Source organism: Mycobacterium sp. BK086, from assembly GCA_004362315.1.
Classification (GTDB): Bacteria; Actinomycetota; Actinomycetes; order Mycobacteriales; family Mycobacteriaceae; genus Mycobacterium.
Genome location: SNWL01000008.1, coordinates 511671 through 568890 on the forward strand (window position 1 = coordinate 511671; position 57220 = coordinate 568890).

Below are 57220 nucleotides of genomic sequence, written 5' to 3' on the forward strand. Positions count from 1 at the left end.
ACCAAACCGGGACCAGCGCGATCACGCCCGCCTCGAATACCACGGACGTCACCGCGCCCTGGATCTGCGGGATTGTGATGTTGGCCTGCGGCCTCTTCGCGGCGGTCTGGGTTTGTTCGTCGGGCAGCGACATGCTCACAAGCTCGACGTTCGGGAGCTGTACCGCGAGAACATGTTCTGCACGCGAGGGGACGGCTCCGGTGGCCCCGTTCGGAGCGATGACGCCGGTGGTGACGACGGCCGCAATGGCGGCGGCTATCAGCTTCACCATTACGTTCGCTTGTTGGCGGCTCTGGCCGAACCGGCAGTGCCCGAACGCTTCTTCTCGGTGGATGCCTTGGGCGTGGTCTTGGCTGACGTATGCGCCGACGGTGTCCGGTCGGCGTTGGTGGTCGGGCCGGCGGTCCGTCGTGAGCCGGCCAGTCCCGGCTTCGTGTGTCGAGCCGCGGATGGTGTCGACGGGTGGGTCACCCGAGACGAAGTCCCGGCAGCGGGAAGCACCGAGAGCACCGTGACCGCCGCAAGAAACGGCGCTCCGGCGAAGATGACGAGGCTCCATTTGACGATGGACACGGGGTCGATGAGGGGTCCTTGCATGCTTATGCCGGCTACCAACACGTTGAAGACGGCACCCAGCACAATGCTTGTCGGCAGGGTAATCGGAAACGCCGCATACCAACCCGCTGCGACTGTGATCGTGGCGATCGTTGCCAGCACCTGCTGCGGAGTGGGGAGTTCGAGGCCGGCCAGCGGGCTCGCCGCGGCAGTCCGTCTTGCTGGGATCTTGGCTGCGGCCGCTGTCGGAGCAGTCTCGGCGATGTTGGTGACGATCGCCTGCAGTTGAATCTCGGGTATGTGCCCCGATCGAGTGATCTCCGGGGCGCCAATCCCGATTGGTGGGTGAGCCGCACTGATCGCGACGGTCACCGCGACTGACGCGGCAGTGAGAAGCGATGCGCGGCCAGTCCTGCGAATCAATCCACCCATGATCCCCCCCGGGTACGTGGTGAAGGCTCAGCATAAATGTCGTAAGCGTCAAATCCAAGGACCGCCGGCAGTCCTTTCCCTGCTGTGACCTGGCTCACATCAGGCGTAGCCTGGAAGGCGTCTCTAGGAGGAAGGGAGACGCGATGAAGGGTGCATATCGCGACCCGGTCGATCACTCCCGAACAACACAACCGCATGCTGGTGAGTCGTTCATCGACACGCTGTGGCTGCCCGGCCTGTTCCTCATCGCGCTGGGCGTGGTGGGGTTGGCCGGCATCGTGGCTGCGCTGGCGTACAATCACCACGAGCTGCTGTTGATGCTGGGCTCGGTGGTGGCGGGCCTGCTGATCGTGGGCGCGCTGTTGATCATCGCCGAGCATCAACGGGTCAAGCGGGTTGAGCGTCGCTGGTTGGCGGAACACCCCGACCGCGCGCATCATCCCCACGCCGCGTAACGGCGTTGTTCGGCGGTCGCGCACCCGGGCCTGCCCGGGCGCGCGGTACCTCTTTGCGTACGGCGGAATGCCGTCCGACGTGCGAATTTACCCCTTGGGGGATTTGCTGATAATTACCTGCATGTCAATTATTGGGTAACGGTTGCGAATCAGTTCGGAATCTGCGGTTGCCCCGGTTTAGTGCTGTGAACAGTATCTATAGCGATCCTATTGATGGTGTTCTGCAAGACGCGCGGCGCACACCCTAGCGATCCCCTAATCCCCTAATGGGCATTGCTGGGATATCCCGGTACTGCCCGCATCGGGTAGGGGACCGCGCCCCATTTCAAGGTGCTCGTGATCTTCATACCGTGGGTAGCAATCACCGGAAGGAACTCCCAATGGACAACCTGCTGCAATTCATCCTCGACCTGTTCAACAACGAATCGGCCGCGCAGAACTTCGTCGCGGATCCCAACGCCGCGCTGTCGAACGCCGGGCTGGCCGGGGTGAGCCCCGAGCAGATTCAGTCCGTCGCGGCCTCGGCCGTTCCGGGGCTGGACCTCGTCGGCGGCGACCCGGTCTCCGGGCTGGCGCAGGCCGTCTCGAATCAGTTCGGCTTCGCACCCGTCGAAGGTGTTGTGCCGAGCGTTCTTTCGGCCCCGGCTGTGGCGGCCAACGTGCTCACCGACCAGGCGCTGGATCTCGGCGTCGACGGCGGTTCGAGCCTGGCCGCCGCAGTCGGCAACGGCATCGGCATCGGCCTGGGCCAGAGCATCGGTGCCGGACTCGGCGCTGAGCTCGGCGGCGGTGCCGCCGTGGGCGGAGAGACCGGATTCGGCCTGGGCACCGGCCTCGGCGGCGGGTTCCAGTCCGGGCTCGGTGTCGGTGCGGGCTTCCAGGCCGGCATGAGCGTCGAGGTCGAGGCGGGCTTCCACGCCGGCATGGGTGCTGAGCTCGGCGGTGCGGTGGGTGGCCAGTCCGGAATCGGTCTGGGCACCGGGCTTGGCGGTGGCTTCGGCACCGGTGCCGGTTTCGAGACCGGGCTGGGCGCTGAGGTGGGCGCTGGTTTCCACACCGGCATGGGTGCTGAGATCGGCGCGGGTACGGAGTTCGGTGGCCAGACTGGGGTTGGTCTGGGCACGGGCTTCGGAACCGGTTTCGGTGCCGGCGGTGGCGCTGAGGTCGGTGGCGGATTCAACACCGGGTTCGGTGCCGAGATGGGCATGGGCGGCGAGTTCGAGGGCGGCGCAGAGCTCGGCGGGCACAGCGGCGTTGGCCTGGGTACCGGTTTTGGCGCCGGTGGTGGCGCTGAGCTTGGTGGCGGATTCAACACCGGGTTCGGTGCCGAGCTGGGTGGCACCGCGGAAATGGGCGGTCACAGCGGAATTGGCCTTGGCACCGGGTTCGGTGCCGGTGGCGGTGCTGAGTTCGAGAGCGGCGCTGAGCTCGGTGCGCATAGCGGATTCGGTGTGAACACGGGATTCAACGGTGGCGCTGAGCTCGGTGGCGGCTTCAACTCCGGCTTCGACGCCGGACTCGGCGGCTCCGCAGCAGCGGGCGCCGCGGCGAGCGCAGGCGGTAGCACGCACATCGGCGGTGGATCGAACATCAACGCGCAGAGCGGCTTCGGCGCTCAGGGCGGCAGCCAGTTCGGCGGCGGTGCGCACATCAACGATCGCGCGCGCATCGAGACCAGCGGCGAGGTCGACGCCGAACGCCGCGCCACGCTGAGTGGCTCGGCAGGCGGAGCCTCCGCAAACGCGGGCGGTTCGGCCAACGTCGGAACCGGCTTGAGCGCGCAGGAGAACGCCGGCTTCAACAGCACCTCCAACGTGGGCTTCAACAGCCCGCTCGGTGGCGCCAGCTTCGGCAACACCACCTCGGCCGCCGGCGGCGGAGCGATCGGCGTCGGCGGTGCCGGCCTGACCGCTGCGGGCAACACCGCGATGAACACCACCACGGCGGCCTCGTTCGCCAGCCCGCTGGGCGGAGCGACCGCGAGTGCGCAGGCGGCTGCGAGCAACACGACGGCCGCGAGCTTCCTGCACGACGACGGCGCGGCATTGAGTGGCCAGACCAACTTCACCGGACAGACCAACATCGGCAGCGCGTTCGGTGGCCAGACGAACCTCGGTGGCGGATTCGGTGGGCACACCAGCGCAGGCGGTTCACTCGGCGGGCAGACCAATGCCGGGGCGGCCTCGGCTGTCGAGGCGAATGCGGGCGGCCACACCGGGTTCACCGGTGGCACCAGCGTCGCCGGTGGTTCCAGCATCAGCGGTGGCGCCAATGCCGCCGGTGGTGGCAGTGGCAGCTTCCTCAACCACGAGGCCACGAACTTCAACCTGCACAACTCCGCGGAGGCGGCAGGGTCGGCCACCGGTGGGGCATCGGCGGGACATGTGACCGCCGGCGGAAACGGATCCTTCCAGAACGCCTTTGGTGGTCAGGCCAACATCCTGGGCCAGGATTCAGCGGCTCTCGGCGGCCACGGCACCGTCAACACCGGAGCCAGCACCACGGCTTCGACAACGCACGGCTCGGCGACCACCCCGTCGCAGAGCAGCAGCGTCATCCACACCGAAGGCTCTACTGCCGCAGGCGGTTCGGCCTCGTCCGGCTCCAACGGCGGCTCGGTGATCACCAGCTCGCAGGGCAGCGCAAGTGGCGGTGGATCCACCTCGGCCAGCAGCGGGCACAGCTCGGCCTCGGCCGATCAGCACGCGGCCATCGACTCGTCGAGCCACGCGGCCGCGGCCACGACGCCGGATCACTCGGCGTACGACCAGTCGAGCCACGCGAGCACCGACTACTCGAGTCACTCGCTGTACGACACCAGCCACGACAGCTCGGCCTCGCATACCCAGGCGAGCACCGATATGTCGTCGCACAATCAGGCCGATCACCACATGGGCTTCTGACCCGAAGACCTGACACAAAATCGGCGGGGACCGCATGGTCCCCGCCGATGTGTTTGTGCCGCAGGCTAGTCCGAGATGTGGGCGAACTCCGGGGAGCGTGCCAGTGCTTGTCGGGCGTAGGCCCGCACGTCGGCATCGGTGTCGTCCAACGCCCCCAACAGAGCATCGTGGGCGGCCGGTCGCGACGCCCACTGGGTCAAACCGAGGACGGCGGCTTTGCGCACGTCGAGGTGCGGGTCGATGAGCGCTCGGGACAGGAAGTCCACCGCTCGCTCGCCTGAGCCGGACAACGCACGCACCGCACCGACGCGGATCTGCCAGGCTGAGTCGCCCAGCGCGCGTTCGATCAGCGCCAGATCGGCGTCCTCGCCGCCGATTTCGCCCAGTGCCGCCAGGGCCGCGGCGCGGACCAGGGGATCGCGGTCGCCGACGAGCGCACGCACGGCGGCAGGTCCGCTGGCAAGAGTGCCCAGCCCGTTGGCGACGGCGATCCGGACCTCCCGATTCTCGTCGCCTGCGGCCGACGCCACCCCGTCGGAATCGTCCACCGACACCAGCGCGCGGACTGCCTCGATGCGTACCCGGTGGTCGGTGTCGGTCAGGGCAGTCCGGAAGCTACGGGCATCACCGACTCGACGGAAGCTCAGCAGATACAACGCGGCGCTGCGGACGAGTGGGTCTGTTGAGGTCAGCAGTGGTTGCCCCGCAGCGGGATTCGGCAACACCTCGACGAGCTCACGCACCCCTTCGGCGGCGGCGCGTCGTACGCCGCTGTCGGTATCGGTCAGCGCGGCGTACAACGCATCCGCATAGCCGTCGCAGAGATGCTCGGTGAGCGCGACGACCGCGGTGCGGCGCACCCCCGAGTCGGAGTCGGCCAGGAACTCGGCGAGATCTTCCAGCGCGGGGGATTCCAGCGCCAGCACGGCGGCGATGCGCGGTGACGGCGGTTGTGTGGGCGGCTGGGTCACTGTGCTCCGAGGAGTCGACGTCTGCTGCCGATCGCGGACGATGGTCGGCTGTGCCACGGGGATGGATTCTGTTCCGCCGGTGGGTAGATCGTCGAGACCGGGTACGGGGACGAAGTACTCGGCGACCGGCCGTTTGAAGAACTCCATGCGGCCGTCGGTGCTCTTGCGCAGGTTCAGGTGATAGCGCCAGTTGACGTCGTCACGATCGGGCACGTCGGAGCGATCGTGATACAGCCCCCAGCGGGATTCGGTGCGGGTCAACGACGACCTGGCGGCCATCTCCGCGCAGTCGCGAATGAACGACACCTCCACTGCGCGCATCAACTCGTGCGGTGTGCGGGCACCGATCTGCTCGATCTCGTCCTGCATCCGCTCGAACGTGTCGACGGCGATCGCCAGCTTCGTCGCGGTCTTCGGCGGGGCCACATAGTCGTTGACGAAACGCCGCAACTTGTACTCCACCTGCGGCTGGGGCGGTCCGTCGGGATGCTGGAGGGGCCGGTACGCCAGTTCATGCGCCGCGCGGATCTGGTCAGCGGGAAGATCTTGTGGCGCTTCGAGATCGGCCAGGGTGCCGGCGGCGTGCTCGCCGGCCAAGTCGCCGTAGACGAAGGCGCCGATCATGTAGTTGTGCGGAACACACGCCAGATCCCCGGCCGCGTACAGGCCCGGAACGGTGGTGCGGGCATGCTCGTCGACCCACACTCCTGATGCGGAATGGCCACTGCACAAACCGATTTCCGAGATGTGCATCTCGATATCGTGCGTGCGGTAGTCGTGCCCGCGGTTGGCGTGGAACGTGCCGCGGGTCGGCCGTTCGGTGGTGTGCAGGATGTTCTCCAGCGCGGTCAGCGTCTCGTCCGGCAGGTGGCTGACCTTGAGATAGATCGGCCCCCGCGCGGATTCGATCTCCCGCTTGACCTCGGCCATCATCTGACCCGACCAATAGTCGGAGTCGACGAAGCGGTCGCCGTTGGCGTTGACCTGATAGCCGCCGAACGGGTTGGCGACATACGCGCACGCGGGTCCGTTGTAGTCCTTGATCAGCGGGTTGATCTGGAAGCACTCGATACCGGACAGCTCGGCCCCGGCGTGATACGCCATCGCATAACCGTCACCGGCGTTCGTCGGATTCTCGTACGTGCCATACAGATAACCCGAAGCGGGCAGGCCCAGCCGACCGCAGGCACCGGTCGCCAGGATCACGGCCTTGGCGGCGACGGTGACGAACTCGCCGGTGCGGGAATTCAGTGCCGCGGCACCCACCGCGCGGCCGTCGGCGGTGAGCACCCGCACGGGCATCAACCGGTTCTCGATCTGGATCTTCTCGCGCATGGACTTCTGCCGCAGCACCCGATAGAGCGCCTTCTTGACGTCCTTGCCCTCCGGCATCGGTAGCACGTAGGAGCCGGACCGGTGCACCCGCCGTACCGCGTACTCGCCGTGCTCGTCCTTTTCGAACTTGACGCCGTACCGCTCGAGCCGCTGCACCATGGCAAAGCCGCGGGTCGCGGTCTGATAGATGGTGCGCTGGTTGACGATTCCGTCGTTGGCGCGGGTGATCTCGGCGACGTAGTCCTCGGGTTCGGCCTTGCCGGGGATGACGGCGTTGTTGACGCCGTCCATCCCCATCGCCAGCGCACCGGAGTGGCGGACGTGCGCCTTCTCCAGCAGCAGCACCTGGGCGCCGTTCTCGGCGGCGGTGAGCGCGGCCATCGTGCCTGCGGTGCCACCGCCGATGACCAGTACGTCACAGTCCAGGCGGGTGGTGTCGGAAAGGTCGGGAATCTGCATCAGGAAAGCTCCGGAGTATCCAGTGCGGCAATGACTTCCGATCGCAGTGCACTGCGATCGGCGAGGGCATCGCGCGGGGCGGGGACGTCGATGAGGGCGCGTAGCGGTTGGCCGGCGCGTCCGAGCACGGCGATGCGGTCGCCGATGAGCAGCGCCTCGTCGACGTCGTGGGTGACGAAAACGATGGTGGTGGGGTGCGCGCGCCAGGTGTCGATCAGGAGCCGCTGCATGCTGGCCCGGGTCTGAGTGTCCAGCGCACCGAACGGTTCGTCCATCATCACCGCCCGCGGTGCGCCGGCCAGGCCACGCGCCAACTGCACTCGCTGGCGCATCCCACCGGACAGGCTCTTGGGCAGGTAACCCTCGAAACCGGTCAGACCGACATCGGCGATCCAGCGCAGAGCCTCCTCGCGCCGCCCGGCCCGAGGCACCCCAGCCAGCTTGAGCGCGAGTTCGACATTGGACTGCACGGTGCGCCAGGGCAGCAACGCGTTGTCCTGGAACACCAATGCCCGCTCGCGCGACGTGGTGCGTACCGGCTCACCGTCGGCGAGCACCTCGCCCGCGTCGGGGCGGAGGAGTCCGGCCAGCGCCCGCAGCACGGTGGACTTGCCACAGCCCGACGGCCCGGTCAGAACCAGGATCTCGCCGGGTCGCACCTGCAGGTCGAGGTGGTTGATGACCGGTGAGCCGCCGTAACTCAGCACAAGGTTGGTGAGCTGCAACGTCATCCCCGCAACTGGGGCAGCCAGCGTCATCGCGCCTTCTCCTCGCCGCGCGGCAACCAGCGCGTGACGCGGCGTCCCAGGATCTCGATCGCAGCGGACGTGGCGAAGCCGAGGATGCCGATCGTGATGATGCCGACGAAGACCTCGGGATAGGCCAACACGGTATAGGCCTGCCAGGTCCGGTAACCGACACCGAGGCGGCCCGAGATCATCTCGGCCGAGATCACGCAGATCCACGCCACGCCGATCCCGACCGACAGGCCGCCGAAGACCCCGGGCAGGATGCCCGGCAGCACGACCCGCACCAGAACGTCCCACCGGCTACCGCCCAGTGTGCGGACCGACTCCTCCCAGATCGTCGGCAGGGCGCGCACCGCGTGCCGCGTGCTCACCATGATCGGGAAGAACGCGGCCAGGAACGTGATGAACACGATTCCCGCTTCGTCACTGGGGAACAGCAGGATCGCCACCGGGACGATCGCGATCGCCGGGATCGGGCGAGCGAGTTCGGTCAACGGCCCGAAGACGTTGGCGAACGCGTTCGACCGGCCCAGCAGGATGCCGGTGACCACGCCGACCGCCGCCGCGAGCGCGAAACCCGTCAGGATCCGGATCAGCGATTGGCCGAGATCCAGCCAGTATTCCGGTACGGCAACCCGTTTGGTGAACACGCTGACGATCTCGGTGACCGTCGGCAGCGTGTCGAAGCGCAACCAGATCCGGATGTGGTTGGCGGTCAACAGCTGCCAGAGCGCGATGGCCGCGGCCACCGACGCGATTCGCACCACCCACGCGCCCCAGGGCCGACGCCGCGTGCCGGACTTCACCGGTGCCGCAATGGTGTCGGCGCCGACGGCGATCGGGCCCGTGAGCATCGCGGGTTCGGCGGTCACACCGCACCGGCCAGCGCGGCCTGATAGTCCACCACCGTGGTACCGGGGTGCGCGGCGGTATAGCGCTGAGCGCCGGCATCGGTGTCGAACGGCAGGTAGGAGTTGCCGGACTGCACCCAGACCGAACGATCGGCGAACCATCGGGTGCCCAGCTCGGTGTCGGGAACGTAGGCCGCGATCACTTTCTGGCCCTTGGCATTCGCCTCGCGCAGAGCGCGTAGCAGGCAGCCCGGATTGGCCGCGGGCTGGGTGGCGGTTTGCCCGTCGATCCACAGCTCGCCCGCCAGCGCGGGGTCGGTCACGGCGACATTGCAGATCGGGTCCTGACCGCTGACCTGGATCGGGTTGGTGGTGACGGTCACGGCCTTGTCGTAGTCGAGATTGCGTGCCGCGAAGACCTTGCGTAAGGGGTCGGCGTTGACGAACTGGTCGATGTTCAGATCGGCGAAGTCGCCGATCGACTTCAGGTACGGAATGTCACTCTTGAAGGCGTCGACCAGAGACGGCTTGATCGTGGTGTCGAACGACACCGCGCCGCCGGGGCCGTTGTAGAGGTACACCACTTCCTGCGGAAGTCCACTGCCATCGGCGACGAGTTTGGCTGCCTCCAAGGGCTTTTCGTGCAAGAAATCGGTGGCGTCAAGCTGGGCCTGCAAGAATGCGTCGAGGACCTCGGGATGTTGGCCGGCGTAATCGCGGCGGACCACCACGCCGTGGAACGTCGGCACGTTCAGTTCGGCGCCGTCGAACAGCAGTCGACCCTTGTTCTGGAACGCCAGCAGTCCCGGCCAGGCGACGAACTGCGCGAACGCCTGCACCTGACCGGATTCCAGCGCGGATGCTCCGACCTGGGGTTGCTGGTTGAGCACCTCCACCCCGGTCTTCGGGTCGATGCCCGCCTTGGTCAGCGCCCGCACCAGCGTGCCGTGGCCGGCCGACCCGACCGACGCCGACACCTTCTGACCACGAAGATCGTCCAGCGAACGGTCAGGCGAATTCGGCGGCACCACAACCATGTTGAGAGCACCCTTGGCGTTGTAGCCGGTGATCGAGACCACCTCGGTCTTGGCACGCTCGTTGGCCTGGGTCTTGGAGCCGTTGATCAGCAGCGGATAGTCGCCCATCGAGCCGATGTCGATCTTCTCGGCGAGCATCTGTGCGGTGATCGGCGCTCCGGTGTCGTAGTCCTGCCACTGCACCGTGTATTTCACGTTGGTGCGCTTGGTGATGTCAGCGAGGCGCTGCTCGAGGAAGCCCTTGGCGCGCAGCAGAGCGCCCGCGGTGACGGTGTTGATGGTCTTGGACTGGTAGCCGATGACGACGTTGACCTCACCGGCCGCCTGAGGCTTGGCGTCCAGCGAGCAGCCGGCGGTGGCCGTGACGAGGGCAGCGGCCAGCACGGCCGCAAAGCGGATTTTCATGAATGTCTTTTCCGAAGTTGGGCTGTTCAGCGGATGAGATAGGGCATGTTCACGGTGACGGCACCGGTGGGACAACGGGCTGCGCAGGGGCCGCAGTACCAACACTCGTCGACATGCATGAATGCCTTGCCGTTCGCCGGGTTGATGGCGAGCGAGTCGAGGGGGCAGATGTCCACGCAGAGTGTGCATCCCTCGATACACAGCGACTCGTCGATGGTGACCGGAACGTCGGCCCGCTGGTTGATCAGTGTCATGACATCTCCCTGACAAGGTTGCCGCGCAGGGTAATTCGATCGCCCCGCATGCGGATGTATTCGAGGTCGACGGGCCGTCCGTCGTCGAGGTGGGTCAACCGCTCCAGCAGCAACACCGCGGCACCTTCGGGCACCTGAAGGATGGCTGCCGAGTGTGCATCGGCGGGAACCGCTTCCACGGCAAGACTCGCCGAGCCCAGCCGCTGCCCGGTGACCTCTTCGAGCAGGGCGAAGATGTCGTTGGTCTCCAACGGATGCCTGATGATGTCGGCTCCGACGTCGGGCGCGAGGTAGGTCTTGTCCAGACTCAACGGCAGATCGCCCAGGAACCGCAGCCGTTCGATGAACAGCACCTGCTCGCCGGGTTGCAGTCCGAGACGGCGCGCGACCGCGGGAGGTGCTGCCACCGACATCGCCGCGCGCACCTCGTTGCGGACCTCGCCATAGCTCTTGAACGTCTCCTTCAGCCCGACAAGCGCATCCAGGCCGTGGTCGTACTTGCGGATGGCAACCTGGGTGCCCACTTTGGGCCCGCGGTCGATGAGGCCCTCGTCCTTCAATGTCGCCAGAGCCTCACGGACGGTGTTGCGTGACACCCCGAATTCCACTGACAGCTCGGCTTCGGTAGGTAGGCCTTGCGGATAGCCGCCGACATGGATTTGATGGCGCAAGACGTCGGCGACGAGCCGAGCCTGATCGGCCCGTGCCCGGCGGATCGGCACCGGTTCGGCGTCGCCCATCGCACCCTCCTGCCTGACGATATGTCTCGTCAAACACGGTAAAGCCGCTGCATGGTGCCACTGGCCCGGCGAGTGCCACGCCATGTACGGCCACTCGCAATGCGCCGGTCGCAAGCGCGCCGGACCTGCCGATACAGGCGATCTGGTGGGCATTGCGCCACCGCTGCGTCAATGGACGCAGTTCTGATCGTGCTGAGCCGAAAGTTCGGCGGGCAGGAGCGCAGCGACCCGGGGATTATTCAGGGCAGACGGTGTGGCACGTCGGTGATCAAGCCGCCGTCCATCACGAATTCCGACCCGGTGGCGAAGGACGACTCGTCACTGGCGAGGAACAACACGAACGTCGACACCTCATGTGGCTCGCCGAGGCGACCCATCGGGGCGGCCACCAGATCGTCGGGCATGTGCGCGGTCATCGGGGTGCGGATCATCCCCGGATGCAGCGAGTTGACCCGAATGTTGCTGGGCGCCAACTCAAGTGCGGCAGATTTGGTAAGCCCCCGGATGGCCCACTTCGAGGCGACGTACCCGTGGTTGCCCGGGGTGCCGCGCATGGCCTGGATCGACGACATATTGATGATCGAGCCGCCGCCCGCGTCGGTCATCGGCCCGATCACCGACTTGATGCCGAGCATGGTGCCGGTGAGGTTGACGTCGATAACCCGTTGCCAGCGTTCGCGTTCGAGGTTCTTCAGCGTGCGCCGGTACACGATGCCTGCGTTGTTCACCAGAACGTTGAGTAAGCCGAACTCGCGCAGGGCGAGCGCCACCGCCGCGGCCCAGTCGTCAGGATTCGACACGTCGAGGTGGACGAAGCGGGCGGCGGCGCCGAGTTCGGCGGCGACGGCGGCGCCCTCCTCGTCGAGCACGTCACCGAGGACCACCCTGGCGCCTTCCCTGACGAGCAGTCGGGCGTGTTCGGCGCCCATCCCGCGCGCGGCCCCGGTGATCAGGGCGACCTTGCCCTCGACGCGTCCCATGAGCGGGACGGTACCGGGCACGAGGCCCGCGCAGTTTTACTTGGCCGCTAGCTGGGACCAGGTATCCAGCACGTTCTGGTAGGCCTCCGGCGATACCGCGATCGACCCGACGAACGGATGCTCCATGGCGAACGTCAGGTAGAGCACAAAGGCCAGCAGCGAGCCCGCCAGTGCAATCAACGCCCCGTGGACGACGACGTCGGAGGACGGGAACATGTAGGTGAACATCAGCATCACCGCGCCGCCGCCGAGCAGCAGCACCCACAGCTCACTAGGGATCTCCGACTGGCTGCCGGAGATGCGAGTCTTACGGGCGTGGCCCAGTTCGTCCAGCCGGGTGATGGACTCCTGGTAAAAGGAGATCTCACGCTGGGAGGCCGGTTGAATCTGGAGGAAATCCTGCCACACTTCCGTCAGATGATCTGATTGCTGTTCGATGATGTCACCCTGCCGCATCCTCGGAAACTCGTCGTCCACAACGTCATTGGTGTACGCGATCAGGCTCTGCTGGAACGCCGTACGGCTGGCCTCGGGCAGGCCGGCGGAATCGCGCAGGAGCTCAGAGATCGCGGCGGCTTCCGCCTCGGTGCCATCCTCGGCCGAGTTGAGCTGTTCCCACACCACCACGACGACGAAGGCCACCAGCACCGCGTACAGCACGCCCGCGAGGTTGAAGACATGACCGGCCACTTCGTTGCCGCCCGCCAACCTCGCCTGGGGAAGCACCCGCCGCGTCACCACGAGCCCCGTCACGGCCAGCCCCACGGTGATGATGACGACGACGAACCCCACGAGCGGCGCGGGCAGCTGCAGGAGCCAGATCACCAAGGACTTATTACCGCGGCGTTCGCCCGCCAAACAGCGACGCCACCGATAAGGTGCGGCTGTGCTCGAGGTGATCGACAAGGGTGCTGCCACGGCCACCCACGCCACGCCGCTGCTGTTCGTCCACGGCGCCTTCCACGGGGCATGGTGCTGGGACGACCACTTTCTCGACTACTTCGCCGAGCGCGGCTATCACGCGCTCGCGCTGAATCTGCGCGGCCACGGCGCCAGCCCCTTGCCGGCACCCATCAACGAGTGCAGCGTCTTCGACTACGTGCAGGACGTCAGTACGGTCGCCGATCGCCTGCCGGTGCCGCCGGTGGTCATCGGGCACTCGATGGGTGGTTTCGTGGTGCAGAAGTATCTGGCTGTGCATGATGCCCCCGCGGCGGTTCTGGTGGCCTCGGCACCCCCGACTGGTATTGCTCCAGCGACAGTGCGAGTGGCCTGCCGGCACTGGCGCAACTCGATGCGCACCCGGTCGTTCAGCAAGCCGCTGGAATTCTTTGCCGCACCGGGTGTTTCACGGGCAACCTTCTATCATTCGGCCACGCCCGACGAGATCGTGGCCGCCTGCACATCGCGGTTGGGCCCGGAGAGCGCCCGCGTGCTCTACCGAGATCTGTTGTACCGCCATCTCGCCCGGCCCAAGCAGGTCACCACCGAGGTTCTGGTGCTCGGCGCGGAGCTGGACGGGTTCTTCACCCCGCGGGAGGTAGCCGCGACCGCGCGCGCGTACCGCACCGAGCCGGTGATGTTTCCCGGCATGGGCCACAACATGATGCTCGAGAACGGTTGGGAGAGCGTCGCCGACCACATTCACAGGTGGTTGGCAGCAAGTCTGCGCTGACGCAGCGGTTAGTTTGCACTCCGAGCGGGAAACCAGACGCGCACCCCGACCTAGGAGGCAGGTATGTGGCACACCGTCGTGCTGGCGGCCAGCGAGAACATCGAGGCAGCCGGGTTCATTCTGCGCGGCATCAAGGGCATCTTCGTGGCGATCGGCAGCATCATCGCGGCCGTCATCTGCGCGGTCATCGCCGGCATGAAAGGCCGAAATCCGTTCGGCTGGGGCATTCTCGGGCTGTTCTTTTCCATCCTGACGCTCATCGTCGTCATCGTGATACCGAGCAAAAAGTCCTAGGCCCGAAACCCCGCCAGGACTGCCTGTACGCCGATATCCCAGCGGCGATTGACGGATTCCGACGACGTGCCGAGCCACCGGCCGGCTTCCTGGACCGCCAAACCCTGTGCAAGAGCGAGTAATACATGCGCGATGTCCACCGGGTCGCCGGCCAGTATGCCGGCGTCGATGCACCGCTGTACCTTGCCGACGAGGATCTCCCGCACCGTCGGCGCCGCAGCGAGCTGCCCGGGATCGGGGTCCAGATCCTGAAACGGCCTGCTGAACATGACCCGCGCCAGCGGCGGGTAGTCCAGGCAGAAGCGGCGGAACACCGGGATCACCGCGCGGAGATCGGCCAGCGCGTCGGCGGTTTCGGCAATGCCGGTGAGCTCAGTGCCCAGCCGACGGAACCCCTCGAAAAACACCGCTCGTAGGAGCCCGTCCTTGTCGGAGAACAGCTCGTAGACCGCGGGTACCGAGGTGCCGGCTCGCTCGGCCACCCGCCGGGTGGTGAACCCCGACATGCCGTCTTCGCACAGCGTGCTCACCGCCACGTCGACCACGCGGTCGCGCAGCTCGGGAGTGCGCTGCTTGACCCTGGGCACGGACTAAGACAGCCCGAACTCGGAGGCGATGTTGTCGATGCCTTCCCGCATCGCGTCGAGCGCTGCCTGGCGGGCACGCATCTTGCTCGCCACATGCGCACCGGCATTCAAGCCGGTGAACTGGCGGGCGGCTTCTTCGGCACGGGCGAGAACCTGGTCGTTCAGCACGATCTCGTCGACCCAGCCGCCGGCCAGTGCGGTCTCGCCGAAGAAGGTGTGGGCCAGCCCGACCGCCTGCTGATAGGCCGACGGGGTGAGTCGAAGCCGCATGACCTCGAGGGCGGGGTAGGGCAGCACCATCCCGATCGCCACTTCGTTGGCCTGAAAGTTGTACGTGGGTCCGGAGATTCGATGATCGGTGCTACAGGCCAGGAACGATCCCATGGCGATTGCGTGGCCAGTGATCGCCGCGACGACTGGCTTGGGGAACGACAGCAGCCGGTGGGACAGGTTGAACCCGTCCTGCAGCATCGCGATGGAGGCCTGGATGTCACCGGAGCGGAACACCTTGAGGTCGAAGCCGCCGCTGAACACGCGCTCGCTGCCCGCGATCACCACCGCGCCCGCGTCCTCGGCCAGGGCGCGGTCCAGGTTGTCGTTGATCTCGGCGAGCATGGCCGGGCTCAGCACGTTGACCTTGCCGTCGTCCATCGTGAGGACGGCGATCGCATCGTCCTTGCGGTAGCTGACACTCATGGAGGCTCCTTCGTTGCAGCGTCGTCTATTTCGTACCGACGTTACGTAACGAAGTTCCGATTGCCAAGGGGCAATCTCGGCGAGGTGCCGTCGTGCGGTTGCGCGAGCCCGATTGGTTCGTGAACATTACGATCGCACTGTGAGGGGGATCATCCTGGCGGGCGGCTCGGGTACGCGTCTGCATCCGATCACGCTCGGTGTTTCCAAGCAGTTGATCCCGGTCTATGACAAGCCGATGGTGTATTACCCGTTGTCGACGTTGATGCTGGCGGGGATTCGCGACATCTTGGTGATCACGACTCCGCATGATGCGGAGAGTTTCGAGCGTCTGTTGGGTGATGGATCGCGGTTCGGGGTGTCGATCACGTTCGCCCAGCAGCCCTCGCCGGACGGGCTGGCGCAGGCGTTCACCATCGGTTCCGATTTCATCGGTGGTGAGAAGGTCGCGCTGATTCTGGGTGACAATCTGCTCTACGGGCCGGGGCTGGGCACGCAGCTGAAGAGTTTCACCACGGTCGATGGTGGGGTGATCTTCGCGTACTGGGTGGCCGAGCCGTCGGCCTATGGTGTCGTGGAATTCGACCCAAGCGGCGTGGTGGTGTCGCTGGAAGAGAAGCCCAAGCGACCTCGAAGCAACTTCGCGGTTCCCGGGTTGTATTTCTACGACAACGATGTCGTGGAGATCGCTCGGGGGCTTTTGCCGAGTGATCGTGGCGAGTACGAGATCACCGACGTCAACCGTGCCTATCTGGAGCAGGGGCGGTTGCGGGTGCAGGTGTTGCCGCGCGGCACGGCGTGGTTGGATACCGGGACGTTCGACCAGATGACCGATGCGGCCGACTTCGTGCGCACGATGGAACGCCGCACGGGCCTCAAGATTGGTGTGCCCGAGGAAATCGCTTGGCGGCAGGGCTTTCTCAGCGAGGACGAGGTCCGTGAGCGTGCGGAGAAACTGGTGAAGTCGGGCTACGGAACGTACCTGCTCGAACTACTGGAAAGGGGCGCCTAGTGGCTGAGCTGCTGGTCACCGGAGGCGCTGGCTTCATCGGATCCAACTTCGTGCACTACGCGGTCGAGCACACCGACCATCACATCACCGTGCTGGACAAACTCACCTACGCGGGCAACCGGGCATCGCTGGCAGGTCTGCCCGAGGACCGGGTGACCTTCGTTCACGGGGACATCGCCGACGTCGAGCTTGTCGACAAGTTGGTCGCTGCTGCCGACGGCGTTGTGCATTACGCCGCCGAAACACACAACGACAATTCCCTAGAGGGTCCTGAACCATTCCTGCACACCAACTTGATCGGTACGTTCACGTTGCTGGAGGCGGTCCGGAAGTACGGCGTGCGCTACCACCACATCTCGACCGACGAGGTGTACGGCGATCTGGCGTTGGACGACCCGGGACGGTTCACCGAAGCCAGTCCCTACAACCCGTCGTCGCCGTATTCGTCGACCAAGGCCGGTAGCGACATGCTGGTGCGTGCCTGGATGCGCTCCTATGGTGTGCAGGCGACGATCTCGAACTGCTCCAACAACTACGGCCCCTACCAGCACGTCGAAAAGTTCATTCCGCGCCAGATCACCAACGTTTTGACGGGAATTCGTCCCAAGTTGTACGGCGATGGGCTCAACGTACGGGACTGGATCCACGCCGACGACCACTCGTCGGCGGTGCTGTTGATCTTCGAGAAGGGCCGCATCGGCGAGACCTATCTGATCGGTGCCGACGGGGAGAAAGACAACAAGACCGTCGTCGAACTCATCCTGACGCTCATGGGCCAGAACGTCGATGCAATCGACCATGTCCCCGACCGCGCCGGCCACGATTTGCGCTACGCGATCGACGCCACCAAACTCCGGGACGAGCTCGGGTGGCGGCCGGGGTATCCAGATTTCGAGCATGGCCTGGCCGCGACCATCGAGTGGTACCGCACCCACGAGGACTGGTGGGCACCCGCGAAGGGCGCGACAGAAGCGTTCTACACCCGACTCGGCCAGTAACCAGGAAGGTCGCGTTCGTTCCGCGGCGCTTCAGCCGTGCCGCGGCAGCCGAACGACCTCGGTGGGGTGTTCGAACCGCTCCCGCCGCCAGCGGCTCTGCGTCTCCTCGGCGGCCCGCTTCATCCGGTCGATCTCGGAGCGCAGCACGTCGACGCGGGCCTCTTTGGTGGCGTAGTGGAAGTAGTCGAGGGTGGTGCGCAGTAGTTCGAGCTTCTCGCGCTCGCGCTTGGCCAGATCGTGGCCGGTCATCATGTCGATGCGGCGTGCCGGCTGCAGTGCGTCCCAGTCGAGTACGACCTTGGTGCGGTACACCGTGCGCTTGCGTCCGAAGGTCCTGGCCCACCTTCCGACGGGCTCGGGGCGGTCGTAGTAGGAGACCACCCCTTCGAAGCGTGACCCGATCGACGAGCCGAACTGGCTGCGATCCAGTGCCGAATCCCAGATCGTGCGCCACTCCTGAGTGGGTGCGAGCTCGGGAATGCTTTGTGGGAGAGTCAGTTCCACGATATCGGTGAAACCGTCGTCGGTGTGCTCGTAGCGAGCCACGGTGGGCGGTTTGTCGAAGGTGAATCCGATGTCGTAGGCGGCCGTGCTGCCGAAATTGCGGACGGCCAATTCGATGACATGCCAGTCCGCGGCGTGCGGCTCCATGACCATAGCGACGTGCGGTCGCGTCTGCTTTGCGTTCGTACTCTGCTGTCGACGGATCTGCCGATGCGTGTACAGCAGCGCCGCCAGCCCCAGCAGCACTGCTGCCCAGGCGGCTACCGCCAGCCACGTGCCGGCCCCGACTCCGGTTACATCTCCCCACAGATCCGCGAGATCACTCGCGTTTTCCACCCAATGCTTATATCACGGCAAACTGACCACTGCAGTATTGACGATGGCGAAAGTTACTGTGGCTCAGTGTAACCGGCGTTGTGCGGCCAACGGGCTGGCCACCAGGAGCGCCCGGCGTCGCCGCGCGGCGAGCGTGACCGGAAGGACGGCGGGAATCCCGCAGGCCTGGGCGAACTGCTGTGCGGTAAGGCCGTCGGCGGAATTCATATCGCAACGGCCGAACGGGGGAGCGCCCTCGGGTAAGCCGCCGCCGTAACCCTGCCCGTCGGTGTACTGGTGGGCGACCTTGCCGGGATAGGGCGGGTTCGAGCCGTAGGACGCGACGACCAGGCGGATGTCCTCCGGTTTGGTGGGCCAGAGGCGATCGAGATCCCCGACGTTGCCGTACCCGATCACTTTGGCCGATGAGCCGAGGTATGCGCCCAGGGCGGCGTAAGCGGCGTTGATGCCCGCAGACTGGTCACCGGTGATCTGTCCGCCCCACGACTCGACGTCGATCATCACCGCCATGCGCGGATGTGGCACTCGCACTTGGGATTTGAACGTTTCGACGGTTTCTTCCCAGTTGGGTCGCCACACGAAGTAGACGATGAAGAACGTCAGCCGACCGGTGTCGACGTTGCCCAGGCACCAGCTGTAGTTGTTGACCCATTGCCGGTCGCGGTAGGTACCGTCGTTCGAGCGAATGCACAACACCGGATGCGGGTAGGTGTCGTTGACGCCGACCTGCCATTCGGAGACGTCGGCGTACAGAGTGTCGGGCATCGTGAGTTTCCTTGGATGTCAATTTTATTGGCGAACGCAAACACTTGTCAGGATTCTTTCGGATGACTCCATATCGGGCTTGAAATGTAATAAGCTCCGACGCGACTCATCTTACGGGGGCGTAGGAATGTCTACAGTTACCAGCTGGGCGAAATCCGTAGCGGTACACCTGGATTCGCGTGACCACGGCCGACGTAGGTTCTTGACCGAACTCGGCGAACATGCTGATGTCTTCGATGTCGGCTGTGGCAATGATTCGCCGTACCTCTTCAAATCGATTCGCCCTGATATTCGGTACGTCGGTCTCGACGTGGGTGACTACTACCAGGAACACGAGCCGGCCGAGTACGCCGATGATTACGTCGTCGTTCCGGTCAGCCAGTTTCTGAACGCCATCCAACAACGCGCGGAACAATTCGACGCCGTCGTCAGCGCCCACAACCTCGAGCACTGCGACGATCCCGACAACGTCGTCAAAGCGATGGCCCAAGCGCTGCGTCCGGGTGGGCGGCTCTACCTCGCGTTCCCCTCAGCCGCATCGCTGTCCATGCCGTCGCGGCAGGGCACGCTGAACTTCTTCGACGACACGACGCACGTACGCCCTCCCGACTTCCAGAATGTGTTGCGGCTGCTCCGCGCCGAGGGGGTCACCATCGATTTCGCCGCCGAACGCTACCGGCCACCATCGCGTGTGGTGATCGGCGCGTTGAACGAGCCGGTGAGTCGGATGCGCAAGCAGGTGATGCGCGGGACGTGGGCGCTGTACGGGTTTGAAACTGTGATCTGGGGACGAAAGCGATAGCGCCTCAGGCGCCCATGAGTGAGCGCCACTGGTCCAGGGTCGACACCTTGTAGACGTAGTTGGAGCGCTTGACCTCTGAGAGCGCGGCGCTGGGTTCGATGGAGTACCAGTGCCCGGGGAACACCGTTGGGTCGTTGGAGAGCGCGGCCAGCTGCTGCAGGCTGCGGAACATCTCGTCGACATCGCCGCCGGGGAAGTCGGTGCGACCACAGCCGTCGAGGAACAACGTGTCGCCCGCGACCAGGCGCCCGTCGAGCAGGAAGCACTGGCTGCCCGGCGTGTGGCCGGGGGTGTGGAGCAGCTCGATCTCGATGGCGCCGACGTCGACCTTGTCGCCGTGCTCGTGGGTGCTGAGGCTGCTCATCGGGATGCCGGTCACCCGAGACACGTAGAGCGCTTCGTGGGTGTTCACGTGCACGGGCACCTCGACCCGCTCAAGCAACTCGGCCAGACCAGCGAGCGTGTAGCCCATCATCGAGCCACCGACGTGGTCGGGGTGGTGGTGGGTCACCAGCACGCCGGACAGGTGCATGCCGTCGGCCTCGAGGGTGTCGACCAGGTCGCCCGCCGCGTAAGCCGGGTCGACGACGACCGCGTCACCGGTCTCCCGGTCGCCGATGAGGTAGGCGAAGTTGCGCATCTGCTGCGCCATCATGTCGCCGGCGGCGAAATCCCGGCCGGAAAGCAATTGGCGAAAATACAGACGGTCGGTCGATGCCATGGGACTAACAGTAAGGCGTGCTACCCGGCGGGCCAGGCTCGGCCTAGGCGGACGGGGGTCCCACTCTGATCAGCGAGAACGGGGCAGCGACATTGCGAGACTGATTGTCGTCGCACACTCCGGGCTCGAAATAGGAGCGATAGCCGGTATTGGTCGCCGCGTCCCATGAATAGCTATAGGTGACGCCGTATTTCGAGCTGTCCTTGCAGCTCCGCTGGGAATCGATGGGTTCCATCACCCACGAGCCGACCCCCCAGTAGGCGTTCTTGGTCCAGTGCGGCTTCTTTTGGGCAAGGTCTGACGCCGCGAATTCCTTGACCTGGATGCACTGGTCGGCGTCGTTCTCGCACGGGCTGACAACCCAGAAGGCGGACGCCTTTGTCTGGTTCTTGAACAGAAGGTCGTAGACGCCGACCGCATTCATCGTGATGTCATCGGTGGCCGCAGCCTGACCGGCCAGCCCGACGGCCGCGACGTTTGCCGCCAGTACCGAAGCTGTTACTAACCGTGCCAATTTCATGCTGCTCCCCACCCCTTCGACGTCGTGCAACGAAGTTTCGCACTTTACACAAACGCACTTGGGCCCAACAGTAGCCACGACTGGTGTCGGGCGTTCTCGTACACGGACTTACGCGCGATGAACTCGGCTGGTATTTCGGGTGATCAGCTGTGAGCGACGGTGTCGAGTTCACCCGTGACCGTCGCTCCGACGTGCGGTTTGGCTGAGCCGAGCAGCAGGCTGTACCCTCTTTAAGGCCCACGCCGCGCGTCAGTTTGCGTCGAGGGTCAGGCCCCCTTAGCTCAGTCGGTAGAGCGTTTCCATGGTAAGGAAAAGGTCAACGGTTCGATTCCGTTAGGGGGCTCGGTGGACACTCGGATATCTCGGCTGACCTCTGGGCGCGGAGTTCCGCAAGTGCCTATCGGGGCGGTGTAGCTCAGCTGGTTAGAGCGCACGACTCATAATCGTGAGGTCGGGAGATCGAGCCTCCCCACCGCTACTAGTAGTAGATGCAACGAGAACGTGAAAGAAGGCAACGGACGTGGCCTCCAGTACTGACGTACGGCCGAAGATCACTTTGGCCTGCGAGGTGTGCAAGCACCGCAACTACATCACCAAGAAGAACCGTCGCAACGACCCCGATCGGCTGGAACTGAAGAAGTTCTGCCCGAACTGCGGTCAGCACCAGCCGCACAAAGAGTCGCGCTGATTTATCGGCCGCATCCGGCGGCCGGTAGCACAGGAGACCCACGCGCCGCTTGCCCGGCGGCGTGAGTAAGACGGAAAGAGTGGCTTCAACGATGGCATTGCGTGAGTTCAGTTCGGTCAAGGTGGGCGAGGAACTGCCCGAACGGGTGATCACTCTGACCCGAGCCGATCTGGTCAACTACGCCGGCGTATCCGGCGACCTCAACCCCATCCACTGGGACGACGAGATCGCCAAGCAGGTCGGCCTGGACACCGCGATCGCTCACGGCATGCTGACGATGGGTCTCGGTGGCGGCTATGTGTCGTCCTGGGTCGGCGACCCCGGCGCGGTGACCGAATTCAACGTGCGCTTCACCGCGATCGTGCCGGTGCCCAATGACGGGGTCGGCGCCGAGATTCTGTTCACCGGCAAGGTGAAATCGGCCGATCCCGAGACCAAGTCCGTGACGATCGCTCTGATCGCCACCACCGGCGGGAAGAAGATCTTCGGCCGCGCCGTCGCGACAGCAAAGCTGGCGTAACCGATGGCTCTCAAGACTGATATCCGCGGGATGGTCTGGGAATACCCCGACACTTTTGTGGTGGGCCGTGAGCAGATCCGCCAGTACGCGAAGTCGGTGAAATCGACCGACCCGGCCTCGATGGACGAAAAGGCCGCCGCCGAACTCGGGCATTCCGGCCTGGTGGCGTCGCCGACGTTCATGTCGATCCTGGCGGTGATGATCCAGAACCACTTCTTCCAGCATGTCGACATCGGTTTGGAGACGTTGCAAATCGTCCAGGTGGACCAGAAATTCCGGTTCAACCGACCGATCGTCGAGGGTGACTCGGTGCGCGGCACCATGTACATCGAATCCGTCGAGGAGCGCTTCGGCGCCGACATCGTCACCACCCGCAACGTCCTGGTCGACCAGCACGGCGAGGTGATCATGGAATCCTTCACCACGCTGATGGGCCACGAGGGCGACAATTCGATTTCCGCCGGCTGGGATCCGGAGACCGGGCAGGTGCTCCGCAAGCCGGTCACTCACGACTAACGGCGGATTAACACCTGCCCGATGTGCCGTTGTACACTCGGACCTCGGGGTTTTCCCAGATAAGCGCGCTGTCCGTCGGTTCGGGTTGACCGAACGGGGAGCGCGCGAATCATGTGGGGCTCCCTTTGCAGAGGGGCGTAGCTCAACTGGCAGAGCAGCGGTCTCCAAAACCGCAGGTTGCAGGTTCAAGTCCTGTCGCCCCTGCAATAACTGAATAAGACTGGACCAGAACATGGTGGACACTGGAGAGTGCACACCGGGCTGGGGTACACCGGACTGGGGTACTTGGCCTAGACACTCGACACAAAGGAGCATGCGGTGAGCGACGAGCGCGAGAGTGCTGACGCCGCAGGCAATGGCGACGGCAACGAGGACACCGGCGGCCAGGCCGTCGCCGTGTCCCGCCCCGCGCGTCCCACTGGTAAGCGGTCCCGGGCAGCCGGTGCCACCGCGCTGGCCGAGCCGGAGGAAGCCGAATCGACCGCCGAGGAACTCGGTGTCGACAAGGACAAGCCCGCCAAGAAGGCCAAGGCCAAGAAAAAGGCGAAGTCCGGAGCGTCGCGCAACCCGATCCTGTTCGTCTGGAATTACCTCAAGCAGGTCGTAGCCGAACTGCGCAAGGTGATCTGGCCGAATCGCAAGCAGATGGTCAGCTACACCACCGTGGTCCTGCTGTTCCTGGCCTTCATGGTGGCCCTGATCGGTGGGGTCGACCTGGGCCTGGCCAAGCTTGTGCTGTGGGTGTTCGGCTAGCGAACGCTGACGTTTTAGAGAGGACTGACTAGTGACAACCCCCGAAGGCGATACGCCCACGGGTGAGGGCATCGATGTCATCGACGACGCCGCGACGGCGAGTGTCGACATCGACGAGACCACACCTGAGATCGAGGCGGCGCCTGACGCTGACGCGACGGAAGCCGCCGCAGAGGCCGTCGAGGAGGACCTCGATCCGGCCGACGCGCTCAAGGCTGAGCTGCGCAGCAAGCCGGGCGACTGGTACGTCATCCACTCGTACGCCGGTTACGAGAACAAGGTGAAGGCCAACCTCGAGACCCGCGTGCAGAACCTCGACGTCGGCGACTACATCTTCCAGGTCGAGGTGCCCACTGAAGAGGTCACCGAGATCAAGAACGGCCAGCGCAAGCAGGTCAATCGCAAGGTGCTGCCGGGCTACATCCTGGTTCGGATGGACCTGACCGACGACTCGTGGGCCGCTGTACGCAACACCCCCGGCGTGACCGGATTCGTCGGCGCGACCTCGCGACCGACGTCATTGTCGCTGAACGACGTCGTGAAGTTCCTGCTGCCGCAGGGCGCGGCCAAGAAGCCCGGCAAGGCGGCCTCGACCGCGGCTGCCGCGTCCTCGGAGGCCACGCTGGAACGCCCGGAGATCCTGGTGGACTTCGAGGTGGGCGAGTCGGTCACCGTCATGGACGGCCCGTTCGCGACGCTGCCGGCCTCGATCAGCGAGGTCAACGCCGAGCAGCAGAAGCTCAAGGTGCTGGTGTCCATCTTCGGCCGCGAGACACCCGTCGAACTGACCTTCACCCAGGTCGCCAAGATCTGATCGCTGTCCGCGATCACTAGAAAGGAAACAACCCCCAATGGCCCCGAAGAAAAAGGTCGTCGGGCTGATCAAGCTGCAGATCCAGGCCGGGCAGGCCAACCCCGCCCCGCCGGTCGGCCCTGCGCTCGGCCAGCACGGCGTCAACATCATGGAGTTCTGCAAGGCGTACAACGCCGCGACGGAGAACCAGCGCGGCAACGTCATCCCCGTGGAGATCAGCGTCTACGAGGATCGCAGCTTCACCTTCGCGCTGAAGACCCCGCCGGCTGCACGGCTGCTGCTCAAGGCTGCCGGTATCCAGAAGGGTTCGGCCGAACCGCACAAGACCAAGGTCGCCAAGGTGACGTGGGATCAGGTGCGCGAGATCGCCGAGACCAAGAAGGAAGATCTCAACGCCAACGACATCGATCAGGCTGCCAAGATCATCGCCGGCACCGCCCGGTCGATGGGCATCACAGTCGAATAAGACGGAACGCGTGGGAGGGCTGGCATCGGCCCGAGAACCACGACCTCATCAACTAGGAGAACGAAATGAGCAAGACGAGCAAGGCCTACCGCGAAGCCGCGGAGAAGGTCGACAAGACCAAGCTGTACTCGCCGCTGGAAGCTGCGAAGCTGGCCAAGGAGACGTCGTCGAAGAAGCAGGACGCGACCGTCGAGGTGGCGATCCGGCTCGGCGTCGACCCGCGCAAGGCCGACCAGATGGTCCGCGGCACGGTCAACCTGCCCAACGGCACGGGTAAGACCGCACGTGTCGCCGTCTTCGCGGTCGGCGAGAAGGCCGAGCAGGCCAAGGAAGCCGGTGCGGACATCGTTGGCAGCGACGACCTGATCGAGCAGATCCAGGGCGGCATGCTCGACTTCGACGCCGCGATCGCCACGCCCGACCAGATGGCCAAGGTGGGTCGCATCGCCCGCGTGCTGGGCCCGCGCGGTCTGATGCCGAACCCCAAGACCGGCACCGTCACTCCGGATGTGGCCAAGGCCGTCAGCGACATCAAGGGCGGCAAGATCAACTTCCGCGTCGACAAGCAGGCCAACCTGCACTTCGTGATCGGCAAGGCATCCTTCGACGAGAAGAAGCTGGCCGAGAACTACGGTGCCGCGCTGGACGAGGTGCTCCGTGCCAAGCCGTCGTCCTCGAAGGGCCGCTACCTCAAGAAGATCACCGTGTCGACGACCACGGGCCCGGGCATCCCGGTCGACCCGGCCGTCATCCGGAACTTCACCGAAGAGGCTTAAGTCTCGACGCGAGTGGCCACCTACTGAGGTAGGTGGCCACTTGTCGTTTCAGGACGCGGTCGGGTCCAGGGGCACCTGAACCGTGGTGAGCACCGCGCGGTGATCCGAGCCCGGAACCTCGATGGTCCGCACCGATGAGGCGGCGGCATTCCGGGTCAGCACGTGGTCGATGGTGATGACCGGCGGGAACTTCCGGTTGGCGGGAAACGTCGGCGCGAACCCGGACCCGCTCTGTTCGACGGCATCGCGGTAACCGTTGGTCAGAAGATCCCGGAACTGGCGCATATCCGGGGTGCTGTTGTAATCGCCGCCGATGATCACCGCTCCGGGCCCAGCTGTGCGAGCGAAATTGTCCAATTGCACCTTCGCGCCGGCCATTCCGCCCCGCCACTCGGCGACCGTGTTCGTGTCGCCCGCGATGGGTGAGTAGACGTGGACGCTGGCCAGCAGCGGCTCGAATCGCAGACCGGGGATCTCCAGCTGCGCGGCCGGCATGCTCACGCCGCGGTGCCGTGGTGCCGACAGCACCGAGAGCGGATAGCGGCTCCATATGCCGATCCCGCCGGCGCCGGGGGCAGGCAGCAGATGCGAGTAGGGGAATGCGGCGTCGATGCCGGCTTTCTGGAGACGGTTGACTGCCCCGGGTGTCAGCTCGGCGACGGTCACGACGTCGGCCTCACCTGTAGCCAGCTTGACGATGAAGGTGGGGTCCGCCTGCCCATGTCGCAGATTCGACGAGAGCACCCGGATGTCTTGGTAGGCGCCAACATCCGCTGGTCTTCCGAGGTAATACCACGAGATCTGGACGGCGAGACTGGCCGCCACGACCGCCACGGCAAGCATCGACAGCAGGTACCGGCGGCACGATGCTGCCACGATGACGCCGGCGAACGCGGCCAGCCAGACGTACGGTGACCCAACCGCGAGCACCAGGCTGGGAATGGTCGATATCGGCTGGGTGCGTGCGATCAGCGCCAGGGCGGTGAGGAGCAGTGTCGCGACGGCGAAGGTCGTCCACAGTGCGACGCGGATCGTGCGTGACAAGCGGCGATGACCCTTCAGGAGTGCCGGTCCGTTGCCGGCACGCGCTGATCGGCCGGGTGTATCAGTATGCGCCGCTGTGGCCCAACACTGCTCGTAGGGTCTTCACCGCAATGAGCAGGTCGGAGATCATCGACCAGTTCTCGACGTAGAAGAGGTCGAGCCGAACCGAGTCTTCCCACGACAGATCCGAGCGACCGCTGACCTGCCACAATCCCGTGATACCGGGCCGCACGAGGAGCCGCCGCTTCGCATAGTCGTCGTAGGACTTGACCTCACCGGCCAGCGGGGGCCGCGGACCCACGACGCTCATGTCGCGCTTGAAGACGTTGATGAACTGAGGTAGCTCGTCAAGGCTGTATTTGCGCAGGAACCGACCGACCGGGGTGATCCGCGGGTCGCTGCGCATCTTGAACAGCACCCCGCCTTCACTCTCGTTCAGTTCGGCGAGTTCGGCGCGCATCTTGTCGGCGCCGTCGACCATCGTGCGGAACTTGATCATCTCGAACGGCTCGCCATCGAGCCCGATCCGCTCCTGACGGTAGAAGATCGGGCCCTTGCTGGTCAGCTTGATCGCGAGCGCGAGGGCCACCAGGACGGGCAGTCCGAACAAGAGAACGGTGCTGGAGAAGACGATGTCGAAGAGGCGCTTCTGGAATCGCTTGGCGCCGTGGTACTGCGGCTTCTCGACGTGGATCAGCGGGAGGCCGGCGACTGGGCGCATCTGCAGTCGCGGACCGGCGACATCGACGACTCCGGGCGCGACGAGCAAGTCGATGTTCAGTTTCTCGAGCTCCCAGGACAGATTCCGGATGCCGCGGCCGTCGAGCCGTTCGGTAGCGGTGATGGCTACCGCATGGCTGTTGGTGGCGGTGACCGCACCGACCACGTTGGTCTCGTCCCCGAAGGTCGGGATCGTTCCGACACCGGGAACGGTGAGTTCGGTCCGGTTGAGCGGGCCGGAAATGCAGGCGCCGACGACCTCGTATTCAGACCATTCCTCGCGGGCCAACGACCTCGACAGGTCCCGTACTGCCGGGGCGCTGCCGACGACGACCACACGGGTGATGCAACGGCCGTACTTCTGTCGTGCCCGCACGACGATGCGGCGAGCGACCCATCGACCCAGGCCGAGGAAGACGATGCCGGCTGGGAGTGCGATCACCAGGTAGCCGCGAGCGATCTCGAGTTTGAACAACATCGAGATGATCGCGATGCCCCCGAATACCGCTGCGGTCCCCACCCAGACGCGTCGATACTCCTCGGCGCCGGATCCGATGATCCGCGGCGAGCGCGAGTGGTTGATCGACAACGCCAGCATCCAGAGCACGGCGATGGCGACCGAAACCAGCAAGTAGTTCGAATAGCGGTAGCCCAGATCGTTCTCCGGCAACGCGCCGAAGCGCAGCCATTGGGCAAGACCGACCGAAAGGATGACGCCGATCAGGTCGACCGCGCCCAGCCTGCGTGAATAACTCTGTTGCCATGCCGGAAGTTGCTCCGGAATCGGCACGACCTGGGCCGGTGAATCCAGCCTGTCGTTGATTGCCGTCATTTTCCCCCCAAGGAACGTCACGCTATCCCCGCAGTGACGTCGTTGACCCTTCCGAATACTCTCACGGAGAGGGTGTTTTCGCATAGCGAACGGGAGGACTCGGTGACCTTCGTCCTCCGCGGCCGGCGCTCCTCGAAGCCGTCCATCCAGTTGGTCAGGCCTGCCGACAGATTTGCAGGATGGGCCGTAGGGCGTCGGTGATGTTGGCGCCGACCTCGGCAAAGAACTCGGGTTCGCGGCCGATCGGATCGGGGATGTCGTGCACATCGCGTGCGGGTAGCTGTCCACGCAGCGCAGCAAGGTCCTGAAGACGTTCGGCGTCGTAATCCTGCGCGAGCTTGGCCGCCTCGACGAGTGTGAACGTCTTGTGGAGCTGCCGAGGTGCCAGTTCCAGGACAGCGTCGCGGTGCGCCTTGGACATCGTGAGGACGAGATCGGCGTTCAGTGCGATCTTCGCGGTCAGCTGGCGCGCGGCAAACTGCGACGCGTCACCACCAAGCTGCTCGAGGACGGTTGCCGCATCGGGGTGCACCGGGTGACCGATGACGGCGCGGGTTCCGGCGCTGGAGGTCGTGAGGTCGGAAATGCCTAGTTCAGCACCGTAGGTGAGGGCAAGTCGCTCTGCGGTCGGCGACCGGCAGATATTGCCTGTGCATACAAACAAGATGTGCAGGGCAGGGCCTTCGGGTCGGTGTTGATTCGGCGTGGTCGATGGTGTCGCACGATCGTAGAACCCGGGTCACCGCCTGGTGTAGCGGGCAGTGAAGGTAGGGCTCCACGGGGCACCCGACAGTTCGGCGCCCGCAGGGAGGAGCTTCCGGAATTGGCGACGCGACAGGAGTCGAGTGAAGTCCGCTTCATGCTTTCTGCTCCAGGCCGGAAACCAGTGCAGAAAGATCGCCGAGGTGTGTGACTCGATCGGAAACCACTTGTTCGGGGTCGTGATGACCCACGTGCGGGCCACCCGCGTCATCTCCTCGACCATCTTGCGCTGTTCGGCCTCTTGGCCGACATGCTCGATGATCGCATTGGCGAGCGCGAAGTCGACGTAGTCGTCCTCGAACGGCATATCCCTGGCGTCGGCAATCATGAAGGGGTAGGCCGTGATTGCGGGCTCGATATTGATGCTCATCTTCACTTCGTAGTTCGCCGCGAGCCGCTTCTCGACGATTCCCGCGTTGACCATTCCGCTGTTCCCGATGTGCTCGTCGCCCATCGTTCCGACGAGCAGCACATCCTTGACGTTCTGCTCCTGCAGGAAGGTGAGAATCTGATCTGCTTTGCGATGCCGGTTGCGCACGCTGTAGGACAGCACTGCTTTTCGCACCAGCTTCTTGAGCTGGGTGCCCGCCGCTGCGACCACTCGTTTACCGAAGCCCACGCGCTCTCTGGTGGCGAGCACACGAAGTTCGTGCTCGTAGTCGTGGCAGACCTGCTCCCACGAGTAGTGTTCGTTCGCTCGTTGGACATTCGCCCGACATGCCTCGTCCAAGTTGTCGGGGTTCGCCATCATCGCGAGGATCGTTTCCGCGATCTCGTCAGGATTGGGGGCCACGAACTTTCCTGCCGCGCCCAGCACTTCGCGGCTGTAGATGGTGTCGCGGGCGAGAATCGGCGCACCGGCCGCCATCGCTTGCACGAGTGTGGGATTCGTGCCCCCGACAGTGTGGCCGTGGAAATACACGCCCGCGTGCTGCCACAGTGCCAACAGGCGGGAGTATTCACTGATGTGGCCCGTCCACGTCACCGACGGGTGGTTCGCTGCGAGTTCCCTTGCTGCGGTGTCCCATTCGTCGTTGTAGCCCGAGCTGCCGACAATCACCACCGGGTGTTGCGCGGCGACCTTGGGCACTGCCGCGAAGAATTCGGGGATGCTGTTCTCTGGCACGAGGCGGCAGACGCTGAGCACATAACCGCGATGCTCCAGGCCATCAGGCACCGGCAGTGGTGGCGGCACCTCGGATCCGTACGGAATGAAGGCGCCGTCGAGGCCCCACTTCTCGTGCCAGTACTTCTCGATCGCGCGCGCGTCGAAGAGCAGACGGTCAGCGGTGCGCGCCGTGAACTCGGCACCTGTGCGGAAGACGAATCTGGCCAGTGGATTCCATTTGGCGCGTTCCCATTCGATGCCGTCGACATTGACGAGCGACGGGATGCCGCGAGCCTTGAGCAACGGTAGGAAATAGCCGTTGCCGACGTTGAACACCAGCGCTGCGTCGTGGCCGCGAATCGCGGCGTCGACGCTCGAGGTGAGCCCGTACGACAGCGTGCTCAGGCTCTTCGTCTCGAGGCCACGTGTCAACGGTGTGGCAACTCTGGGGTCGGTGTCCGGATCGTCGAGCCGCGTAGCGCCGTGACGGCAGTACACCGTGACGTCCCAGCCCTTGTCAGCCAGGTATGGCGCGACCTTGCGAACTGCCGTCTCGAAGCCACCGTAATAGCTCGGATAACCCCGCGTTCCGATGATCGCTACTGATGGCACCACTTCTCCAATCTGTTGGACCCCCAGGGTGGTGTCCAGCGATTACACCACAGCGCTGTGTGGCTGACTTCCTGACCAGCGGGCACGGCTGTCAGTCCGCGGCCGACGCTGGCGGCGCCTTCACAAGCGTGTTCGCGAAGACATAGGACTCAGGAGTGCCGATATCGACGATTCCGGATTCCACGACCTGAAAGCGAGGTCGCAAGGTCGGGAGTTGTGGCGCAAGGAAGTCGGTCTCGAAAGAGAACGACATGCGATCCGGGAACGAGGCGAGCAGGGCGCGACGGCATCCATATGTGCCGGCATTGACCAAACCCGGTCCGGTACCGCCCTTCTCCCGAAATCCGATCGCGACATCGCCGTCGGTGACGACGCTCCCGTACCGGCCGACGTCGTCGATGTTCGCCAGGCTCATGCTCAGGGAGCCGGATCCGAGCAGGCCTAGCAGCTTGACGAAATCGACGTCGGCAAAGGTGTCGCCGTTGGCGAAGACGAACTCGTCGGCGAGATGGTCGGCGGCAGCCTTGAGCGCCCCGCCCGTGCCGAGTGGAGTGTCCTCGAAGCTATAGGTGACCGGCACATCGCGGTAAACGCTGCCGAAATGCTCGGTGATGACGTGGGAAGCGTAGCCAACGAGCAAGTGAATACTGTTGACTCCCTGCGCAATTGCGCGATCGAGAAGATGTTCGAGAAACGGCTTGCCGCCGATCGGCGCCATCGGCTTTGGCAGCCCTTCGGGAATCGCTCCGCGCAACCGGGTGCCAAGACCGCCCGCAAGCACTACCAACTGCATCGGCGGTCAGGCCTCCGACAGCCGCTTGGCCGGACGAGAAGGAAGACGCCACGTCGCGGCACCGCTCTTGGTGAACAAGCAGGGCGCCACGGATCCGCCGCACTGTTGCTCGAGGTTCCGGACGACCTCGATCCGCCGCCGGGGGTCCACGATCATCATCAAGAAGCCGCCACCGCCGGCACCGGACACCTTGCCCGCCACCATGCCGCTCGACTGCGCGACTTGATACGCGCGTTCGATCGTGGGGTTGGAGATCCGCGAGGCGAGACGCTTTTTCGCCTCCCAGCCGCGGAGCAGTGATTCGGCGAAGCCCGGTATATCGCCCAGTACCAGAAGGTCTTTCATCTCCAGCGCCTCGGTCCGTAGCGCATGAGTTGCCTTCAGCGCGTCCTCGTCTCGCTGCTCAACGTTGCGCTGCTGCTCGGCAATGACCTCGGACGACAACCTGGACACCCCGCCGAAGTAGAGGAGCAAGGATGCCTCCAATTCAGCGATCACCTCGCGCCGGATCCGAAGCGGATTCACCACCACATCGCCGTCGCTCTCGGGACGGGTCTCCATGAAGTTGAATCCGCCGAATGCCGCCGCATAGTGGTCCTGCCAGCCGCCCGCCATCCCGAGATCGACGCGCTCGACCTCCCAGGCCAGACGCGCGAGCTCGTACGGTCCGGGAGTGACTCCGATCAGGTCGCAGGTCGTCACCAGCATCGCTACGACCAGTGCCGACGACGAGCCCAACCCCGACCCGGGTGGGGCGTCGACCTGGGTGGCCAGTTTGAGGGGGAACGGCGCACCACCGTTGAACTCCTTGACCACTCGCCGGTACACGGCCACGTGCAACGGAAAACCGTCCTCGAGCGAAGCGAGGTCGTCGATCCGGGCCTTGCCTGCGCGATCCCGGTCGGGGGAGCGGAAGGCTACTTCGTCGTCGTCCGCGCGTTCGGCGAAGGCGTACGCATAACGATCGATCGTGGCGTTGAGAATTCGCCCCCCGAATTCCTTACAGTACGGATCGACATCGGTTCCTCCGCCGCCCAGGCCGAGTCGCAGAGGGGCCCGCCCGCGTACAACAGTCATGAGCCCAGTTCCTCCCTCGCATGCTCAACTGCGACCGCGAAGTCCCAGAGGGAATTAAATGATGCGTTGGCGAACCCCACGACACTTGCTCGCCCCCCGATTCCAATACTGACACAGCCGCCAACTGCCGTCGCGACGTTCTGAGCCAACTCCATGTCACTTGGGCTGTCCCCTGCGACGACACTCAGCGACGCCTCGACGGCGGGATGGTCATTCAGCCAATCCAGCACAAGTCCAGGCTGAGGCTTTCGGCAGGAGCAGTGCTGTGACTCCAGGTGGGGGCACACCTGAAACCCGTTGACGGTCACGCCGTCCTGAATCAGCGCCGCCTGAATGTTCTGGTGAATCGTGGTGACGGCGTCGATGCTCATCAGGTGCTTGCCTACGCCTTGCTGGTTGGTGACGACCACCAGATGCGGCGCCCATTCACTGAGCTTCTTGATCGCGTCGCGCGCTCGGGGCAACCACTCGAAGTCTGCCCAGCTACGTACATAGTCATCGACGATCTGCCGGTTGATGACGCCGTCCCGGTCGAGAAATAGACACCAGTCGCGCCCGATCCGATCGGCGACGATTTGGCGAATTTCCAACTGCGTTGGCAATGGCTATTCCTGTCGTGCGAACATTGCATATTCCACGTGCTCAGAAATCGCATGGATAAAAACAATGTGGGATTCTTGAATTCGCCCGGTATCGCGTGACGGGACATTAATCAGAAAGTCCGCGAACTCTGCGAGCTTTCCACCGGTCTCGCCGGTCATCGCGACGACGGTGACGCCGATGTCGCGTGCCACGGTGGCCGCGCGCAGAACATTCGGCGAATTCCCGGAGGTGCTGATCGCGACGAGGGTATCGCCGGGGCGGGCGGACGCCTCGAGTGCGCGAGCAAACACGGTGTCGTAGTCGTAGTCGTTCGCAACCGCCGTGAGGTGTGACGAATTGCCATGTAGTGCTTCAGCGCCAAGCGGCGGCCGGTCGAAGATGAAGTGTCCGGTCAGTTCAGCGGCAAAGTGTTGCGCATCGGCTGCACTGCCGCCGTTGCCGCACATGAACACCCGCGACCCGGCGCGGTAGCCTTCGATCAGCCGATCCCCGACCGCGCGGACCGTTTCCAATAGCGCCGGATCATTCAGGACCCGGGTCTTCACCGCGATCGTCTCTGTGAAGATCTCCTCAAGCGTTCTCATGGTCAATCCCCCTCGATATAGCCATCAGATTGTAGAGTCGCTATCTCGACGAACGGCTTTAGTCAGTCGGAAATGGCGGTCGGATGTTAGGGTCATAATAGACGTCTGCATCGACGTGTGCTCCCTCTAGACGAAAACGAATGAATCTCCGGAACACCACGATGAACGGCAGTAGAGGCCAGTTGAACGACCCCCGCAGAAGCCCGTCAGTACGGATCTATAGCCCGTTGCACAAGGTGTCCGAGCATTTCGTGGAGCGATTGATCGAGTCCATGGACAGTCGTGGCGTGCCGACGGTACGGCTGGCGTCACGTGATGGGGAGGTCGGCGGCGACAAGCTTGCCAAGGCTCGCGCACTCGGCGCACATGTGTGGAATGTTCGCCGGTACGTTGCGTCGGGTGGACCCAATGTGGTCGCGTGGCCACTCCTCGGCTGGTGGGAGATGCCGCTGTGGCGACATCGAGCGCACGAGACTCTCATCGCGATGCACGACCCGGAACCCCTGGTCACCCAAAATGGCCTGACGGCACAGGCCGCCGAGCGGGCGGCTCGGTTGTGCGGGTCGGCGTGGCCACATCTGGTCACGATGAGTCCGGAAGCCCACGTCATCGCGACCAAATACTTCGGGGAGGACCGCGTCCATCTCGCGCCGCATCCGATGCGGGCACCCGATCTATCCGTTGTTCGCCCTGCCAAGGACACGGTTCTTGTTCTGGGACAGTACAAACCCGCGCGCGATCTGGACGTGATGGCAGCGATCGCTCCGACGCTACGAGCGGGTGGCTGGCAGCCAACGGTCGCGGGTCGGGGGTGGCCGGCCATCCCGGGCTGGCGCGTCATCGATGGATTCTTGCCAGAGGATGAGTTCAAGCAGCTGCTGGCGTCAGCCGCGGTTGTCCTTTTGCCCTATCGGTACTACTTCCAGAGCGGGGTGGCGTTGCGCGGACTGGAGGCCGGCGTGCCTATCGTCGGTCGCAGAACGGGCTTCCTGACGTCGGTTCTGGGCGCGGAATTCCCAGGTGGCGTTGATGATTGGGATGACCCAACATCGTGGTTGGCCGCGGTCAACGCAGCCGCACATGCCAGAGCCGATCAATTGGCTTCGGCCACGGCCTATTCAATTCGGGGGGCAGAAGAATGGCACACCTTGATCCAGGGTCACACCGACTGACGGGCCGTGGACTGCGATGACTAATAGCGTCACAGGCGCTCTGAGAATCCTGACGGTTCACTACAACACGCCGGAGATGACATCTCGGCTCGTCAGGGAATTCCCGGACCGGACACCCAACGGACGCCCCATCTTCATTCACGTACTCGACAACGGGTCCGAGCCCGACAACGTGCGAGCCCTTCAAGGCGGACTCGAGGGGCTGGAGCGGGTGACGCTCCAATTGAGCGAGGAGAACCTAGGTTTCGGAGTCGGCAACAACACCCTCGCCGAGAGCGATTTCGTGGGTGACACCGACACTTTCTGGTTTCTGAATTCGGATGCCCGGCCTGAACCGGGATGTCTGGAACGCCTCGAAGAGGCGCTGGACGCCGGCACGTTCGACATCGTTTCCCCGCTCATCTACAGCGACGAGGGGGAGGGAGAAGAGATTTGGTATTGCGGCGGAACGATCAGTACACGCGAAATGCGCGTGCGGCATGGGTTTTTCGGATCCCGACTATCGGAAGCTCCCGAGCGGCCATTCGAGACCGAATTCATCACGGGTACATCGCCGATGATGCGCGTATCGACCTTCCGAGCGATCGGCGGATTTCCCCGAAATTATTTCCTCTACTGGGAAGACACCTTTCTCTGCTGGCAGGCTCGCCGTCTCGGGTTCCGACTCGGTGTGGTGCCCGCTGCCCGGCTGTGGCACGAAGTCGGCGGTTCGTCGGGATCGGGCCGAACCACGACCTTTTATTACTGGGTGTCGCGTAACCGATTCACGTTCGCCGGGGATATCGGGATTTCTCGCCGACGGCTTCTCGTCGGTCGTGGCGGTCTCGAGTCGCTGCGGCCTCTGGTTTGGGTGCTGATCAGAGAACAAGAGGGTCGCCTTGCGAAGGCGCGTGCCGTCGTCAGGGGAACCTTCCACGGGCTGAGGCCGCCGACCTCTGTGAGCCCCCGTCGGTGAAAGTTCTCTTGCTGACGCCGTATTCGCCGTTGTTGACCCATGACCACGCTGCCAACGACATTGCCCTGCCGCTGGTGACCGCCCTCGCGAAACTGGTGGACTTGCACGTCTATGCACCCGGTCAACACCACGGGACGCTGACGACCTGGCGCGTGGACGGAGTGACGTATTACTCCGGCTCGCCTGTACGGCTGCGACAGATTGATCGCTTCGACACCTATCCCTATGCGGCCCGCGGTTCCTGGTCACGACGATCGACCAGTGAATCAACCGCAATTGCCAAGCTGATCAAGCCGGACATTCTGCACGCGGAGTACTCCCAGACCGCTGAGCCGTTACTACGTTCAGTTGGGCCGGCGCCGACCAGCATCATGCTGCATGACCTGCCGGGTGAGGTCGCGGTGCGGCCACGAGACGAGCTCTCCGCGTTGCGTTATTGGTTGCAACGGCTTGAGCGGGCCAAGACACTGCGTCTGCGGGACGCAATCCTCGAGCGAATCGACGCATTGTTTGTCTTCAGCGAGCGTGACAAGGCGAAGGCCGCGCGATCGCGTGGTGTCGACGTAGCGCCTGTCGGCGTCAGCGTTCCCGCGGAGGGCTGGATCGGGAACCGGGCGCACACCGCGGCATTCGGTGGCGCTCTATGGCGCCTGGAGAACGAGGTGACTGCGGTCTATCTCGCGCGAGAGGTGATGCCGCTCGTCCGTGCTCAGATCCCAGACGCGGAGCTACGGATCTTCGGCGCGCGGCCAAGCCCCGACGTTCGAGCGCTGGGGTCATATCCCGGGGTGACGGTGGTCGGCGAGGTCGAGGACTACGACGCCGAATTCCGCAATGCCGCAGTCACGTTGGCGCCGACGATGGTGGATGCCGGCATCTTGATGAAGGCGATCCGCGCGATGGCGATGGGCTGTCCCGTTGTCCTCAATCCCGCCAGCGCGGGTCCTATCGCCGGACTCAATGACGGCGAGCATGCGCTGGTCGGGGATTCGCCCGCCGGCATCGCGCGCCACGTGGTCACGCTGATGAACAGCCGTGAACATGCTGGCAATCTCGGCCGATCCGCACGGGGCCTCGTTCAGGCGCATTTCAGCTGGCAGCGGACGGTCGAGGTCTATCTGACGATGTGGCGACGGCTCCTGGGCGAGTGATGCGCGCGCACCCTCGGCAAAAGTGACGTAAACAACAAGCCTTCGCGGGCAGCGAACATAGTTGGACCGCCTTGTGCCGCGTCATGCCTGGTCTGGCGGGTCGTGCCAGGTCGATGGGACGACGTGACACGGAGCCGCGGCGCGCGAGGGCGCGCCGCGATGAGCGATACCCGCTTGTGTCGTGGCCGCGACCACTGCTCAGCATTCGTAGACTTGACTTGGGGGATAGCGACAGCAACGACGCGAGCTGAACCGAAGTACCCGTGATGGGTCAAAGGGAAGGGTTGTAGCGGAGATGGGCCGAGTGCTTTCCCGTCGCACGCTCCTGCGGAATGCTGCGCTCGCCACCACCGCGGTCGTGGCAGTCCCGTTGTTGGAAATCGCCAAAGCGCCCCTGGCAGCGGCCTCTAGCGATAGTGGAAAGCCGACGTTCTATGTAGCTGCATCGGGATCCGACGATGCCGATGGACTGACCCCCGAGACTGCATGGGCAACGATTCAGAAGGCGAATGTCGCATTGCCTCAAGATGGGTCGGTTCTTCTCTTCCGCAGGGGTAACACGTTCTACGGCGAGCTGGCACTACCCTTCGGGTGTGAAGTGGGGGCTTACGGCGATGGCACTCGCCCCACACTGGCGATGTGGAAGATTCTGAATCGCCCTGACGGGTGGGTCAGAGATTCCGACAACGTGTGGAAGATCGACCTCGGAACGCCGAGTACCCACGACGGCTACACGTCCACTGTTGAGTCCAATATCGGTTACCTGGTCGTCGACGGTGAGGTAAAGCCCGCCCTCAAGATGGTGCGAGACGATTTGAGTGAGCCGTGGGACTTCTACTCTGACAACGAGAGCCACACGCTCTACGTTGTCGCGCCGGACAACCCGACGACACTGGCCGCGGACATCAGGGGAGCTGCGAATGGGAACGGCGGCAAGTCGACAGGGACCGTTATTTCCTGCATGGCAGGGTCAAACGACATTCACGATCTGCACATAACTGGCACGGGCGGATGCGGTATCCACGGGACCGGCGCTGACGTCAGAATTCACGATTGTCTGGTCGACTACATCGGCGGATCGTTGATGCTCGACGGGACCGATCGCAGGTACGGAAATGGCATCCAGAGTTGGGTCGGCGCAAAACGCTGGATGGTCGAAGATAACGAGATCGCCGAGGTCTATGACGTGGCGTGGAGTGCGCAGGGTGATGCGGGAGCCGATGGCGGCTGGGAGGACATCACCGTTCGCAATAACCACATACATGACTGCAGCCAGTCCTTCGAATTTTGGTCGAAGGGCAGCGACGCTGCATCGGGCTTTCAGAGAATTGTGCTCGAGGGAAACACCTGCGAACGGGCCGGCTTTTCGGAGTTCTCCGACGTTAGGCCAGACCAGAATGTGCGCGTCCATCTGCTGACTTATCTCTGGGCCACGCCTGCCGATATCACCATCCGAAACAATGTTTTCGACGACGCATACGGCTCCTACAGTTACCATGCGCGTGACCCGATCGGATACTCGACCTACGACAATTCGATCCGGTTGAAGGCGGGGCAGAAGATCGAGTTCCAGCGCCCCGAAACTGTCGAGGACCATGCCGATTGGCAAGCTGAGACCGGGCGCGAGACGGGCTCGACGTTCCAGATCGTCTAGTGCGGCCTGGCCGGCCCTTGCTAGGAGTGTCGCGCAATCATGTTGTGCTCAGCGCAAATTCGGCCTGCGCGGCGCCTCGAGTGGACGTCTGGGCGGCGAATACCGCTCCGGCGTTCGGTTCTTGATCTGCGCGAAGACCCTGCCTGGACGTCGTGATGTACAGGACGGTTCCGTCGGCGCCCCCGAACGTGCACGAACTGACCTGGCTGACACCCGGCACGCTGATGGTCTCCACGAACTGGCCCTCGGCATCGTAGTGATTGACGGCGCCACCGCCCCAGAACGCCACCCATAGGCCGCCTTCGTGGTCGATCGCCATGCCGTCGGGAAATCCCGGTACGTCATCGACCTGGATGTGGGTTCGCCGACCAGACCATGCTCCAGTGCGTTGGTCGACATCGAAGACGTCCACCCGGCGCGTGGGGGTGTCGATATAAAACACCCTCGTGCCATCACTCGACCACTGCACGCCGTTAGAAATGGTCACGGGCGCAAGGATTTCGGTCACTTTGCCGTCGGGCGTCGCTCGGTACACCGCCCCTTGGCCCGGGCGTTCGTCATATGACATCGTGCCGATGACGAATGCCCCAGAAGGGTCGCATCCACCGTCGTTGGTGCGCACTCCAGGATCCTTGGTCACCGTTGCGAAATGTGTGAAGACGGTCAGGTCGTCATCGGCGAGAACAACACCGCGTTCGGTTGCGATCACGAACCCGGAGCCAGAACACCGCCTGATCGTGGTCGCTGCCCGGCTGGGGACGGGATAGCGCTGACCCGAGCCGTCGGACTCGATGGCCACGACGGTGCCGGTCAGGACGTCCATGCAGAGGAGTTGGTTGCGGCGGAAGTCCCAGAACGGCCCCTCGCCGTGGTGAGCGACTGGAGCAGTGAATGGAGAGGCGGCAGGCATCAGTCTGTCCCGAGAATGGCCATGGTTGGCTGATCGTAGCGGGCATCGGCCCCCGTCAACATCCTGCGAACTAATGCGGCCGCGTTGGGCAACTCTTCGGACATCTCGGCCCGTCTCATTGCGTGTTAGGTTTCGTCGGTGGGGAAAAAACAGTCGGCTATTGTCGCGCGGCTACCTGTCCCGATCGCCCGACGACTGCGCGCTGTCAAGCGCGAGCTTGCGCACCGGCACTGGATTGAAGAGGCCGAGATCGTCGCGAGTCTCGCATCGAGCCGGGTCGACAACACTCAGTCTGTTCTGGTCGACGTGGGTGCGCACTTCGGCACCGTAACCGCCGAGTTCCTCAAGTTGAACTGGTCGGTCGTTGCATATGAGCCTGACCCCTCGAACCGCAAAGAATTCGAACGCCGCGTCGGTGGCGATCCTCGCGTCCAACTCTCCACCTCCGGCGTATCCGATAAGCCCGCAGAGCACGTTTCGCTGTTCACATCGCCAGTGTCAACGGGCGTCAGCACCCTTTCGCCTTTTCACGAGTCCCATGAGGCGACGACGCACGTTGATCTGGTGACGCTCGCAGAAGACTTGCGCGCCAGGAAAGTTCAAAATGTGGACTTCCTGAAGGTCGATATCGAAGGGTTCGATTTCTTTGCGCTCAAAGGGTTCGACTGGAGTTACAACCCGCGATTCGTTCTCTACGAGTTCGAGGACCGCAAGACCGTCCCGCTAGGGTATTCGGTGGCCGACAGCAGCGCCTACGTTCGGGACCTCGGCTACCACGTTGTCTATTCGGTGTGGGAGCCCATCGTCGAGTACGGCACCGCGCATCGCTGGCGCGGGCTGTACACCGACCCTCCCGCGGATATCGCGAAATGTTGGGGCAACGTGTTGGCTTTCCGGGATCAGCAGGATGTATCGCGCTGTCTGAGCTGGTATGGCTCGTTGCCGCGCCGCATTCTCGGCTCGCTTCGCCGGGGCTAGCGTTGAGTCGTCATCTTCCTTCGCTCAGTCGACGAGCGAAGTTGTCATTCTGGCGAGGGTTCAACGAAGCGGCGAACGTCCTCAGAAGGCCCCTGCGCCGGCGGGAGGTTCTGCTCGTCACCGGTAACGCGTCGCAGGACAAGAGCTCCGAAGTAGAAGCGCGCCTTCGCTTCCTGATCGCTCACCTCGGCCAGCCGCTCGAGGTTCGTCAGGTGAGGGCGGCTGCCCCGCTTGACTACGTCCGCAGCACGGCGGTCACAGCCGCCGACTCGACGGCCCTCGCGGTCTTTCCGCTGCGGCGATTGCGCTGGGTTGCCAATCTGGACTACGAGACCAATCCCGTCGACGGCTGGGACCTGATGGATCTCGGAACCGCGCTGGCGGCCCGTCGGGCCACCCGCTCTGCGGCGATTTCGGCCCGCCAGGCGTTCTCCGATCGTGTTGCGAAGTTACAAGCCGAAGGGCAGCGTCCCGCCTACCTCTTCGGTACCGGCCCTTCGCTGCAGCTGGCCGTTGACCGTTCGTTCGACGACGGAATTGTCGTGGCGTGCAACACGATTGTTCGCGATCAGGAGCTCTGGGACCATCTGAAGCCGGATTTTCTGACCGCGGGGGATGCGATCTATCACTTCGGCCACACCGCTCACGCCCGCGCATTTCGTGCCGACGCACTGCAGCGTCTTCGAGAGTCCAACGGCCGCACCATGTTTGTGTATCCAGCGCAGTTCGACACCATCGTGCGCTCGGAGTTCCGAGACGTGGAACGACTGCTGGTGCCGATACCGCATGGCGACCACACGGATATTTCCGTCAACTTGGTGAGGCAGTTCAGGCTTCCGCACTTGGGGAATGTCCTGAACAACTCGCTGCTGCCGCTGGGTTGCACCCTGAGTAAAGATGTCCGCCTCTGGGGTTTCGATGGCCGCGCGCCGCAGGACACCGGATTTTGGGCCAACTCAGACCGCCACAGTTATCCCGAACTCATGCAAACGATTCGGGATGCCCATCCTGCCTTCTTCTCCGATTCGATACCCACCGGCAACGAAGTGAAGTACGTGAACACGGTTCACGGTGATCTGCTCGATGAGCGGCTCACCGAAGCGGAGAGCCGCGGCTTCACGTTTGAGATGCTTCACCGCTCGTGGACGCCAACTCTTCAGAAGCGTTATCACGGGGCAGACGCAAACCCGGCGTGATGGAATCGGTGCTGTAGCTCTCGACGGCGCTGTCCCCGTTGGTCTTCGAACTGACCTGGCACGAGACACCGACGAGGATGAGGAACACCCAGAACGGATCCATTGCCGGACCAGGAGACAACGACACCTCCGTCACGCTGGTCAGCAACAGCGCCGCCATCGCGGTAATAGCACTGACGGCCCAAATTCCCCAGGTACGTCGCCGGTCCGCGAAACGCATGCTGGCCCAGACTGCCGCCGCGGTCAGCAGCGCCCAGCCGACCACGCCGCCGTCGAAGATCTGCTGCAGAAATGAATTGTGCACGAACGCGAGTTCTGGATTTCTCACCAACGCTTCCAGTTCGTCCTTATAGCTCATGGAAGCGCCGGACAGATATTGGCCGTTGGCGCCGAATCCGAACAGCACCTGGGGAAGGTCACGAACCCACACCATCCAGAACGTGATCGAATGCTCCCAGATCGAGTCTCGCCCCTGCAGCGACGTGATCGATTCGATGGTCGTGCCTCGGCCGGGAGCCAGCGACATCAGCGGAACGATCGCAAACGCCAAGGATGAGATGAGCGCCGGCAGCACAAACGCGGAGATGGATGCGAACAATGCGGTCGCCTGCCCCAACCAGCGCGTGATCGCGGGGAAGCCAAAGACGCCCGCGACCAGCAATGCGGCGATCGCGAGGGGCATGCGCGTTCCGGCGCCGATCAGGACGGTAACGGCGGCAAGAAAGTAAATGGTTCGCAGCAGGCGGCTGCGTAGGCCGGGCTGAACGATCAAGAAGGCAAAGGATGTGACGTAGACGGCCGCGAGAATGGGTGGGATGTTGATGGACCAGGTCAGTGGATAAATGATGCGGATGAACCCCGTATCTTCCACGAGGCCGCTGATCCGGGCGTCGGATGCCGGTGACTGCAGGCCGGCAAAGTATCCGGCGACATTCGCCAGAAGATAGAGCCCGCATCCATCGATGAGCGACGGAATTATTCGGCGGGCGTCCACGGTAGTCACCAAGCGCAGGACCAGGACGACAAGGAAGAGGAAGGTGAGCAGGTAATAGGCATTGGCCGGTCGCACGTAGACAATCGCGGACGCGGCAAGCAACATGAGCAGCGGCCCAGGCTTGATCGAGTACTTGGCATCCGGTCGGCGCAGGAGCGCCAGCGCAACAAGCATGCCAATGGCAAGCAGTGACCACTTGCTGTTGATCGTGCGAATCGCAATGGCGGTCGGCAGTGCGGCGATCACCCAGTCCGTGCCGAATCCCGTCGTCGGGACGACGAGGCGAAGGATCGACGTTCGCCGGAATCGAGCCACCACGACAGCTACGCCCACACAGAAGGCCACAACGGCGATGGTGAGTGATGGGCTGATGGTCGCGACGACCCCGGTCAGCAGAGCGAGGGGGACGACGGCGATCGATACCCAGTCGACGTCAAAGAGACGTTTCGCGAAGAGCATTCGCGCACTCGGGCGCGCAGTCTTTGACCGCGCCGCGCGCGTGTCAGCGGCGCCGTCACCGACCGGCCTCGCCTGCTGTCCCCGTGTCAACACAATCGCCCCCACCGCAAAGAGTAAGCACAATCCGGCGAACGACCAACTCATGGCCGAGCCGACCGGAGCCGAGAGCGCCGCGATACTCCAGCCCAGGGACCCGGCGCCGAGCAGCGCTTCGCGCCATGCCCCACGCCACGAACGCCACGCGATGTCCAGTTTGTGGGACTTGATGAGCAGCATCGCGACGACTGCCATCACCAGATAGCCGGCGCTGGTGGCGAAGGCGACTCCGACTGCTCCGGTGCTGCGTCCGAATACCAGAATCGAAACAAGGATCAAGATCGCACCCGAGCCCGAGGCCAGCGCGCTGTAGCGGGGGAGGGCGGCGGTTTGGGTCAGGTAGTTCATCGGGATGAGGTACAAGCCGTAGGCGGCCTGGCCAACCAGCAGCACACCGGTCAGGAAGAATGACGGCCAATACGCGTCCGCGAAAATCAGCGGTCCACCGACCGCCACTCCACTGCCGACGACGGCAGGGACGACAAGCGCCCCGATCATCTGCCATCTGACGGCCCCGAATGATTCCTGCGTCGGCGCTGGAAGGACTTCTCGCGAATAGTGCGGGAGAGCGGCGCGGTTGCTTTCGGCGAGGACCAAGCCCGCAACCTGTGCGAGGTTCAGGCCGAACGAGAGCAAGCCCACCTGTTCGAGTGGCGAGACGGCGGCCATTGCGGGCCGGCTCAACGAGGTGAGCGCCCACAGCGAGGCGCTATGCGGAACCAGCGGCAGGCTGAATTTCAGTATGTAGCGAATGTGTTCTCTGTCGACGCGTGCGCGCGGCAATCCCACGAGCGCGATGGCCAGCGCCGCCGTGATGACTGCGCTGAACAGATCCGAGATCACCCAGCCGAGAACGCCCATATCCAGCCCGACAACCAGCACGAGCTTGGAGACCGCGGTCACGATGACCGATGTGGATGACAGCCAGACGAACCGGCGCAGATCTTGTCGTGCCTGGGCTACCCACAGCGCGAATGTCGATGCCGCCGGCTGGAAGCCGATCGCAAGCAGTTCGATTGCCCAGATGCCGCCGGACACGCCCAGGAGTTGTGGCACACCGAGCCAGAAAATTGCCGCCGTGATTGCGACGAAAACCGGCAGAACGTAGTAGCAATACGTGCCGGCAGCGCGGAGCAGGCTCGGTCCGTCGTCACCGTCTCGAGCGGCTGCGCGGACGATCAGTTGGATGAGGGGCGCAGCGATGACCGTGGCTATCAGCAACGATGCCGCCGATAGCATTGAGGCAGCGCCGAATTCACTCGGGACCATTGCGTGAGTGATGAACGGCAGGATCAACAGCGACACGCTGCGTTGAATACCTGCGAGCAGGATGTAGGTCGCAGCTGCTCGGCCGGATGTCCCGATACGTGCCGTGCTCACCGGCGAGCCACTATTCCGAGCCCAGCCGCGCGGTGGCGCCGCCGTCCACGACCAGAACGGCCCCGGTGACGAAGCGGGCGTCGTCCCCGATCAGGAAGGAAACCGCTCCGGCGACATCGCTCGGTTCGCCGATTCGCCGAAGTGCGGTTCGTTCGCAGAGCACCGCCCTGCGCTCCTCGGCCACATCGTCGCCCCAGCGGGCGAAGCCTTCGCGAAGTTTTGCGGTGTCGATCGCGCCGGGAGTCACGGCGTTGACCCGAATCTCGGGGCCGAGGTCCAGCGCTGCCGCGCGCACCCAGCCCTCCAGTGCTGCCTTGGTTGTGGCGTACGCGGTTATCCCTCGAGTGGTCGCCCGGGCGTGCACGCTGCCGACGACCACGACGGACCCGTCGTGGACCGCAAGGCTGCGGCGGGTCGTCGAGACGAGCGCATCCACCGCAATCACATTGACGCGAAACGTGTCTGACCATTCGGTGACCGACGTCTCGCCGGCGCCGGCCATCGGTTGGATCGCGGCGTTGTGCACGATTGCCTTGAGCTCGTACTCCTCGGCCAGCTGCGTGCCCAATTCGGCAAGCCGGTCAGTGTCGCGGAGGTCGACCTGAATGTCGACGTCCGCTTCAGTCGCGGCGTTCTGGTCGAGTCCGATTGCTAGATAGCCATCCGTGCGTGCGCGCTGGCACAGTGCGGCACCGATGCCGCCCGCGGCGCCGGTGACGATGACCGCGCGAGTCACCTCGAGAGCTCCTCGATGAGGAAGTCGACGGCCGCGGCGCTGGCACGCTCGACGCCTTGGCGTGTATTCGAACCATTGTGGGCGCCCAGCACCACATTCGGCAGCGTCCGAAGCGGGCTGTCCATCGGCAGGGGCTCGCTCTCGAAGACATCGAGCGCGGCACCGGCAAGACGCTTGTCCGTCAACGCATCGATCAACGCGACTTCATGCACGACAGGGCCTCTGGCGACGTTCACCAGATACGCGTCGGGCTGGACAACGGCGAGTGCTTGGGCGTCGATCAGGTGAAACGTCTCCGCGGTCAGCGGGCATGCCATGACGATGAATCGGCTGGTAGCCAACAGCGTGCTGAGGTCGACAATGGCGGTATCGGCATCGCTGTCGACAAACGGGTCGTAGGCAACGACGTCCATGTCGAAACCCCTTCCGCGCTTGGCGATTTCACGACCGATCGCGCCGAAGCCGACGACACCGAGTCGAGATCCGGCCAGCGTGAAGCCTTCCCACTTGGGCCATTCGCCGCGCCGGACGGCGGAGTCCACTGTGATGTAGCCGCGGGCCAGGTTCAGGATGTAGCCGAACGCCGAGTCCGCGACCTCCTGGCCGAAGACCCCCGGAGTGTTGCGCACCCGCACACCGTGCCGGCGGGCCGCCTCGTGATCCACGGAGTCCATCCCGATTCCCCAGCGGATCACCGTCTTGAGATTGTGTGCGCCCGCGAAGAACTCGCTGTCCAGCTCGTCGTCGCCCGCGATGATCCCCACCAGCCGGGAGTCGCCGTGTTCGAGGAGCTCGGCAGCGGTGAACTGTTGGCGCCCACCGAGATCCGGTGCGATGACTTCGTAGCCAAGGCTTTCGATGCGCTCACGGTGCCGCGGAAGTTCGACCTGCATCTGCCGGCAGGTCACCAGTACCAGCGGTGCGCTCATGTGTTGATCGGGTTGCCGTGGGCGATGGCCGATGCCAGCGCGAAGTCCTCTTCGGTGTCGATGTCGACCGCTTCCAACGCGGACATCTCGAACATGTGCGGGCGTGCGCCGATACGATTTCCGCGCTCCCGCAACAACTCCGGAGTGAAGATGAAGAAGCAGGAGTTCTCGATGAACAACGGCGGCAGGTCTTGTGTGCGAAGTAGGACCGCCGGATTGTGGTTGACCGGTTGCGTTTCGGCGTCCCACAGCCGGGCCTGCAGGCGCGTGACGCTGAAGACCGAATCGAATTCGCGGCCCGACTGGGCGAAAGACCGCAACGCCGAGGACACCGTGTCGGCCTTCAGGAATGGGTTCGTCGAATGCGTTTGCAGGACGGTGTCGGCGTCGACTTGGTCCAGCGTGTTGAGGAGAACGTCGTTCATCGCGATGTTGCCGTCGCGCAAGTGTTCTGGGCGCAGCAGCACCCGCACGAGCGGGAAGTGCTCGGCACAGTCGTCGATGATGAAATCGCTGTCGGTGTCGATGACGATGGTGTCGATCTCATCGACGGCGCTCAGCGTGCGGACGACGTGGTGATACAGCGGAATTCCTGCGAGGGGACGGTAGTTCTTCCCCGGCACGCGCTCACTGTTGTGGCGCATCGGGACGATCGCGACGGTGTTGGTCATTTTTCCTGCCGGGCCTGATTCTAGGAGTCTTCGGAGTATTCGATCTTGAGACCGGGTTCCGCGGGCGTGTCAGCGCTTCTCGAGTCAGCGGGGTAGTAGAAGCGCTCCCGCAATCCTGCGGTCACATGATCGGGCGCCCGGAAACCCTCCCAAGCGCCGATGAACTGGGCGAAGCGGAACTGCGGGATGCTGAGCACATTGCTTCGGAGCCGGTTCACCTTGACTGCCTCCTTGTAATCGCTGGCGATGTTGGACAGCGCCAGCCCCACGGCATTCGGCAGCGTCATCTTCGCGCCCTCGACGATGCGGGCGTAGGCCATCGCCTCGCGCCGATACCGATTGCGGATGATGCTCCAACTCTCCTCGTGAACGTGCACAACGGGTGCATCTGCAACGTAGGAGATCTTGTAGCCGCGGGTGAGGGCTTTCTTCGCGAAATCAAGGTCTTCAAGGCCGGTGAGGGATTCGTCGTACGGCATCTCGGCCCAGACCGACTTCAGCACGGCGGCGTTGGCATTGTTGCTGAAGGGGTGCCCCTGATCCCAGATGTTCTGGTGGGGAAACCATTTGAGCATCACCCGCGACTCGGAGAACTTGGTCCGCTCGTCTCCGACCTGACGTCCGTAGGCGATTGCGACGCCTCGGCGATCAAAGGCGTTGACGATGTGCTCGACATAGGTGTTGTAGACCGGGTAGACGTGTGCCGAGGCGAACAGCAGGATGTCGCCCTCGGCCGCCGCGCAACCCCTGTTCAGGGCCCGCCCGAACGAGAACTCCTCTTTCGCGATGTGCACGATCCGGCAACCGGCCGCCTCGGCAATGGCGACGGTGTCATCAGTGGAGCCGGAGTCGACGAGGATGATCTCGTCGGGCTTGACGGTCTGCTGGGCCAAGCCCTTCAGCAGCCGGCCGATGTGCTTGCTTTCGTTATAGGCGCGGATGACCGCTGATACCCGGCGTGACTTAATCTCGCTCATCCTCAGTGGCTCTTGCTTACTCGGAAGACTCGCGCTTTCCACCCGCTGGCTTCGCAGCTTCTTTGCTGCCGACGCTCTCGGGTTCAGCGACCTTGGTCCCGTTCACGGGTACACGATCGGAGCCCTCCGGGCTGCTTTCCGTAGCGGCCACGTTGCCGTTTGTCTCGACCGGTGACTCCTTGGCGGACTCCCGCCGGTCGTCCCCGTAGTTGCTGTAGCTGTAGTTGTAGCTGTACCGAGAGCCGCCGCGGGTCGGCGTCATGGTGAATACCGCGCCGAGCACCGTTGCGCCGACGTCGGTGAGGTTTCCGATGGCGTGCGCCAGATGCTCACGCTTGGTCTGCCCGAACCGCGACATGACAAGCGCGCCATCGGAATTGGCCGCCAGAATCGCACCGTCGGTCACGGCAAGAAGTGGCGACGAGTCAACGACGACATAGTCGAATTGCTCACGAAGCTCGGCGAGGACGTTCTTTGCGGATTGCGAGCCCAGGAGCTCACTGGGATTCGGCGGTGACGCACCGGACGTCAACACGGTGAGATTGGGGAACTTGGTCTTCTGCAGGACTTCCGACAGGGAAGCCCCGCCGCTGAGCACGGTGCTGAAGCCCACGGCACCGACCAGGTCGAGGTAGCGGTCGACGGACGGTCGGCGCATGTCGCCATCGACAAGCACAACCTCATGTTCGGCTTCGGCAAGTGCCAGCGCGATATTGATCGCGGTGGTCGACTTGCCCTCGTGGGGTGATGAACTGGTCACCACGATGACGCGAGGTGGATTGTCGACGTTGAGGAACTGCAAGTTGGTGCGCAGCTTGCGGAACGATTCCGCAATGGCGGAGTTGTCGCTTTCGAAGGAGACCGCTGGTTCTCTCCGGCGATCCTTGTCCATCGGGATGCTGCCGACCAGGCCGACGCCGGTGATCTCTTCGAGGGTCTCGCGGTCCTTGACCGTGTTGTCCAGCCGATCGCGGACAACGGCAATACCCACTCCGAGGAGCAAACCGGCGGCGAGACCGAGTGCAATGTTGCGCGGCGGGTTCGGAACGACGGGTGCGGCTGGGATGGACGCCCGCTGTTCGACGACGACCCGCGCGTCGGCCTTGGTGGCACCCTGCGGCGGAGTCTCCAATTCGGTTATCAGCAGCACGAATTCGTCAGACATCGCGTTGGCGATGTCACGGGCCCGAACCGGTGAAGGGTCGAGCACCGAGACATCGATGAGCACGGTGTCGGGCTTCGCGGTGGCCTTGACTTTCCCTTTCAACTGCTCCGCGGACATATCGAGGTTGAGCTTGTCGATCGTGCGCTGGGCCAGCGTTTCGCCCATGAGCAGTTCCGTGTAGGACAGCACACGTTCCTGCGAGAAGCGGTTGCCCTGGTACAGGTCGTTGAGCGAGGAACCTGAGGACGTCGACACGAAGAGCCGCGTCGTGGCCTGGTACTGAGGAGTCGTCGCAAACGTGTACGCGAGCGCGCCCAAGACGGCGACCAGCGTGGTAACGCAAATGGTGATCCAGCGGTTGCGCAGGACTTTGACGAAATCCTGAAGATTCACTGTGCCCCCCTAACTGCAGGCTTGCTCTGCGCAAGACCCCAATGCCCGCTATGACCCCCCTGGAACTGACGCCTCAAAGCGTCTGTTGTTGCGGGCTGGACTCGCGGCAAGCCTATCAACGCAGGCACTGTGGCACCGCGCTGACTGAAGGAACGTTCTGGACTAACTGCACGTCGGCACCGATACCTTCGGTGTGACGTCGTCAGCAAGCGGCTGAAGCGGTACCCGCGCAGCTCCCGGCGCCGTCGGCTCGGTGAGCCGGAAAATCAATTCGACAGTTTTGCCTGGTGGGATGGCCACCTGAGACTCGAAGCTGGGGTGCCCGCGCTCCATCGCACCGAACACCCGGGTCCTCTTGCCGTTGGCGAGGACGCTGATCACGTCCGCACCCTTGGTTGTCAGCAGACGAACCGAGGTGAGCATCGTGCCTCTGGGGATATCCCCGGCGACCTCGGGGAAGAAGCCCAGACGCCCCGCCGCGTACTCGGGCAGCCCCGCCGCGTCCGCGTCTTTGAGCGTGTTGGTCAGCCGGATCGTCACCGTCGAGGTGCGTTTGTCGCCGTCACAGCCGTCGGCCACGTACTCGATCTGGCGATCCAGGTAGTAATCCAGCTTGTTGCCGCCGAGATTGTTGATGACGACCTCCGCGTATGGCGCCGGATCATCGGGGATCTCGTGTGCCAGTGGGGTCTGTTCCAGCAGCTTCTGGTCTTCCGGATTGGAGCTCCACACCGCGATTCGGCGCTCACTGACCGCACGCCCCAAAGCGTCGAGAAGCTTGCGCGGCGATTCCACCGGCTTGGTGATCTTCTTGACGACCTCGGTGGCGATCTCCTGCAAGTAGCGCTTGCGTGCGGCTTGATCGGTGGGAAAGCGGCTGTAGACGGTGGATTCGGTCAGTTCGACGACGTTGTCCTTGGTCACGGTCTCACCATCGGGCAAGGTGATCGCTCCGGTGGCGCCGAGGATATAGCTCAACGCGATCGGATCGATCGCGATCACCCCATCGACATTCATCCCCGTCTGTTGCGCCCACAGCGACCTCCAGATCTGCGCCGCGTAGGGAAAATGCGAGCTCTGATTGCTGTTGCGGAAGTCGGTGGTGGGATTGGTGAACCCGTACTGCTCGTCGAACTCGGGGTTGATCGAGAAGGGCTTGAATGCCTTGTCGAGTTCGGTGTTCGGTCCGAGGTTGTCCACACTCGGTTTGCCGTCGTCGAACCGGAGGATCCCGAAGCCGCCGAGCAGCCCGCCGGTGCCTCGGGCCTCGGCGTTGGTCTGGAATCCCATGAAATAGCTGCGAGGGCCATCGGCGCCCAGCAGGGACGGGGCCAGCCGCGCGGCAAGAGCCGTGTTGCCCAGCAGCCGCGAAATGTCAGATGCCTGCGCTTGAAGCTGTGTCCGGGCGCCACCGATGGCGGAGAGATACCCCGGAACTGAAATCGCCTGCGCGGCGGCGTCGAGCCGAGCCGCGTCGGCCGCGATCTTGGTCAACGTCGGTTCTTGCTTCCGCAGCGCCTGCACGTCCAGCCTGCCGTTGGCGAGCAACTGGTCGGGCGCGACTGTCGCACCGGCATCGGCAACGGGTTTCAACACGTCGGCGGCCAGGCCGAGCACCACGTCGGATATCTGCTGACCGGTCTTGAACGGGCTGCCCAACCAGGGCACGACGGCGACGACGTTCCACGGGATGGAATGTGTCGCATCGCGTGCATCCTGCGCGTGCGATTGCGCCTCGCCCGCCAGGCGTGAGGCATCCTTCGTATTTCCCTGCAGGAGTGCGTCTTTGGCCTGCTGCGCACTGCTGCGGGCCTGCTCGAGGCTCGACTTCGCCTCTTGTGCTCGCACGCCGAGCCAACATCCGAACGCAATGACAACGATGAGCACCCCGAGTGCGGACCAGAGGACCTCTCGACGCTGGAACCAGCGTCGGTCTTCGCTATCGCCTTCGTCGGTCAGGATCGCATCGTTGTCGTCCGGGTCGTCGTTGAACCGTCGTTGCGAAAAGAATTTCACTCAGTTAGTTCCCATGCTCCAGTGCGGTCTGCATCCGAAGAGCAGCCGCGGTTAGCCGGCCAACAAAAAACGACCCGCCAGCTGTCGATTGACAACAACTGACGAGTCGTTTTCGTTGATTGCTTAGCTCGAGGTGGAGTACGGGCCGATCTTGATCGCCTTGGCGACGTTGGTGGCCGCGTTGTCGAACCCGTTGCCGATGTTCGTGAAGGCGTCGCCGATCGGGCCGGGCAGGATCTGACCCGCGAGGTTGAACGCCAGGCCGGTGAAGGCCAGGCCGCCGTAGACGAAGGTACCGAAGTACTGCACGCCAGCCTGGATGGCGCTCTGGGCCGCATCGACGAACCCGGAGATGAAGATCTGGATGACCTGGGCCGGCGGCGTGGCGGCGGCGGCGGCGACCTTGTTGCTGCCCGGCGTGGCGGCGGCGGCCGGCTGAGCGACGATGACCACCGGGTCAACGAGGAGCTCAGCGGAGTTGCCGACTCCCTCGGTGAACGAGGCCAGGCTCGGCGCCGCGTGTGCGACGGCCGGCGTGATCGCGGCGGCGGCAGCAACCGCGACGGCCGCGGTTCCGACCTGAAGTTTCGTGGCGATGACCGACATAACTACCCCCCAAATGTGTGGTCTAGATCCCATAACGGATTGGGTAAATAGTTGCAGAGGTGGTAGCACCTGTCAACCGGAACGGCGCTGATTGGTGGACGTTTTTCTTTGCCGTTGTGTTAAGAAATTTGCGATCGATACGGCCCCGGTCTGCACCGAGTCGCTCAGTACCCGGGTGCAGGGCCTTTACTGGCTAGCCGGAGGTCAGCGAGTGCGCGAAACCGCTGATGTCATTCACCGAAGCCGCGAAGACCTCCGGCATCAACGCCGGGAACAGCAAGTCCCCGCCGTGGCAGGTGCCGACCACGACCCGCCCGGCGGCGGGAACTCCTGCGCCGAGTAGCCGGCGGTAATAGAGAAGGCCCTCGTCGCGCAGGGGATCGAGCTCGTTCACCGAAATCACGTGCGGGGGCAGTCCGACTAGGTCGTCGTGGCTGGCCACGCCGGCCCAGCAGGTCGGATCGTCGACGTGGGTCCGGTCCGGGTCGTAGATCGAACCCAGCAGCGCGGCCTGCTGGGCACTGATGAAGTAGCCGTCGTTCTCGCGCAATGACGGCAGGTCATCGGGATAGTCCAGCCAGCGGTTCGAGATATAAGGACACTGCGCGTACGCCCCGGCGATCTCGCTGAGCCACCCCTCGCGTTTGGCCTTGTGCATGACGGTCAAGGTCAGGTTCCCCCCGCCCGACTCGCCGGCGACGATCAGGTGGCTCACTCCGAGGTCGGCGGCGTTGGCATGCACCCACCGGGTGGCGGCCGCGCAATCGTTCAGCCCGGCCGGATAGGGATGCGCGCCAAGCCGGCCGCCCGAATTGCGGAACTCGACGCCCACCGCCACTAGTCCGGTCGCCGCCAGGCGCTCCCGAAGGTAGCGGTAGCTGGCGTCCGCGGCGCTGGCGATCGCCATCGCCCCGCCGTGGAAATGCACGACCGCCGCCAGCGGGCCGTCCGCCCGCTCCGGGCGACTGATGAACAACGTGACCTCATTGCCGTCGACGCCGGGGATCGTCACGGTCGTCGTTGTGACGCCGACGGGTGCGACTGCCGCGTGGGCGAACGCGTCGAGCACACCTCCGACGGCCTCTTCAGCGGCTGCCGCGTATGCCAGCCGATCTGCCAGCGGTGAGTCGACCGTCATCTCGACATCGGGGAAGGGGTCAGCCAGGCCGATGGGGGCGAAGGCAGCCACCATCCTTGGATCCGATCGGGGATCGGTGCCGAGTGTGCACTTCGGGTCGGCGAGACGGCCAGCGAGCATGAAGCCGACACTAACTCGTGGTCACCCGCCGCATTCGGCGATTCGCCGACGGAGAAATACCCGTCCTGGTTCAGAGCCGTTGAGTTCCATCGCCTTCCGATACTCCGAGACCGCTTCGCCGGGCCGGCCGGCCCGGCGCAACAGATCAGCGCGCACGGTGGACACCAGATTCGACCGGACCAATCGCGAGTCGTGTGCGACCGCGTCCAGCGCGGCGAGGCCGGCCTCCGGGCCGTCGCGAAAGCCAACCGCCAGTGCCCGATTCGCGCGTACTACCGGTGAATCGGTCATTGTCACGAGCAGGTCATAGGCCCGGCAGATCGTGACCCAGTTCGTCTGCTCCCAGCTTGGCGCCGTCGCGTGTGCTGCCGCGATCACCGCTTGTGGCAAGTACGGCCCGGTCGACCCTTCGGCGCGGCGCAGTGCATCGAGTCCGCGCGCGACCTTGCCGCGATCCCAGCGCCGTCGGTCCTGTTCCTCGAGTGGCACCAGTGCGCCAGCTGCGTCGATTCGGGTCGAACGGCGTGAATCATGCAGCAGCACAAGCGAATGCAATGCATGGGCTTCGAGCTCGGCGGGCATCAGCGTGCGTAACTCGCCGGCCAGCCGCACGCCCTCGTCGCACAGCTCGTCGCGGATCGCCGACGGGCCCGCTGTCGACCAATATCCCTCGGTGAACACCGAGTAGATGCACGACAGGACGTGCGGCGTGCGCTCGCCGAGCAGCTCCGGCGGTGGCACCCGAAGCGGGATGTTGGCATGGCGGATCTTGTGTTTGGCTCGCGTAATCCGCTGGCCGACCGCGGCCTCGGTGAGCAGTAGTGCCCGCGCGATCTCCGGCACCGTCAGACCCGATACCAGCCGCAAGGTCAGCGCGAGCTGGGAAAGGCGCTCCAGCGCCGGATGCGCGCAGGTGAACATCATCCGCAGCTCGTCGTCGCGGACCCGGTGCGCGACTGCGGCGTCGGCCGGCTCCTGCATGGCCGCCAATTCCTTTCCCGGACGGATGGATTCGCGTCTCAGCCGGTCCGTAGCCCGGTTGCGTGCGACTGTCACCAGCCACCCGCCCGGGTTGTCGGGCATGCCGTCGCGGGACCAGCTGCGCAGTGCCTCGGCGCAGGCTTCCTGGACGGCGTCCTCGGCGATACCCAGGTCACCCGACCACCGCGCGAGCGCGGCTACCGCGGGACCCCACTCTCGCCGGAAGACGCCGTCCAGGGAACGCATCTACAGCCCGGACACACCCGCCAGCCGGCGCAGGTGCACCACCGACGCCGGGATCATCGAGGCGATCTTCGTCGCTTCGTCGCGGTCTGCCGCCGACAGCAGGTAGTAACCATTGGCCACCTCGGCGCCTTCGGCGTAGGGCCCGTCTGTCAGCATGACCTCGCCGTCGCGTACCCGCACCGTCGTCGCCGTCGACGGCGGATGAAGCGGCGCCCCACCGAGGATGTGCGGTCCTGCCGCCTCGCCGAACTCGGCATGCTGGGCCAGCCCGCGCTCGAATTCGGGGCTACCCGGGACGTTCACGGCCTCGGCAGGTTCGAGCAGCAGCGCGAGCCAGTCCGAATCGGTGGTGGGCCGGCCGGCCGGATTCCAGAACACGATCGGCCACACCTCGACCGACCCGTACTGGGCGGCCGGGACCTGCCGGGCCAGCTGTAGCGCCTCGTCGAGATTTTCGGCTTCGAAGACGTAGTAGCCGCCGGCGATCTCGGCGCCTTCGGCGTAGGGGCCGTCCGTGAGCACCGGGGCGTCCGGACCACCGGTGATCTGTACTGCCTCGGCGGCCGACCCCAGCGCGTCACCCTCGCGGATCGCGGCCGCGGCGCGGGCATGGAAATCGAGGTAGGCCTGCATTTCGCGGCCCGCCTCGTCGGGCGTCAGTTCGCGTTGTGGCCCCTGCAGCAGTGCGAAGTAGTACATGGCGTTGTCCCTCCAGGATGGGGGAGTGGAACCCGGTTGGTTTCACTCTCTACCTCATTGACGAACGGCGCCTCGCGAATCCGACATCGGCCGTGAAACGCAGAATCCCCCGCACGCTTGCGCGGCGGGGGACTGTGCGTCTGTATGTCAGGCGGTGGCGCCTGGCTTGAGGTAGGTGACGAGGCTGACGTCCAGCTGCTCGTCGAGGTAGTAGTACTGGCAGCCGGTCAGGTACTTCATGTAGTTGTCGTAGCTCTCTTGGCCGGCCGCGGCGATGGCCTCGTCCTTGTGCTGCTCGAGGCGAGCGGCCCAGATGCCGAGTGTCTTGATGTAGTGATTGCGCAGCGACAACGGCTCGGGCACGTCGAAGCCCGCCTTCTCACCGTGCTCCACCAACATCGAGGTGCTCGGAATGCGGCCGCCGGGGAAGATCACGTCGAACATGAACTTGGCGAAGCGGGCCAGCTCGAACGTCAGCTTCTTGCCGCGGGCGGTCAGCTCGTACGGGTGGTAACCGCAGCTGCTCTGGATGGTCATCCGCCCGTCCTCGGGCAGGATGTCGAACGAGTTCTTGTAGAAGTCGTCGAAGCGCTCGAAGCCGAAGTGCTCGATGGCCTCGATCGACACGATGCGGTCGACGGGGCTGTGGAACTGCTCCCAGCCTTCGAGCCGGACGTCGAACGTGCGCTTGGTGTCGATCTTCCCCAAAAGCTGTTCGCAGTAGGCCTTCTGGTTCTTCGACAACGTCAAGCCGATGACGTTGACGTCGTACTTCTCCATCGCGCGCTGCAGCGTCAGGCCCCAGCCGCAGCCCACTTCGAGCAGCGTCATGCCGGGCTTGAGATCCAAGCGATCGAGGTGTTGATCGACGTTGGCGACCTGAGCCTCGGAGAGCGTGACGTTCGGTCCGGTGAAGTACGCGCAGCTGTACTTGCGCGTCGGGTCCTGGAACACCCCGAAGAAGTCGTCGGAGAGGTCGTAATGCGCCTGAATTTCTTCGAAATGTGGCCGCATGTCCTTGGTTTCAGTTGCCTCGGGCATGAGTCTTAAGCCTTCCTGATTCTTCTTCTCCGACTACGCCACTGCCCCCGCGAGTGGTGCTGCGCCAGTATGCACGATGTGATCTGGACCATACCGTCTCGGCCCACCGGAACGGCGCCCAAACAGTGCGTTAACCGGGCGTTTCTTGCGCCTGCTTCTCAAGCGTGAACTGATCGACGTCGATGTACCCTACCCGGAATCCGTGTGCGCAACCGGTGAGGTACTTCATGTAGCGCTCATAGACCTCCTCAGATTGCACGTCGATGGCCTTCTCCCGGTTCGATTCCAGGGCCGCCGCCCAGCAATCCAGTGTTCGCGCATAGTGCGGTTGCAGCGACTGGACGCGGGTGAGGGTGAAACCGGCCTTCGTCGAGTGTTCATCGACCTTCTCGACGGTCGGCAGCCGTCCTCCGGGGAAGATCTCGGTCAGCATGAACTTGACGAACCGGGCGATCTCGAAGGTCAGGGGCAGGCCGCGTTCGGTCATCTGCGGAAGCGTGAACGACGTGATGGTGTGCAACAGCATCACACCGTCGTCGGGCAAGACGTTGTAGGCCATCGAGAAGAAGTCGTCATAGCGGTCGAAGCCGAAGTGCTCGAAGGCGCCGATTGACACGATCCGGTCGACGGGCTCGTGGAACTCCTCCCAGCCCCGCAGCTCGATACGCCTGTCGCGCGGGCTCCCACAATCGGCGAAAACCTGCTCGACATGGTCACGCTGGTTCTCCGACAACGTCAGGCCGATTACGTTGACGTCGTATTTCTCAATGGCCCGCAGCATCGTGGCGCCCCACCCGCAGCCCACGTCCAGCAGCGTCATCCCAGGCTGCAGGCCGAGCTTGCCCAGCGCCAGGTC

58 protein-coding genes and 3 tRNA genes (2 of these 61 only partly in view) are annotated in these 57220 nt (G+C 64.2%); 23 read left to right on the forward strand and 38 right to left on the reverse strand.

Annotated features, from left to right (window positions below; all coding sequences use genetic code 11):
* Positions 1–271, reverse strand: the 5' portion of a protein-coding gene (locus tag EV580_RS28885) for a hypothetical protein (RefSeq protein ID WP_133695829.1). The gene continues 446 nt to the left of window position 1, outside the view; the window shows 271 of its 717 coding nt (coding positions 1–271); it begins with the start codon at positions 269–271; the stop codon falls past the left edge of the window.
* A complete protein-coding gene (locus EV580_RS28890; protein ID WP_133695831.1) occupies positions 271–987 on the reverse strand; it encodes a hypothetical protein in 717 nt (238 codons plus the stop codon). The genes EV580_RS28885 and EV580_RS28890 overlap by 1 nt, the downstream gene beginning before the upstream one ends.
* A gap of 143 nt (positions 988–1130) precedes the next feature.
* Here EV580_RS28890 and usfY point away from each other — a divergent pair, with 143 nt between their 5' ends.
* Both usfY and EV580_RS28900 read left to right on the forward strand, forming a co-directional pair.
* On the forward strand, positions 1131–1442 hold the full coding sequence (usfY, locus tag EV580_RS28895) for a protein UsfY (RefSeq protein ID WP_133695832.1): 312 nt from the start codon (positions 1131–1133) through the stop codon (positions 1440–1442).
* 380 nt (positions 1443–1822) lie between these two features.
* Positions 1823–4345 (forward strand): IniB N-terminal domain-containing protein, encoded by a 2523-nt coding sequence (locus EV580_RS28900; protein WP_133695834.1) that lies wholly within the window; start codon positions 1823–1825, stop codon positions 4343–4345.
* A 65-nt stretch (positions 4346–4410) separates the two neighbouring features.
* Here the strand turns inward: EV580_RS28900 and EV580_RS28905 are convergent, their stop codons facing one another.
* The 8 genes from EV580_RS28905 to EV580_RS28940 form a co-directional block, all read right to left on the reverse strand.
* On the reverse strand, positions 4411–7110 hold the full coding sequence (locus tag EV580_RS28905; RefSeq protein WP_133695835.1) for a fumarate reductase/succinate dehydrogenase flavoprotein subunit: 2700 nt from the start codon (positions 7108–7110) through the stop codon (positions 4411–4413).
* The gene (locus EV580_RS28910) at positions 7110–7868 is read right to left on the reverse strand and encodes an ABC transporter ATP-binding protein (RefSeq protein ID WP_133695837.1); all 759 of its coding nucleotides are present in this window, start codon (positions 7866–7868) and stop codon (positions 7110–7112) included. The genes EV580_RS28905 and EV580_RS28910 overlap by 1 nt, the downstream gene beginning before the upstream one ends.
* The gene (locus EV580_RS28915) at positions 7865–8713 is read right to left on the reverse strand and encodes an ABC transporter permease (RefSeq protein ID WP_133696021.1); all 849 of its coding nucleotides are present in this window, start codon (positions 8711–8713) and stop codon (positions 7865–7867) included. The genes EV580_RS28910 and EV580_RS28915 overlap by 4 nt, the downstream gene beginning before the upstream one ends.
* 14 nt (positions 8714–8727) lie before the next feature.
* The gene (locus EV580_RS28920) at positions 8728–10152 is read right to left on the reverse strand and encodes an ABC transporter substrate-binding protein (protein WP_133695839.1); all 1425 of its coding nucleotides are present in this window, start codon (positions 10150–10152) and stop codon (positions 8728–8730) included.
* Positions 10153–10178: 26 nt separating this feature from the next.
* Positions 10179–10406: a 4Fe-4S dicluster domain-containing protein gene (locus tag EV580_RS28925; protein ID WP_133695840.1), complete on the reverse strand. Its 228-nt coding sequence runs from the start codon at positions 10404–10406 to the stop codon at positions 10179–10181.
* A complete protein-coding gene (locus EV580_RS28930; RefSeq protein WP_133695842.1) occupies positions 10403–11146 on the reverse strand; it encodes a GntR family transcriptional regulator in 744 nt (247 codons plus the stop codon). The genes EV580_RS28925 and EV580_RS28930 overlap by 4 nt, the downstream gene beginning before the upstream one ends.
* A gap of 239 nt (positions 11147–11385) precedes the next feature.
* Positions 11386–12126: a glucose 1-dehydrogenase gene (locus EV580_RS28935; protein WP_133695844.1), complete on the reverse strand. Its 741-nt coding sequence runs from the start codon at positions 12124–12126 to the stop codon at positions 11386–11388.
* A 36-nt stretch (positions 12127–12162) separates the two neighbouring features.
* Positions 12163–12951 carry a bestrophin-like domain gene (locus EV580_RS28940; protein ID WP_133695845.1) on the reverse strand — a complete coding sequence of 263 codons (789 nt, stop codon included), beginning with the start codon at positions 12949–12951 and terminating at the stop codon, positions 12163–12165.
* A gap of 61 nt (positions 12952–13012) precedes the next feature.
* On the opposite strand from EV580_RS28940, the gene EV580_RS28945 reads away from it, so the two are divergent.
* Both EV580_RS28945 and EV580_RS28950 read left to right on the forward strand, forming a co-directional pair.
* On the forward strand, positions 13013–13801 hold the full coding sequence (locus EV580_RS28945; RefSeq protein ID WP_133695847.1) for an alpha/beta hydrolase: 789 nt from the start codon (positions 13013–13015) through the stop codon (positions 13799–13801).
* Positions 13802–13864: 63 nt separating this feature from the next.
* Complete coding sequence (locus tag EV580_RS28950) at positions 13865–14095, forward strand: deoxyribodipyrimidine photolyase (protein ID WP_133695849.1); 231 nt, start codon at positions 13865–13867, stop codon at positions 14093–14095.
* Here the strand turns inward: EV580_RS28950 and EV580_RS28955 are convergent.
* Both EV580_RS28955 and EV580_RS28960 read right to left on the reverse strand, forming a co-directional pair.
* Positions 14092–14682 (reverse strand): TetR/AcrR family transcriptional regulator, encoded by a 591-nt coding sequence (locus EV580_RS28955; protein WP_133695851.1) that lies wholly within the window; start codon positions 14680–14682, stop codon positions 14092–14094. The genes EV580_RS28950 and EV580_RS28955 overlap by 4 nt on opposite strands.
* A gap of 3 nt (positions 14683–14685) precedes the next feature.
* Positions 14686–15378: a crotonase/enoyl-CoA hydratase family protein gene (locus tag EV580_RS28960; RefSeq protein WP_133695852.1), complete on the reverse strand. Its 693-nt coding sequence runs from the start codon at positions 15376–15378 to the stop codon at positions 14686–14688.
* Between the two features lie 139 nt (positions 15379–15517).
* Between EV580_RS28960 and rfbA the strand changes: the two genes are divergently transcribed.
* Both rfbA and rfbB read left to right on the forward strand, forming a co-directional pair.
* On the forward strand, positions 15518–16387 hold the full coding sequence (gene rfbA, locus EV580_RS28965) for a glucose-1-phosphate thymidylyltransferase RfbA (RefSeq protein ID WP_133695854.1): 870 nt from the start codon (positions 15518–15520) through the stop codon (positions 16385–16387).
* Entirely contained in the window at positions 16387–17385 is a 999-nt protein-coding gene (gene rfbB / locus EV580_RS28970) for a dTDP-glucose 4,6-dehydratase (RefSeq protein ID WP_133695856.1), read from the forward strand. Before rfbA ends, rfbB begins: the two co-directional genes overlap by 1 nt.
* Positions 17386–17415: 30 nt before the next feature.
* Here rfbB and EV580_RS28975 read toward each other — a convergent pair whose 3' ends face one another.
* Together EV580_RS28975 and EV580_RS28980 are read right to left on the reverse strand one after the other, a co-directional pair.
* Positions 17416–18225, reverse strand: a complete 810-nt coding sequence (locus tag EV580_RS28975) for a DUF8453 domain-containing protein (protein ID WP_133695857.1) — start codon at positions 18223–18225, stop codon at positions 17416–17418.
* A 63-nt stretch (positions 18226–18288) separates the two neighbouring features.
* Positions 18289–18990: a glycoside hydrolase family 25 domain-containing protein gene (locus tag EV580_RS28980; RefSeq protein ID WP_133695859.1), complete on the reverse strand. Its 702-nt coding sequence runs from the start codon at positions 18988–18990 to the stop codon at positions 18289–18291.
* A 127-nt stretch (positions 18991–19117) separates the two neighbouring features.
* On the opposite strand from EV580_RS28980, the gene EV580_RS28985 reads away from it, so the two are divergent.
* Positions 19118–19792: a class I SAM-dependent methyltransferase gene (locus tag EV580_RS28985; protein WP_133695861.1), complete on the forward strand. Its 675-nt coding sequence runs from the start codon at positions 19118–19120 to the stop codon at positions 19790–19792.
* A 4-nt stretch (positions 19793–19796) separates the two neighbouring features.
* On the opposite strand, the gene EV580_RS28990 is transcribed toward EV580_RS28985, so the two are convergent.
* Both EV580_RS28990 and EV580_RS28995 read right to left on the reverse strand, forming a co-directional pair.
* Positions 19797–20513, reverse strand: coding sequence for an MBL fold metallo-hydrolase (locus tag EV580_RS28990; RefSeq protein ID WP_133695863.1), 717 nt, complete (start codon positions 20511–20513; stop codon positions 19797–19799).
* Positions 20514–20556: 43 nt separating this feature from the next.
* Positions 20557–21033, reverse strand: a complete 477-nt coding sequence (locus EV580_RS28995; protein ID WP_133695864.1) for a hypothetical protein — start codon at positions 21031–21033, stop codon at positions 20557–20559.
* Between the two features lie 270 nt (positions 21034–21303).
* Here EV580_RS28995 and EV580_RS29000 point away from each other — a divergent pair.
* The 10 genes from EV580_RS29000 to rplA all read left to right on the forward strand — a co-directional run bounded on the left by EV580_RS29000 (position 21304) and on the right by rplA (position 25566).
* A tRNA-Thr gene (locus tag EV580_RS29000) sits at positions 21304–21376 on the forward strand.
* A 61-nt stretch (positions 21377–21437) separates the two neighbouring features.
* Positions 21438–21511 (forward strand) — tRNA-Met (locus EV580_RS29005).
* 42 nt (positions 21512–21553) lie between these two features.
* The gene (gene rpmG / locus EV580_RS29010; protein ID WP_005143733.1) at positions 21554–21721 is read left to right on the forward strand and encodes a 50S ribosomal protein L33; all 168 of its coding nucleotides are present in this window, start codon (positions 21554–21556) and stop codon (positions 21719–21721) included.
* Positions 21722–21812: 91 nt separating this feature from the next.
* The gene (hadB, locus tag EV580_RS29015) at positions 21813–22241 is read left to right on the forward strand and encodes a (3R)-hydroxyacyl-ACP dehydratase subunit HadB (RefSeq protein ID WP_133695866.1); all 429 of its coding nucleotides are present in this window, start codon (positions 21813–21815) and stop codon (positions 22239–22241) included.
* A 3-nt stretch (positions 22242–22244) separates the two neighbouring features.
* The gene (gene hadC, locus EV580_RS29020) at positions 22245–22757 is read left to right on the forward strand and encodes a (3R)-hydroxyacyl-ACP dehydratase subunit HadC (RefSeq protein ID WP_133695868.1); all 513 of its coding nucleotides are present in this window, start codon (positions 22245–22247) and stop codon (positions 22755–22757) included.
* Positions 22758–22888: 131 nt separating this feature from the next.
* Positions 22889–22961 (forward strand) — tRNA-Trp (locus EV580_RS29025).
* A gap of 114 nt (positions 22962–23075) precedes the next feature.
* Positions 23076–23510 (forward strand): preprotein translocase subunit SecE, encoded by a 435-nt coding sequence (secE, locus tag EV580_RS29030; RefSeq protein ID WP_133695870.1) that lies wholly within the window; start codon positions 23076–23078, stop codon positions 23508–23510.
* A 31-nt stretch (positions 23511–23541) separates the two neighbouring features.
* Positions 23542–24324 carry a transcription termination/antitermination protein NusG gene (gene nusG, locus EV580_RS29035; RefSeq protein ID WP_133695872.1) on the forward strand — a complete coding sequence of 261 codons (783 nt, stop codon included), beginning with the start codon at positions 23542–23544 and terminating at the stop codon, positions 24322–24324.
* A gap of 37 nt (positions 24325–24361) precedes the next feature.
* Positions 24362–24790, forward strand: coding sequence for a 50S ribosomal protein L11 (gene rplK / locus EV580_RS29040; protein ID WP_133695873.1), 429 nt, complete (start codon positions 24362–24364; stop codon positions 24788–24790).
* A gap of 65 nt (positions 24791–24855) precedes the next feature.
* Entirely contained in the window at positions 24856–25566 is a 711-nt protein-coding gene (gene rplA / locus EV580_RS29045) for a 50S ribosomal protein L1 (RefSeq protein WP_133695875.1), read from the forward strand.
* A gap of 48 nt (positions 25567–25614) precedes the next feature.
* On the opposite strand, the gene EV580_RS29050 is transcribed toward rplA, so the two are convergent.
* From EV580_RS29050 to EV580_RS29085, 8 genes are all read right to left on the reverse strand, one after another.
* Positions 25615–26610 (reverse strand): endonuclease/exonuclease/phosphatase family protein, encoded by a 996-nt coding sequence (locus tag EV580_RS29050; protein WP_286171904.1) that lies wholly within the window; start codon positions 26608–26610, stop codon positions 25615–25617.
* 61 nt (positions 26611–26671) lie between these two features.
* Positions 26672–28162, reverse strand: a complete 1491-nt coding sequence (locus tag EV580_RS29055; RefSeq protein ID WP_133695877.1) for a sugar transferase — start codon at positions 28160–28162, stop codon at positions 26672–26674.
* A 154-nt stretch (positions 28163–28316) separates the two neighbouring features.
* Positions 28317–28835, reverse strand: coding sequence for an arsenate reductase/protein-tyrosine-phosphatase family protein (locus EV580_RS29060; protein WP_133695879.1), 519 nt, complete (start codon positions 28833–28835; stop codon positions 28317–28319).
* A gap of 66 nt (positions 28836–28901) precedes the next feature.
* The gene (locus EV580_RS34525) at positions 28902–30644 is read right to left on the reverse strand and encodes a DUF1972 domain-containing protein (protein WP_133695880.1); all 1743 of its coding nucleotides are present in this window, start codon (positions 30642–30644) and stop codon (positions 28902–28904) included.
* A 91-nt stretch (positions 30645–30735) separates the two neighbouring features.
* Positions 30736–31437 (reverse strand): sugar phosphate nucleotidyltransferase, encoded by a 702-nt coding sequence (locus tag EV580_RS29070; RefSeq protein WP_133695882.1) that lies wholly within the window; start codon positions 31435–31437, stop codon positions 30736–30738.
* Positions 31438–31443: 6 nt separating this feature from the next.
* Complete coding sequence (locus tag EV580_RS29075; RefSeq protein WP_133695883.1) at positions 31444–32514, reverse strand: GHMP family kinase ATP-binding protein; 1071 nt, start codon at positions 32512–32514, stop codon at positions 31444–31446.
* Positions 32511–33089, reverse strand: coding sequence for an HAD family hydrolase (locus EV580_RS29080; protein WP_133696024.1), 579 nt, complete (start codon positions 33087–33089; stop codon positions 32511–32513). Before EV580_RS29080 ends, EV580_RS29075 begins: the two co-directional genes overlap by 4 nt.
* Before the next feature lie 30 nt (positions 33090–33119).
* Positions 33120–33701 (reverse strand): D-sedoheptulose 7-phosphate isomerase, encoded by a 582-nt coding sequence (locus EV580_RS29085; protein WP_133695885.1) that lies wholly within the window; start codon positions 33699–33701, stop codon positions 33120–33122.
* Positions 33702–33952: 251 nt separating this feature from the next.
* Between EV580_RS29085 and EV580_RS29090 the strand changes: the two genes are divergently transcribed.
* The 4 genes from EV580_RS29090 (at position 33953) to EV580_RS29105 (ending at position 38633) form a co-directional block, all read left to right on the forward strand.
* A complete protein-coding gene (locus EV580_RS29090; protein WP_133695887.1) occupies positions 33953–34873 on the forward strand; it encodes a glycosyltransferase family protein in 921 nt (306 codons plus the stop codon).
* Between the two features lie 16 nt (positions 34874–34889).
* Positions 34890–35828 carry a glycosyltransferase family 2 protein gene (locus EV580_RS29095; protein ID WP_133695888.1) on the forward strand — a complete coding sequence of 313 codons (939 nt, stop codon included), beginning with the start codon at positions 34890–34892 and terminating at the stop codon, positions 35826–35828.
* Positions 35825–36979: a glycosyltransferase family 4 protein gene (locus EV580_RS29100; protein ID WP_133695890.1), complete on the forward strand. Its 1155-nt coding sequence runs from the start codon at positions 35825–35827 to the stop codon at positions 36977–36979. Before EV580_RS29095 ends, EV580_RS29100 begins: the two co-directional genes overlap by 4 nt.
* A gap of 295 nt (positions 36980–37274) precedes the next feature.
* Positions 37275–38633, forward strand: coding sequence for a pectate lyase family protein (locus EV580_RS29105; RefSeq protein ID WP_133695892.1), 1359 nt, complete (start codon positions 37275–37277; stop codon positions 38631–38633).
* A 37-nt stretch (positions 38634–38670) separates the two neighbouring features.
* On the opposite strand, the gene EV580_RS29110 is transcribed toward EV580_RS29105, so the two are convergent.
* On the reverse strand, positions 38671–39543 hold the full coding sequence (locus EV580_RS29110) for an SMP-30/gluconolactonase/LRE family protein (protein WP_133695893.1): 873 nt from the start codon (positions 39541–39543) through the stop codon (positions 38671–38673).
* A 138-nt stretch (positions 39544–39681) separates the two neighbouring features.
* Here EV580_RS29110 and EV580_RS29115 point away from each other — a divergent pair, with 138 nt between their 5' ends.
* Together EV580_RS29115 and EV580_RS29120 are read left to right on the forward strand one after the other, a co-directional pair.
* The gene (locus tag EV580_RS29115; RefSeq protein ID WP_133695895.1) at positions 39682–40521 is read left to right on the forward strand and encodes an FkbM family methyltransferase; all 840 of its coding nucleotides are present in this window, start codon (positions 39682–39684) and stop codon (positions 40519–40521) included.
* Positions 40522–40562: 41 nt separating this feature from the next.
* Positions 40563–41717 (forward strand): hypothetical protein, encoded by a 1155-nt coding sequence (locus EV580_RS29120; RefSeq protein WP_133695897.1) that lies wholly within the window; start codon positions 40563–40565, stop codon positions 41715–41717.
* On the opposite strand, the gene EV580_RS29125 is transcribed toward EV580_RS29120, so the two are convergent.
* From EV580_RS29125 to EV580_RS29185, 13 genes are all read right to left on the reverse strand, one after another.
* Positions 41638–44646 (reverse strand): MATE family efflux transporter, encoded by a 3009-nt coding sequence (locus EV580_RS29125; protein WP_133695899.1) that lies wholly within the window; start codon positions 44644–44646, stop codon positions 41638–41640. The two genes, EV580_RS29120 and EV580_RS29125, sit on opposite strands and share 80 nt — an antisense overlap.
* A 10-nt stretch (positions 44647–44656) precedes the next feature.
* Positions 44657–45382 carry an SDR family NAD(P)-dependent oxidoreductase gene (locus tag EV580_RS29130; protein ID WP_133695901.1) on the reverse strand — a complete coding sequence of 242 codons (726 nt, stop codon included), beginning with the start codon at positions 45380–45382 and terminating at the stop codon, positions 44657–44659.
* The gene (locus EV580_RS29135; protein WP_133695903.1) at positions 45379–46311 is read right to left on the reverse strand and encodes a phosphoglycerate dehydrogenase; all 933 of its coding nucleotides are present in this window, start codon (positions 46309–46311) and stop codon (positions 45379–45381) included. The genes EV580_RS29130 and EV580_RS29135 overlap by 4 nt, the downstream gene beginning before the upstream one ends.
* Entirely contained in the window at positions 46308–46982 is a 675-nt protein-coding gene (locus tag EV580_RS29140; protein ID WP_133695904.1) for an acylneuraminate cytidylyltransferase family protein, read from the reverse strand. Before EV580_RS29140 ends, EV580_RS29135 begins: the two co-directional genes overlap by 4 nt.
* A gap of 20 nt (positions 46983–47002) precedes the next feature.
* A complete protein-coding gene (locus EV580_RS29145; protein ID WP_133695906.1) occupies positions 47003–47959 on the reverse strand; it encodes a glycosyltransferase family 2 protein in 957 nt (318 codons plus the stop codon).
* Positions 47960–47975: 16 nt separating this feature from the next.
* Complete coding sequence (locus EV580_RS29150; protein ID WP_133695908.1) at positions 47976–49517, reverse strand: tyrosine-protein kinase domain-containing protein; 1542 nt, start codon at positions 49515–49517, stop codon at positions 47976–47978.
* Positions 49518–49679: 162 nt separating this feature from the next.
* Positions 49680–51533, reverse strand: a complete 1854-nt coding sequence (locus EV580_RS29155) for a DUF4012 domain-containing protein (RefSeq protein ID WP_133695910.1) — start codon at positions 51531–51533, stop codon at positions 49680–49682.
* A 123-nt stretch (positions 51534–51656) separates the two neighbouring features.
* Positions 51657–52139: a hypothetical protein gene (locus EV580_RS29160; protein ID WP_133695911.1), complete on the reverse strand. Its 483-nt coding sequence runs from the start codon at positions 52137–52139 to the stop codon at positions 51657–51659.
* A gap of 193 nt (positions 52140–52332) precedes the next feature.
* On the reverse strand, positions 52333–53397 hold the full coding sequence (locus tag EV580_RS29165; protein ID WP_133695913.1) for an alpha/beta hydrolase fold domain-containing protein: 1065 nt from the start codon (positions 53395–53397) through the stop codon (positions 52333–52335).
* Positions 53398–53418: 21 nt separating this feature from the next.
* Positions 53419–54624 carry an RNA polymerase sigma factor gene (locus EV580_RS29170; protein ID WP_133695915.1) on the reverse strand — a complete coding sequence of 402 codons (1206 nt, stop codon included), beginning with the start codon at positions 54622–54624 and terminating at the stop codon, positions 53419–53421.
* Positions 54625–55323 (reverse strand): YciI family protein, encoded by a 699-nt coding sequence (locus EV580_RS29175; RefSeq protein WP_133695916.1) that lies wholly within the window; start codon positions 55321–55323, stop codon positions 54625–54627.
* Between the two features lie 147 nt (positions 55324–55470).
* The gene (locus EV580_RS29180) at positions 55471–56364 is read right to left on the reverse strand and encodes a cyclopropane mycolic acid synthase family methyltransferase (RefSeq protein WP_133695918.1); all 894 of its coding nucleotides are present in this window, start codon (positions 56362–56364) and stop codon (positions 55471–55473) included.
* Between the two features lie 130 nt (positions 56365–56494).
* A protein-coding gene (locus EV580_RS29185) for a cyclopropane mycolic acid synthase family methyltransferase (RefSeq protein WP_133695920.1) crosses the window boundary here: on the reverse strand, positions 56495–57220 show its 3' portion. It continues 159 nt past the right edge of the window; the window shows 726 of its 885 coding nt (coding positions 160–885); the start codon falls outside the window, past its right edge; the stop codon is at positions 56495–56497.

Bases quoted from the DNA above. Each gene is read 5' to 3' on its own strand.
- EV580_RS28935 (WP_133695844.1), bottom strand. From the start codon at position 12,126: ATGGGACGCGTCGAGGGCAAGGTCGCCCTGATCACCGGGGCCGCGCGC.
- EV580_RS29055 (WP_133695877.1), bottom strand. From the start codon at position 28,162: ATGACGGCAATCAACGACAGGCTGGATTCACCGGCCCAGGTCGTGCCG.
- rplK (WP_133695873.1), top strand. From the start codon at position 24,362: ATGGCCCCGAAGAAAAAGGTCGTCGGGCTGATCAAGCTGCAGATCCAG.
- EV580_RS29070 (WP_133695882.1), bottom strand. From the start codon at position 31,437: ATGCAGTTGGTAGTGCTTGCGGGCGGTCTTGGCACCCGGTTGCGCGGA.
- EV580_RS29140 (WP_133695904.1), bottom strand. From the start codon at position 46,982: ATGACCAACACCGTCGCGATCGTCCCGATGCGCCACAACAGTGAGCGC.
- EV580_RS28900 (WP_133695834.1), top strand. From the start codon at position 1,823: ATGGACAACCTGCTGCAATTCATCCTCGACCTGTTCAACAACGAATCG.
- EV580_RS28905 (WP_133695835.1), bottom strand. From the start codon at position 7,110: ATGCAGATTCCCGACCTTTCCGACACCACCCGCCTGGACTGTGACGTA.
- EV580_RS28915 (WP_133696021.1), bottom strand. From the start codon at position 8,713: ATGCTCACGGGCCCGATCGCCGTCGGCGCCGACACCATTGCGGCACCG.
- EV580_RS29170 (WP_133695915.1), bottom strand. From the start codon at position 54,624: ATGCGTTCCCTGGACGGCGTCTTCCGGCGAGAGTGGGGTCCCGCGGTA.
- EV580_RS29165 (WP_133695913.1), bottom strand. From the start codon at position 53,397: ATGCTCGCTGGCCGTCTCGCCGACCCGAAGTGCACACTCGGCACCGAT.
- EV580_RS28980 (WP_133695859.1), bottom strand. From the start codon at position 18,990: ATGCCCGACACTCTGTACGCCGACGTCTCCGAATGGCAGGTCGGCGTC.
- EV580_RS28950 (WP_133695849.1), top strand. From the start codon at position 13,865: ATGTGGCACACCGTCGTGCTGGCGGCCAGCGAGAACATCGAGGCAGCC.
- EV580_RS29075 (WP_133695883.1), bottom strand. From the start codon at position 32,514: ATGACTGTTGTACGCGGGCGGGCCCCTCTGCGACTCGGCCTGGGCGGC.
- EV580_RS29175 (WP_133695916.1), bottom strand. From the start codon at position 55,323: ATGTACTACTTCGCACTGCTGCAGGGGCCACAACGCGAACTGACGCCC.
- EV580_RS28910 (WP_133695837.1), bottom strand. From the start codon at position 7,868: ATGACGCTGGCTGCCCCAGTTGCGGGGATGACGTTGCAGCTCACCAAC.
- EV580_RS28990 (WP_133695863.1), bottom strand. From the start codon at position 20,513: ATGGCATCGACCGACCGTCTGTATTTTCGCCAATTGCTTTCCGGCCGG.
- rplA (WP_133695875.1), top strand. From the start codon at position 24,856: ATGAGCAAGACGAGCAAGGCCTACCGCGAAGCCGCGGAGAAGGTCGAC.
- EV580_RS29135 (WP_133695903.1), bottom strand. From the start codon at position 46,311: ATGAGCGCACCGCTGGTACTGGTGACCTGCCGGCAGATGCAGGTCGAA.
- EV580_RS28960 (WP_133695852.1), bottom strand. From the start codon at position 15,378: ATGAGTGTCAGCTACCGCAAGGACGATGCGATCGCCGTCCTCACGATG.
- EV580_RS29145 (WP_133695906.1), bottom strand. From the start codon at position 47,959: ATGAGCGAGATTAAGTCACGCCGGGTATCAGCGGTCATCCGCGCCTAT.
- EV580_RS28925 (WP_133695840.1), bottom strand. From the start codon at position 10,406: ATGACACTGATCAACCAGCGGGCCGACGTTCCGGTCACCATCGACGAG.
- EV580_RS29180 (WP_133695918.1), bottom strand. From the start codon at position 56,364: ATGCCCGAGGCAACTGAAACCAAGGACATGCGGCCACATTTCGAAGAA.
- EV580_RS29095 (WP_133695888.1), top strand. From the start codon at position 34,890: ATGACTAATAGCGTCACAGGCGCTCTGAGAATCCTGACGGTTCACTAC.
- EV580_RS28920 (WP_133695839.1), bottom strand. From the start codon at position 10,152: ATGAAAATCCGCTTTGCGGCCGTGCTGGCCGCTGCCCTCGTCACGGCC.
- EV580_RS29110 (WP_133695893.1), bottom strand. From the start codon at position 39,543: ATGCCTGCCGCCTCTCCATTCACTGCTCCAGTCGCTCACCACGGCGAG.
- hadC (WP_133695868.1), top strand. From the start codon at position 22,245: ATGGCTCTCAAGACTGATATCCGCGGGATGGTCTGGGAATACCCCGAC.
- EV580_RS28995 (WP_133695864.1), bottom strand. From the start codon at position 21,033: ATGAAATTGGCACGGTTAGTAACAGCTTCGGTACTGGCGGCAAACGTC.
- hadB (WP_133695866.1), top strand. From the start codon at position 21,813: ATGGCATTGCGTGAGTTCAGTTCGGTCAAGGTGGGCGAGGAACTGCCC.
- EV580_RS28890 (WP_133695831.1), bottom strand. From the start codon at position 987: ATGGGTGGATTGATTCGCAGGACTGGCCGCGCATCGCTTCTCACTGCC.
- EV580_RS29160 (WP_133695911.1), bottom strand. From the start codon at position 52,139: ATGTCGGTCATCGCCACGAAACTTCAGGTCGGAACCGCGGCCGTCGCG.
- EV580_RS28930 (WP_133695842.1), bottom strand. From the start codon at position 11,146: ATGGGCGACGCCGAACCGGTGCCGATCCGCCGGGCACGGGCCGATCAG.
- EV580_RS28985 (WP_133695861.1), top strand. From the start codon at position 19,118: ATGTCTACAGTTACCAGCTGGGCGAAATCCGTAGCGGTACACCTGGAT.
- EV580_RS29105 (WP_133695892.1), top strand. From the start codon at position 37,275: ATGGGCCGAGTGCTTTCCCGTCGCACGCTCCTGCGGAATGCTGCGCTC.
- EV580_RS29085 (WP_133695885.1), bottom strand. From the start codon at position 33,701: ATGAGAACGCTTGAGGAGATCTTCACAGAGACGATCGCGGTGAAGACC.
- usfY (WP_133695832.1), top strand. From the start codon at position 1,131: ATGAAGGGTGCATATCGCGACCCGGTCGATCACTCCCGAACAACACAA.